Source organism: Hoeflea sp. 108, from assembly GCF_000372965.1.
Lineage (GTDB): Bacteria > Pseudomonadota > Alphaproteobacteria > Rhizobiales > Rhizobiaceae > Aminobacter.
The window spans coordinates 3,320,806-3,376,054 of the sequence record NZ_KB890024.1 but is presented as its reverse complement, the minus strand read 5'-3'; the positions used below and the strand labels follow the sequence as shown (position 1 = coordinate 3,376,054).

General features: G+C 64.6%; 59 protein-coding genes (2 of these 59 running past the window's edge). 29 read left to right on the top strand and 30 right to left on the bottom strand.

The annotated features are described in order from the left end of the window. The 3 genes from B015_RS0116790 to gcvA form a co-directional block, all read left to right on the top strand. Positions 1-48, top strand: partial view of a neutral zinc metallopeptidase gene (locus B015_RS0116790; protein ID WP_018428886.1) — the end only. It extends 864 nt beyond the left edge of the window; the window shows 48 of its 912 coding nt (coding positions 865-912); its start codon lies off the left edge, out of view; the stop codon is at positions 46-48. Between the two features lie 126 nt (positions 49-174). After that, a complete protein-coding gene (locus B015_RS0116785; protein ID WP_018428885.1) occupies positions 175-1,092 on the top strand; it encodes an aldo/keto reductase in 918 nt (305 codons plus the stop codon). Positions 1,093-1,575: 483 nt separating this feature from the next. Beyond that, complete coding sequence (gene gcvA, locus B015_RS0116775) at positions 1,576-2,580, top strand: transcriptional regulator GcvA (protein WP_157632771.1); 1,005 nt, start codon at positions 1,576-1,578, stop codon at positions 2,578-2,580. Between the two features lie 206 nt (positions 2,581-2,786). On the opposite strand, the gene B015_RS0116770 is transcribed toward gcvA, so the two are convergent. The 3 genes from B015_RS0116770 to B015_RS0116760 are packed head-to-tail and all read right to left on the bottom strand — an operon-like array spanning position 2,787 to position 5,161. Next, the gene (locus B015_RS0116770; RefSeq protein ID WP_018428882.1) at positions 2,787-3,647 is read right to left on the bottom strand and encodes an NADPH-dependent oxidoreductase; all 861 of its coding nucleotides are present in this window, start codon (positions 3,645-3,647) and stop codon (positions 2,787-2,789) included. A gap of 36 nt (positions 3,648-3,683) precedes the next feature. Further along, positions 3,684-4,268 carry an SCO family protein gene (locus tag B015_RS0116765; protein ID WP_018428881.1) on the bottom strand — a complete coding sequence of 195 codons (585 nt, stop codon included), beginning with the start codon at positions 4,266-4,268 and terminating at the stop codon, positions 3,684-3,686. Between the two features lie 14 nt (positions 4,269-4,282). Continuing rightward, positions 4,283-5,161: a transporter substrate-binding domain-containing protein gene (locus tag B015_RS0116760; RefSeq protein WP_157632770.1), complete on the bottom strand. Its 879-nt coding sequence runs from the start codon at positions 5,159-5,161 to the stop codon at positions 4,283-4,285. A 346-nt stretch (positions 5,162-5,507) separates the two neighbouring features. On the opposite strand from B015_RS0116760, the gene B015_RS0116755 reads away from it, so the two are divergent. The 11 genes from B015_RS0116755 to B015_RS31110 all read left to right on the top strand — a co-directional run bounded on the left by B015_RS0116755 (position 5,508) and on the right by B015_RS31110 (position 14,193). Then, positions 5,508-6,590, top strand: a complete 1,083-nt coding sequence (locus tag B015_RS0116755) for a PhnD/SsuA/transferrin family substrate-binding protein (protein ID WP_018428879.1) — start codon at positions 5,508-5,510, stop codon at positions 6,588-6,590. A gap of 62 nt (positions 6,591-6,652) precedes the next feature. Beyond that, on the top strand, positions 6,653-7,498 hold the full coding sequence (locus tag B015_RS0116750; protein ID WP_018428878.1) for an ABC transporter permease: 846 nt from the start codon (positions 6,653-6,655) through the stop codon (positions 7,496-7,498). A 48-nt stretch (positions 7,499-7,546) separates the two neighbouring features. Further along, positions 7,547-8,635, top strand: a complete 1,089-nt coding sequence (locus tag B015_RS0116745) for an ABC transporter substrate-binding protein (RefSeq protein WP_018428877.1) — start codon at positions 7,547-7,549, stop codon at positions 8,633-8,635. Positions 8,636-8,665: 30 nt separating this feature from the next. After that, positions 8,666-9,733 carry an ABC transporter substrate-binding protein gene (locus tag B015_RS0116740; RefSeq protein WP_018428876.1) on the top strand — a complete coding sequence of 356 codons (1,068 nt, stop codon included), beginning with the start codon at positions 8,666-8,668 and terminating at the stop codon, positions 9,731-9,733. A gap of 80 nt (positions 9,734-9,813) precedes the next feature. Beyond that, a complete protein-coding gene (locus B015_RS0116735) occupies positions 9,814-10,587 on the top strand; it encodes an ABC transporter ATP-binding protein (RefSeq protein WP_018428875.1) in 774 nt (257 codons plus the stop codon). Further along, positions 10,584-11,060 (top strand): tetratricopeptide repeat protein, encoded by a 477-nt coding sequence (locus B015_RS0116730; protein ID WP_018428874.1) that lies wholly within the window; start codon positions 10,584-10,586, stop codon positions 11,058-11,060. Before B015_RS0116735 ends, B015_RS0116730 begins: the two co-directional genes overlap by 4 nt. 22 nt (positions 11,061-11,082) lie before the next feature. Continuing rightward, positions 11,083-12,021 carry an amidohydrolase family protein gene (locus B015_RS0116725; protein WP_018428873.1) on the top strand — a complete coding sequence of 313 codons (939 nt, stop codon included), beginning with the start codon at positions 11,083-11,085 and terminating at the stop codon, positions 12,019-12,021. Positions 12,022-12,073: 52 nt separating this feature from the next. Continuing rightward, a complete protein-coding gene (locus B015_RS33330) occupies positions 12,074-12,295 on the top strand; it encodes a hypothetical protein (protein WP_157632769.1) in 222 nt (73 codons plus the stop codon). Positions 12,296-12,314: 19 nt separating this feature from the next. Beyond that, on the top strand, positions 12,315-12,659 hold the full coding sequence (locus B015_RS0116715) for a metalloregulator ArsR/SmtB family transcription factor (protein WP_018428871.1): 345 nt from the start codon (positions 12,315-12,317) through the stop codon (positions 12,657-12,659). A gap of 27 nt (positions 12,660-12,686) precedes the next feature. Continuing rightward, entirely contained in the window at positions 12,687-13,172 is a 486-nt protein-coding gene (locus B015_RS0116710; RefSeq protein WP_018428870.1) for an SRPBCC family protein, read from the top strand. Positions 13,173-13,338: 166 nt separating this feature from the next. After that, complete coding sequence (locus B015_RS31110) at positions 13,339-14,193, top strand: alpha/beta hydrolase (RefSeq protein ID WP_018428869.1); 855 nt, start codon at positions 13,339-13,341, stop codon at positions 14,191-14,193. An 84-nt stretch (positions 14,194-14,277) separates the two neighbouring features. Here B015_RS31110 and carA read toward each other — a convergent pair whose 3' ends face one another. Further along, on the bottom strand, positions 14,278-15,480 hold the full coding sequence (gene carA / locus B015_RS0116700; RefSeq protein ID WP_018428868.1) for a glutamine-hydrolyzing carbamoyl-phosphate synthase small subunit: 1,203 nt from the start codon (positions 15,478-15,480) through the stop codon (positions 14,278-14,280). A 289-nt stretch (positions 15,481-15,769) separates the two neighbouring features. Between carA and B015_RS0116695 the strand changes: the two genes are divergently transcribed. Further along, positions 15,770-16,219, top strand: a complete 450-nt coding sequence (locus tag B015_RS0116695) for a GatB/YqeY domain-containing protein (RefSeq protein ID WP_026227379.1) — start codon at positions 15,770-15,772, stop codon at positions 16,217-16,219. A gap of 725 nt (positions 16,220-16,944) precedes the next feature. On the opposite strand, the gene B015_RS0116690 is transcribed toward B015_RS0116695, so the two are convergent. The 6 genes from B015_RS0116690 to B015_RS0116665 all read right to left on the bottom strand — a co-directional run bounded on the left by B015_RS0116690 (position 16,945) and on the right by B015_RS0116665 (position 23,097). Then, positions 16,945-17,295: an iron-sulfur cluster assembly protein gene (locus B015_RS0116690; protein WP_157632768.1), complete on the bottom strand. Its 351-nt coding sequence runs from the start codon at positions 17,293-17,295 to the stop codon at positions 16,945-16,947. Continuing rightward, positions 17,292-18,443: an amidohydrolase family protein gene (locus tag B015_RS0116685; protein WP_018428865.1), complete on the bottom strand. Its 1,152-nt coding sequence runs from the start codon at positions 18,441-18,443 to the stop codon at positions 17,292-17,294. The genes B015_RS0116690 and B015_RS0116685 overlap by 4 nt, the downstream gene beginning before the upstream one ends. 47 nt (positions 18,444-18,490) lie before the next feature. Beyond that, positions 18,491-19,357, bottom strand: coding sequence for an alpha/beta hydrolase (locus tag B015_RS0116680; protein WP_157632767.1), 867 nt, complete (start codon positions 19,355-19,357; stop codon positions 18,491-18,493). Further along, the gene (locus tag B015_RS31105; protein WP_018428863.1) at positions 19,332-20,336 is read right to left on the bottom strand and encodes an ABC transporter permease; all 1,005 of its coding nucleotides are present in this window, start codon (positions 20,334-20,336) and stop codon (positions 19,332-19,334) included. The genes B015_RS0116680 and B015_RS31105 overlap by 26 nt, the downstream gene beginning before the upstream one ends. After that, positions 20,333-21,847, bottom strand: coding sequence for a sugar ABC transporter ATP-binding protein (locus tag B015_RS31100; RefSeq protein WP_018428862.1), 1,515 nt, complete (start codon positions 21,845-21,847; stop codon positions 20,333-20,335). The genes B015_RS31105 and B015_RS31100 overlap by 4 nt, the downstream gene beginning before the upstream one ends. An 83-nt stretch (positions 21,848-21,930) precedes the next feature. Then, positions 21,931-23,097 (bottom strand): substrate-binding domain-containing protein, encoded by a 1,167-nt coding sequence (locus tag B015_RS0116665; RefSeq protein ID WP_157632766.1) that lies wholly within the window; start codon positions 23,095-23,097, stop codon positions 21,931-21,933. Between the two features lie 148 nt (positions 23,098-23,245). Between B015_RS0116665 and B015_RS0116660 the strand changes: the two genes are divergently transcribed. After that, positions 23,246-24,193, top strand: a complete 948-nt coding sequence (locus B015_RS0116660; RefSeq protein WP_245262335.1) for a helix-turn-helix domain-containing protein — start codon at positions 23,246-23,248, stop codon at positions 24,191-24,193. 495 nt (positions 24,194-24,688) lie between these two features. Here B015_RS0116660 and B015_RS31095 read toward each other — a convergent pair whose 3' ends face one another. The 3 genes from B015_RS31095 to B015_RS0116645 form a co-directional block, all read right to left on the bottom strand. Continuing rightward, entirely contained in the window at positions 24,689-25,273 is a 585-nt protein-coding gene (locus B015_RS31095) for a glyoxalase superfamily protein (protein WP_245262206.1), read from the bottom strand. Between the two features lie 171 nt (positions 25,274-25,444). Beyond that, on the bottom strand, positions 25,445-26,608 hold the full coding sequence (locus tag B015_RS0116650) for an amidohydrolase (protein WP_018428858.1): 1,164 nt from the start codon (positions 26,606-26,608) through the stop codon (positions 25,445-25,447). Between the two features lie 417 nt (positions 26,609-27,025). Next, complete coding sequence (locus B015_RS0116645; protein ID WP_018428857.1) at positions 27,026-28,690, bottom strand: Na/Pi cotransporter family protein; 1,665 nt, start codon at positions 28,688-28,690, stop codon at positions 27,026-27,028. Positions 28,691-29,027: 337 nt separating this feature from the next. On the opposite strand from B015_RS0116645, the gene dnaG reads away from it, so the two are divergent. Then, entirely contained in the window at positions 29,028-30,983 is a 1,956-nt protein-coding gene (gene dnaG / locus B015_RS0116640; RefSeq protein ID WP_018428856.1) for a DNA primase, read from the top strand. Positions 30,984-31,309: 326 nt separating this feature from the next. Next, positions 31,310-33,334, top strand: coding sequence for an RNA polymerase sigma factor RpoD (gene rpoD / locus B015_RS0116635; RefSeq protein WP_018428855.1), 2,025 nt, complete (start codon positions 31,310-31,312; stop codon positions 33,332-33,334). A gap of 58 nt (positions 33,335-33,392) precedes the next feature. Here the strand turns inward: rpoD and B015_RS33885 are convergent, their stop codons facing one another. The 3 genes from B015_RS33885 to B015_RS0116620 all read right to left on the bottom strand — a co-directional run bounded on the left by B015_RS33885 (position 33,393) and on the right by B015_RS0116620 (position 35,559). Continuing rightward, on the bottom strand, positions 33,393-34,124 hold the full coding sequence (locus B015_RS33885) for a DUF930 domain-containing protein (protein WP_018428854.1): 732 nt from the start codon (positions 34,122-34,124) through the stop codon (positions 33,393-33,395). Positions 34,125-34,204: 80 nt separating this feature from the next. Continuing rightward, entirely contained in the window at positions 34,205-34,771 is a 567-nt protein-coding gene (locus B015_RS0116625; RefSeq protein ID WP_018428853.1) for a methyltransferase domain-containing protein, read from the bottom strand. Between the two features lie 29 nt (positions 34,772-34,800). Then, positions 34,801-35,559: an SDR family NAD(P)-dependent oxidoreductase gene (locus B015_RS0116620; RefSeq protein WP_018428852.1), complete on the bottom strand. Its 759-nt coding sequence runs from the start codon at positions 35,557-35,559 to the stop codon at positions 34,801-34,803. A 111-nt stretch (positions 35,560-35,670) separates the two neighbouring features. Between B015_RS0116620 and B015_RS0116615 the strand changes: the two genes are divergently transcribed. After that, entirely contained in the window at positions 35,671-36,270 is a 600-nt protein-coding gene (locus B015_RS0116615) for a TetR/AcrR family transcriptional regulator (RefSeq protein ID WP_018428851.1), read from the top strand. 79 nt (positions 36,271-36,349) lie between these two features. Here B015_RS0116615 and B015_RS0116610 read toward each other — a convergent pair whose 3' ends face one another. The 4 genes from B015_RS0116610 to B015_RS0116590 all read right to left on the bottom strand — a co-directional run bounded on the left by B015_RS0116610 (position 36,350) and on the right by B015_RS0116590 (position 39,696). Next, positions 36,350-37,141 (bottom strand): phytanoyl-CoA dioxygenase family protein, encoded by a 792-nt coding sequence (locus tag B015_RS0116610; protein ID WP_018428850.1) that lies wholly within the window; start codon positions 37,139-37,141, stop codon positions 36,350-36,352. Positions 37,142-37,400: 259 nt separating this feature from the next. Further along, entirely contained in the window at positions 37,401-37,787 is a 387-nt protein-coding gene (locus B015_RS0116600; protein WP_018428848.1) for a DUF1801 domain-containing protein, read from the bottom strand. Between the two features lie 104 nt (positions 37,788-37,891). Further along, positions 37,892-38,329 (bottom strand): acetyltransferase, encoded by a 438-nt coding sequence (locus B015_RS0116595; RefSeq protein WP_018428847.1) that lies wholly within the window; start codon positions 38,327-38,329, stop codon positions 37,892-37,894. A 143-nt stretch (positions 38,330-38,472) separates the two neighbouring features. After that, positions 38,473-39,696, bottom strand: a complete 1,224-nt coding sequence (locus tag B015_RS0116590; protein WP_018428846.1) for a citrate synthase family protein — start codon at positions 39,694-39,696, stop codon at positions 38,473-38,475. Between the two features lie 77 nt (positions 39,697-39,773). On the opposite strand from B015_RS0116590, the gene B015_RS0116585 reads away from it, so the two are divergent. The 3 genes from B015_RS0116585 (at position 39,774) to B015_RS0116575 (ending at position 41,756) form a co-directional block, all read left to right on the top strand. Next, positions 39,774-40,856, top strand: a complete 1,083-nt coding sequence (locus B015_RS0116585) for a citrate synthase (RefSeq protein ID WP_026227372.1) — start codon at positions 39,774-39,776, stop codon at positions 40,854-40,856. Between the two features lie 121 nt (positions 40,857-40,977). Beyond that, positions 40,978-41,235, top strand: coding sequence for a DUF333 domain-containing protein (locus B015_RS0116580; protein WP_018428844.1), 258 nt, complete (start codon positions 40,978-40,980; stop codon positions 41,233-41,235). A 206-nt stretch (positions 41,236-41,441) separates the two neighbouring features. Then, the gene (locus tag B015_RS0116575) at positions 41,442-41,756 is read left to right on the top strand and encodes a DUF3303 family protein (protein ID WP_018428843.1); all 315 of its coding nucleotides are present in this window, start codon (positions 41,442-41,444) and stop codon (positions 41,754-41,756) included. A gap of 47 nt (positions 41,757-41,803) precedes the next feature. Here the strand turns inward: B015_RS0116575 and B015_RS0116570 are convergent, their stop codons facing one another. From B015_RS0116570 to B015_RS0116560, 3 genes are all read right to left on the bottom strand, one after another. Then, positions 41,804-42,436: an isoprenylcysteine carboxylmethyltransferase family protein gene (locus B015_RS0116570; protein WP_343122984.1), complete on the bottom strand. Its 633-nt coding sequence runs from the start codon at positions 42,434-42,436 to the stop codon at positions 41,804-41,806. Positions 42,437-42,547: 111 nt separating this feature from the next. Next, positions 42,548-42,808, bottom strand: a complete 261-nt coding sequence (locus B015_RS0116565; protein WP_018428841.1) for a YiaA/YiaB family inner membrane protein — start codon at positions 42,806-42,808, stop codon at positions 42,548-42,550. A 76-nt stretch (positions 42,809-42,884) separates the two neighbouring features. Next, on the bottom strand, positions 42,885-43,583 hold the full coding sequence (locus tag B015_RS0116560) for a PspA/IM30 family protein (protein WP_018428840.1): 699 nt from the start codon (positions 43,581-43,583) through the stop codon (positions 42,885-42,887). Positions 43,584-43,735: 152 nt separating this feature from the next. Here B015_RS0116560 and B015_RS0116555 point away from each other — a divergent pair, with 152 nt between their 5' ends. After that, positions 43,736-44,353, top strand: coding sequence for a TetR/AcrR family transcriptional regulator (locus tag B015_RS0116555; protein ID WP_018428839.1), 618 nt, complete (start codon positions 43,736-43,738; stop codon positions 44,351-44,353). 397 nt (positions 44,354-44,750) lie between these two features. Here the strand turns inward: B015_RS0116555 and B015_RS0116550 are convergent, their stop codons facing one another. Together B015_RS0116550 and B015_RS0116545 are read right to left on the bottom strand one after the other, a co-directional pair. Next, entirely contained in the window at positions 44,751-46,919 is a 2,169-nt protein-coding gene (locus B015_RS0116550; RefSeq protein ID WP_018428838.1) for an inverse autotransporter beta-barrel domain-containing protein, read from the bottom strand. A gap of 244 nt (positions 46,920-47,163) precedes the next feature. Further along, on the bottom strand, positions 47,164-47,427 hold the full coding sequence (locus B015_RS0116545) for a DUF2798 domain-containing protein (protein WP_018428837.1): 264 nt from the start codon (positions 47,425-47,427) through the stop codon (positions 47,164-47,166). Between the two features lie 229 nt (positions 47,428-47,656). On the opposite strand from B015_RS0116545, the gene B015_RS0116540 reads away from it, so the two are divergent. Continuing rightward, on the top strand, positions 47,657-48,268 hold the full coding sequence (locus tag B015_RS0116540; RefSeq protein ID WP_018428836.1) for a LysE family translocator: 612 nt from the start codon (positions 47,657-47,659) through the stop codon (positions 48,266-48,268). Between the two features lie 10 nt (positions 48,269-48,278). Beyond that, a complete protein-coding gene (locus tag B015_RS0116535) occupies positions 48,279-48,749 on the top strand; it encodes a GNAT family N-acetyltransferase (RefSeq protein WP_018428835.1) in 471 nt (156 codons plus the stop codon). 59 nt (positions 48,750-48,808) lie between these two features. Here B015_RS0116535 and B015_RS0116530 read toward each other — a convergent pair whose 3' ends face one another. Further along, positions 48,809-49,639 (bottom strand): N-acyl homoserine lactonase family protein, encoded by an 831-nt coding sequence (locus B015_RS0116530; protein ID WP_018428834.1) that lies wholly within the window; start codon positions 49,637-49,639, stop codon positions 48,809-48,811. A gap of 188 nt (positions 49,640-49,827) precedes the next feature. Between B015_RS0116530 and B015_RS0116525 the strand changes: the two genes are divergently transcribed. The 3 genes from B015_RS0116525 to B015_RS0116515 all read left to right on the top strand — a co-directional run bounded on the left by B015_RS0116525 (position 49,828) and on the right by B015_RS0116515 (position 51,523). Continuing rightward, entirely contained in the window at positions 49,828-50,709 is an 882-nt protein-coding gene (locus tag B015_RS0116525; RefSeq protein ID WP_018428833.1) for an AraC family transcriptional regulator, read from the top strand. Between the two features lie 136 nt (positions 50,710-50,845). Continuing rightward, positions 50,846-51,139 carry a GYD domain-containing protein gene (locus B015_RS0116520; RefSeq protein WP_018428832.1) on the top strand — a complete coding sequence of 98 codons (294 nt, stop codon included), beginning with the start codon at positions 50,846-50,848 and terminating at the stop codon, positions 51,137-51,139. A gap of 93 nt (positions 51,140-51,232) precedes the next feature. Beyond that, on the top strand, positions 51,233-51,523 hold the full coding sequence (locus tag B015_RS0116515; protein WP_018428831.1) for an HlyU family transcriptional regulator: 291 nt from the start codon (positions 51,233-51,235) through the stop codon (positions 51,521-51,523). Positions 51,524-51,633: 110 nt separating this feature from the next. Here the strand turns inward: B015_RS0116515 and B015_RS0116510 are convergent, their stop codons facing one another. Continuing rightward, a complete protein-coding gene (locus B015_RS0116510) occupies positions 51,634-52,251 on the bottom strand; it encodes a TetR family transcriptional regulator (RefSeq protein WP_018428830.1) in 618 nt (205 codons plus the stop codon). Positions 52,252-52,319: 68 nt separating this feature from the next. On the opposite strand from B015_RS0116510, the gene B015_RS0116505 reads away from it, so the two are divergent. Further along, the gene (locus B015_RS0116505; RefSeq protein WP_018428829.1) at positions 52,320-52,745 is read left to right on the top strand and encodes a VOC family protein; all 426 of its coding nucleotides are present in this window, start codon (positions 52,320-52,322) and stop codon (positions 52,743-52,745) included. Between the two features lie 314 nt (positions 52,746-53,059). Here the strand turns inward: B015_RS0116505 and B015_RS0116500 are convergent, their stop codons facing one another. From B015_RS0116500 to B015_RS0116490, 3 genes are all read right to left on the bottom strand, one after another. Then, the gene (locus B015_RS0116500) at positions 53,060-53,509 is read right to left on the bottom strand and encodes a hypothetical protein (RefSeq protein WP_157632765.1); all 450 of its coding nucleotides are present in this window, start codon (positions 53,507-53,509) and stop codon (positions 53,060-53,062) included. Positions 53,510-53,525: 16 nt separating this feature from the next. Then, complete coding sequence (locus tag B015_RS0116495) at positions 53,526-54,056, bottom strand: TIGR00645 family protein (RefSeq protein WP_018428827.1); 531 nt, start codon at positions 54,054-54,056, stop codon at positions 53,526-53,528. 385 nt (positions 54,057-54,441) lie between these two features. Then, a protein-coding gene (locus B015_RS0116490) for an OmpA family protein (RefSeq protein ID WP_018428826.1) crosses the window boundary here: on the bottom strand, positions 54,442-55,249 show its end. Its footprint extends 1,520 nt past the window's final position; 808 of the gene's 2,328 nt are visible here — the last part of the coding sequence; its start codon lies beyond the right edge, outside the window — the gene reads right to left on this strand; it ends in the stop codon at positions 54,442-54,444.

The following is a 55,249-nucleotide window of genomic DNA, read 5'->3' as shown; positions in this document are numbered from 1 at the left end:
CAGAGCGGCAAGCTGTCGGACTGCGACACGTTCAACAATCCGATCTGAGGCCGATCTGAGGCCCAAAGGCCCTGATTGCGACGACGTTGCGACGCCCCGGCCAACCGGGGCGTCATTTTCTTGGAAGAGGGGACGGCCCTTGGAAAAGGGGACGGCCATTGGAGGAGGTGACGGATGGCTATTGCACGGCAGATCGAACTCGCGGCCGGCGGACCCGTGCTGTCGCGGCTGGTCTTTGGCGCGTGGCGGCTGCTCGACGAGGGCAAGCCGTCGGCCGAGGACGTGGCCCGGCTTATCGGCACGGCCGCCGACCTCGGCCTGACCAGCTTCGACCATGCCGACATCTATGGCAATTACGAGGTGGAGGCTGCCTTCGGCGCCGGCCTGGCGCGCTGGAGCGGTCGCCGCGACGACATCCAGCTGATCAGCAAATGCGACATCATGCTGAAATCGGCCAACCGGCCGGACAACCGGCTGAAGTTCTACGACACAAGCGCTGCCCACATCGTGGCTTCCGCCGAGCGCTCGCTGAAGAACCTCGGCACCGACTATCTCGACCTTCTTTTGATCCACAGGCCGGATCCGCTGATGGATGCGGACGAGACGGCGGCAGCCCTTGAGAAGCTGGTGGCGGCGGGCAAGGTGCGTGCTGTCGGCGTTTCCAATTTTTCGCCCTCGCAGTTCGACCTCCTGGCCTCGCGCCTGTCCATTCCTCTTGTCACCAACCAGATCGAGCATTCGGTGCTGGAGACCTCAGCGTTGACCGACGGCCGCCTCGACCATGCGCAAAGGCTGCGTTATCAGCCGATGATCTGGTCGCCGCTGGGCGGTGGCTCGCTGTTTTCAGGCGACGGCGCGCGCGAGCACAAGGTGCGGGCGGCGCTGACCCAGGTTGCCGCCGAGACCGGCGTCAATGACATCGGGGCTGTCGCCATCGCCTGGCTGCTGCGCCATCCGGCGCGGTTGGTGCCGGTGCTCGGCACGATGAAGCCTGCCCGGCTGGCAACGCTCGCACGCGCCCTCGACGTCACGCTCGACCGCCAGCAATGGTTTGCGATCCTCGAGGCCAGCGAGGGCAGGGCGGTGCCGTAACGCACCGCCTTCGCGAGATCGCCGGCAGTTGGGATTTCGGCACGGGCCCGACGCGGCAGGGTTCTATCGGGGTGATGGGCGACCTGCAGCACGCCCGCACCCTGAACCGGCTATGGAGGTGCTGATCTCAGCGGTTGGACCGGCCTCCCTTACATGATCTCGAGCTATCTCGTCGGCCAGGTGCCCAACGCTCACCGGGGCCAGGCTCGTTCGCCTTGACGTGCTCGATGGCGGACACATGATGTATTTCCGCTTCGATCAGCGCGTCGCCCTGAAGGAGGCGCCAGCCGCGCTCTACAAGGCCGGACGATGATCCGCCCGCCGCCACAGGCACCGGTTTTCGGCAAAACATTCCACCTCGGCCGGTGCACGGAGGATGACGTTGCTTCGGTGCGGCCGGCCGCTCTGCTTTAATATACAAAATTAGTAGACATTAGAGTGCAGCCAGGGACGGCAAGCGGGACAGCAGCGGAAGGCGGGTTATTGAGCGGGAATTTGCGGCGTTCGTCGAAGCTGCCGACGCTGGCGCGGATGCCGCCGCTGACGTCGCTGCGCGCCTTCGTGGTGGCGGCGCGCTATCTCAGCTTTACCCGGGCGGCGGAGGAGCTGCATGTCAGCTCCGCCGCCATCGGCCAGCAGGTTCGCCTGCTCGAGGAGCATCTCGGCCAGCAGCTGTTCGTACGCAGCAACCGCCAGATGACCCTGACGACAGCGGGCAAGGCGTTGGAACCGGGGCTGACCGACGCCTTCGAGGCGATGCTGGAATCGATCGCGCGTCTTTCCGGCGGCGACGAGAAGGCGACGATCCGCATATCGGTGCCGCCGTCCTTCGCCACCAAGTGGCTGATCCCCAGGCTGGAGGGTTTCCGACAGGCGGTTCCGGGCGTCGAGATCGAGGTCAAGGCGACCAGCGAGATCGCCGATGTCGAACGCGACGAGACCGACTGCGCCATCCGCTTCGGTCGGGGCGCCTATCCCGGCCTGTTCGTGGTGACGCTGTTTCCCGAGGCGGTGGTGCCGGTGTGCAGCCCGGATTTCGCCGACGACTACGATCTCGGGCCGCGCACGCGTTCGCTGCAGGGGCTGCCGCTGCTGCACGAGGAGGGGGCCGAGTACGACCCCGATCATTCGGGCTGGAGCAGCTGGCTGCGTTCGCAGGGCATTCCCGTGCGCTATTCCGAGCGCGGGCTGAAACTCAACCTGTCGTCGATGGTGCTCGATGCCGCTGTCGCCGGGCAGGGGCTGGCGCTGGCGAAACTGCGCCTGGCCGAGGCCGACCTGCGTGCCGGGCGGCTGGTGGCGCCGCTGGGCAAGCCACAGCAATTGGAGCTCGCCTATCATTTCGTCGCCGCCGCCCATAAGGCGCGCCAGCCCAGGATCGAACTGCTGCTCGACTGGCTGCGTCGGGAAAGTGCGGAACTGCGCGGCGGCCTCGCCGCCAGCGCCATTCCCGGCGTGGCAGGCGAATTTCCCGAGTTTTCAGGCTAGAGGTCGCGGGTGCTGACCGCGTGCCTGAAGCGGTGCCGCCACAGCCGGGCGTCCAGTTCGCCGATCGATCCAGCGACGGGCCGACCGTCAGGTCCGTGATCTGCGTAAGCGTCAGCCCCGCGTCGAACAGGGCAAAGCACGCGGCGAACGCCAGTTTTCGCCTGCTGCCTTTCGTCCGACCCGGGGCTATGAGGGCGCTGGAGCGCCTATTTCAGCTTGAAGCCGAGCTGCAGCAGCGCGGCGCGGATGTTCTCGCGGTTCTTCAACGCCTTTGCCGTGCCGATGCGCCGGCTGACCAGTTCGGTCCAGTCGATCAGCGGCAGCGACTGCTCCTGCTGGAAGCCGCGCATCGTCGCGTCATAGGCGGCGAGGTCGCCGGCATTGGCGGCATTGTAGCGTCCACGATGCAGCACGGTGCGGCGTGGCAGGCGCGGCTTGATGTCGGTGGCGACCTTCGGATCGGGATAGCCGACTGTCATGCCGAACACCGGCAGCACCTCTGGCGGCAGGCCGAGCAGTTCAGCGACCTGTTCGGGGTGGTTGCGGATGGCGCCGATGTAGCAGGTGCCGAAGCCGAGCGACTCGAATGCCGTCAGCGCGTTCTGGGCGGCAAGGGCGGTGTCGATCACGCCCAGCAGCAGGCTTTCGGTATAGTCGAGCCCTTCGGAGGGGCGGCTGCGTTCGGTGGTCAGGGTGCGGATGCGGGCGAGATCAGCCAGCCAGACGAGCAGCAGGGGGGCCGCCTCGACATGCCGCTGGTCGCCGGAAATCGCGTTGAGCCGGGACTTGAGCCCGGGATCCTCGACGGCGATCACGCTCCAGGCCTGCAGGTTCGACGAGGTCGGCGCCGACTGCGCCGCGGTGACGGCGAGATCGACCACCGACGCGGGCACGGCGGTCGGCAGATAGGACCGCACGCTCCGGTGCGACAGCAGCGTCTCGACGGTCTCGTTCCAGTGCGCCGTACCCAGGTCCTGGTCCTGGTCCTGGCGGTAGCGCGCCTCGGCCAGCCTCGCCGCCTGGTTGGCGGTCTGGTCGTTCGCGGCGATGGACAGGGGGAAGGGCATGGGTGGTTCTCCTGATGGGCGGGCAGGCCCGCAATCTTACTTGCCGGCGCCGAGCAGGCGCTTGAGCTTTTCGACCTGCACCTCGTGGGGGGCGAGATATTCGATCCTGTCGACGTAACGGCCCTCGGCGTCCATCAGATAGACGATCGCCGTGTGGTCCATGGTGTAGTCGTCGCCTTCCAGCGGCACCTTGCGATAGGTGGCTTTGAAGGCCCGCGCCACCGTCGCAATCTCGTCGGGCGTACCGCGCAGGCCGATGAAGCGGTGGTCGAAGGTGCCGAGATAGGAGGCCAGATATTCCGGCGTGTCGCGTTCGGGGTCGACGGTGACGAACACGACGTTGAGGCCGTCGGCGGCGGGGCCGATTTCGGCGACCGCGCCGGCCAACTCGAACAGCGTCGTCGGACAGACTTCTGGGCAATGGGTGAAGCCGAAGAACAGCGCGTAAGGCTTGCCGCGAAGATCGGCGTCCGACAGGCGCGTCCCTTTCTGGGTGGTCAGCGCGAACGGACCTCCAATGGCGAGATCGGTCGACGCCTGCGCCGCACTTACGGCATGCGGCCATGTCGCCTGCGCCACGGCTGTGAGCAGGCCAAGGGTGAGGTAGAGGGATTTCAGCATGGGTGTCCGGGCTTTCAATGGCAGTCGGGGGCGTCCTGGTCGAGATAGACCTCGAAGGCGACGTTCTCGGCCCATTTGCGGCCGAGGCCGGGCCAGTTGGGGGATGTAACCGTTCGGGCAAGGGTCGACACCGCCTCGTCGCTCAGGCGGGGCTGGTCGGTGGCAAGCAGGGCCACCAGTTCCGTCTCCTCGAGCGGGGGAAGCGTGGCGGAGAACTTCTGCCAGCCGGTCTCACCGAACAGCGGCCGGAGCAGCACCTCGTCGTGGATGGCGGCGTCGCAGCCGCCGGTCCTGACCTGCACGAGGCCGCGCGCGGGCGCTTCGGTGAGGCGGATGTTGGCGTGGTAGGCTTCGGCCAGCCGCACGCCTTCCGCATTGCCGCGCGAGATGCACACGGTGCGGCCGGCAAGGTCGTCCCAGCCGTGGATGGTGGTGTCGGTGCGCATTGCCACCGTCGCAGCCGAGCGGAAGCCGCTCCTGATGATGCGGGTTTTCTCGGGCTGTGCGTCGTTGTCGCCGCGGCGGGCCAGCACGACATCGACCGCACCTGCGGCCAGCGCGTCGTCCTCGTTGGCATCGACTTCGACGAGCTCCAGCGGCCGATCCAGAGCCGCGGCGATCTTGCGGGCCAGAAGCACGTCGAAACCCTCGGGCGTATAGAGCCTGATGTCGCTCGGTCCGGGCGGCGGCGGGATATGGGTGACACCGATGCGCAAAGCGCCGTCGCCGGCGCTCGCCACCGCCTGCGGCACCGTCGCCATCGCGGCAAGCGCCATGACGCAGCCCAGGGCGGTGCGGACAAGTGCTGTGCGGGCACCTGCCTTGCCTGTGGGCGAAATGCGGATCTTCCGCCGGTCGGCGGGCGCGTCGGAGATGCCGGCAGGGTGAGGCATGGTCGCCACCTTCATGCAGCGGTTGATGATCTTCGATGCTGTTCTAGCCCAGGCTCTTTCCTGCTTTTGGAAACAATAGCTTCTCCGGCTGCAATAAATTCTTTAATGGTTATGTAAATTCCGCGATCTAATACGCAAAACGTATCGCATCTAGAATTCTTCAACGTGTTGATGCCGTGATAATGCGCTGAGTTTTCAAAATTCTCCGGATATTTGAAATGATTTTGCTTATCCTGTCGCCTCCCTGTGGTCAGATTGACTGAAATCGACAGCAAAATAGTCTCGCAATCACAGATTTCGGGCGGCCCCATCCGGGTTCGCCGGCTGGTGAAAAATGGAGACGACAATGTGTATTCGATCGAAACTGCTGGGGCTGGCGGGCGCGCTTGCCTTTACCGTGGCAGGCGCCCTGACCTTCCAGGCCGGCACGCAGCCGGCGCAGGCCAAGGAGACGCTCGACTTCATCAACCTGCCCAAGGCGGCGTGGACGGTGGTCGGCCTGAAGAAGGGCTTCATCCAGGAAGAGTTCGCCAAGATCGGCATCAAGGACATCAACCTGATCAATCCGGGCACGGCTGAACTGTCGGGCGCGGAGGCGGCGTTGCTCGACCGCGGCGGCCTCGCCATCGCCCAGCGCATGATGTACCCGGCGACCGTGCACAAGGCCAACGGCATCGATGCCGTCATCGTCTGGCAGTCGACGGCTTCCGACAAGTTCCGCACCCCGGTCCTGGCCAAGGCGGACGCGGCGATCAATACGGTCGCCGACCTCAAGGACAAGAAGTTTGGCGGCAGCCGCGTCGGCTGCGGCTGGACCTCGCCGACCGAGATCCTGCAAAAGGCCGGCGTGCCGCTCGACACCCGCATCCGCAAGGGCGCGGTGCGCTACGAGACCATCACCAACAGCGCCGCCACCTCGGCCGCCCTGCTGAGCGGGGCGATCGACGCCACCGCCACCCACATCGCCCTGCCGGCCTCGGCGGCATTGTGGCTGTCGGGCGAGGTCAAGGTGATCGGCCGCAGCCCCGACGACGGCGTCTATGTCAATTCCGCCGGCCGGGTGTCCTATTTCGCCATGAAGCCTTTCGTCGAGGCCTATCCGGAGGCCATCCAGGCATTCCTCGTTGCCCATGAGCGCACCAAGGCCTGGATCCAGGAGCATGTCGACGAGTCGGCCGACATCATCGCCGAGGAACTGCGCGTGCCGGTCAACATCGCCAAGTTCCAGATCACCGATCCGTCGTCCTTCGAATTCATGCACGGCGAGGAATCGGCCGACAACGCCCGCGAGGCGATCCGCAAGTTCCAGAAGTTCTACATCGATGCGGGCGACGAAATCCTCGCCGAGCGCCACCTCTCCGACGAGACGATCAACCAGTTCGTCGACGCGCGTTTCTTCAAGGGCGGTCAGTACTCCGTCTACAACTGATCCTCTTGCCTCGTCGGCCCCGAGCGGGCCGACGCCCTTCCTGAAATGACTGGAGAACCACCATGAGCGTCACCACCGTGAACGCACGGCCGGAGGCTGCGCGCGCCAGGCCGGCGGAAAAACGCCTCGAAGCAGGCGCGGCCCCCAACCGGCTGCGCAACATCGGCATCGGCCTGATCATTCCCCTTGCGGTGCTGGCGTTGTGGCAACTGGCCTCGCAGCGCGCATGGGTGTCGCCGATCTTCCTGCCGCTGCCGTCCACCACCTTGCTGTCGTTCTTCGACATGGTGAACAAGCAGAGCTTCCACCTCGATTTCCTGGCCAGCATCAACATCGTCACCCAGGCCTTCGTCTATGGCTCGGTGCTGGGCATCGGGCTTGGCATTGCCGCCGGCCTGTCGCGCACGGTCGAAAAGGTGCTCGGGCCGACGCTCGACGGCATCCGCCACATTCCCGGCATCGCCTGGCTGCCGCTGATCGTGCTGTGGGTCGGCATCGGCCCCGCGGCCAAGATCGTGGTCATCACCAAGACGGTGTTCTTCCCCGTCTTCCTCAACACGCTGCAGGGCATCCGCGGCGTCGAGAAGAACTACATCGAACTCGCCAACGTGCTGACGCTGACGCGCTGGCAGCTCATCCGCAAGGTCATCATTCCCGGCGCCATGCCCTCCATCCTGGTCGGCGTGCGCTACGGCGCCAGCCTTGCCTGGGCGCTGGTGGTGGTGGCCGAGGGCCTGAGCGGCATGGAAGGCGTCGGCTACCTGATCTTCCGCGCCCAGTCGCTGCTCATGACCGACCAGCTGCTGGTCTGCATGGTGGTGATCGGTGTCGTCGGCTTCTTCATCGACCGCTCCATGGCGCTTCTGCAGCGCCACCTCCTGCGCTGGAAGCAGGGCTTCGACGGCTGACCGGCAGCAGCGCCGCGCCAACACCACTCAATCATCGAGGAGACTGACATGGGAACCAACTTCAAGCCGTCCGCGACCGACGTCGCCAACGCCGCCTCGCGCGAACTGCTCTACACCATCTGCCCGGTTCTGGTGGCGTCGAACGTGGCCCTCGAACTCGGCTGGATCGACGACGAGCTGGCAAGGGTAGGGGCATCCGCCACCTATCTCCGGTCGCTCGCCGACGAGGACGCCTGGAAGCCGCATTACGACCATTCCTCCGACAGGCTGATCCGCGATGGCGGCAACAGCCCGGCGGTGTGGGCCCAGGCCGATCTCAGGCCCACCGTGCTGATCGGCCTGACCCAGGCCCAGCCGGCCGGCAAGATCATCGTCAGGGCAAATGACGACATCTATCGCGTCGCCGATCTCAAGGGCCGCGCCTTCGGCATCTACAAGAGCCTGCGCACCGAGAAGATCGATCACCGCCGCGCCACGTCAGAGCACGGCATCCTGGCGGCGCTGGCGCTGCACGGCCTTGGCCGCGCCGATGTGCAATGGGTCGATATCGAGGACCGCGACAGCCACAAGGAGGTACCGGCGCGCACGCCGGCCGGCATCTGGGCCCAGCGCCACACCGATCTCGACGCGCTGGTTTCGGGAACCCACAGCCGCGAGGCGCGCGCCCTGCTCGAAGGCCGGATCGACGCGATCTACGACTATTCGGTCGGCAACGCCAAGCGACTGGAGGCCAGCGGCCGGTTCAAGGTCATCGACGATCTCGACCTTTATCCAGACTGGACGCTGAAGATCGCCAACGCGCCGCGCACCATCACCATCTCCAAGGAGTTCGCCGACACCCACCGGGACGTCGTCGTGGCCTTCCTGCGCGCCGCCATCCGTGCCGGGCGCTGGATCAACGCCAATCCGGATGCCGCAGCCGAGGTGTTCCAGCGCACCACGATCTACCCCGACGCCTCCGAGATCGCCCGTGCCCTGCGCGCCTACGATCTGGTGCCGAACCTGTCGGCGCAGAACCTCGCCGGCCTCACCATCGAGAAGAACTTCCTGAAGGCCCACGGCTACATCCGCAACGACTTCGATGTCGCCGAATGGGCCGATGCATCCTTCCTCGAGGAAGCGCTGGCGTCTCTCTGATCCCCCACCAACCAAGCGAAAGGACAAATCATGGTCGAAGTTCTGGAACGAAATCCCGCAACCAAGAGCGTCGAGGTCGACGCCCGCGAGGCCTACTACACCATCTGCCCGACATTCGTGGCCTCCAACGTGGCCCAGGAGCTGGGCTGGATCGAGGAAGAGTTTCGCAAGGTCGGCGCCAAGCTATCCTACCTCCGCGCCCTGCCGCCGGAGCTGGGCTATCTCCCTCATTTCGGCCACCAGCTGGATCATCTCTTCCGCGACGGCGGCAATATTCCGTCGATCTGGGCCAAGGCCGATGTGACCGACACGACGCTGCTGGGCCTGACCGCCTCGCATCACGGCGGCCAGATCCTGGTCCGCGCGGATGCCGACATCGCGTCGGTCGCCGACCTCAAGGGCCGTCGCTTCGGCATCTCCAAGAGCCTGAACACGGGCAAGGTCGACTGGTGGCGCGCCACCTCCGAGCGCGGCATCCTGGTTGCGCTGCGGCTGGCCGGGCTCAGCCGCGCCGACGTCGAGCTGATCGACGTCACCCATGAGGACAAGGGCTTCGGCCACGCCAGCCGGCCTTCGGAGCTGTGGGCCCAGCGCCGCACCGACCTGTTCTACACGCCCGAGGTCAATGCGCTGAAGGAAGGCAAGGTCGATGCGGTCTACACCAGCCACGGCCGGGGCCAGGCGCTGGAACGCTCTGGCGCCTTCAAGGCCATCGAGGACTTCTCGCGTTATCCCGACTGGACGCTGCAGGTTGCCAACAGCCCCTATGCGCTGACCGTCAACACCGACTTCGCTAGGGAAAACCGCGACATCGTCGTTGCCTTCCTGCGCGCGGCGATCCGCGCGGCGCGCTGGATCAACCAGAACCGCGAGGCGGCGGCCGAGATCCTCAACCGGGTGACCTACCACCAGACGGTGGCCGACACGGCGGCAGCCATCTCGGGCACCGACTTCCTTTTGTCGCTGTCGCCGCAGAACCTGGCCGGCCTCGACATCCAGAAGAAGTTCCTGGTCGAGCACGGCTATGTCGAGAAGGATTTCGACAGCCGCAAATGGGCCGACAACAGCTACCTCGAAGAGGCGCTGCGGTCGTTCTGACTGTCTTCCAAGACCAACATCCAACGATCCGGCCGTCGCCATTGCTGCGGCCGGATCGGACACAGCAATCGAGGTTCATCATGACTGAGCGCGGCAGCCTGGAACTCAGGGACGTCTCCAAATCCTACGTGGTCGACAACCAGGAACTCAGGGTTCTCGACCACGTCAATCTCAAGGTCTCGCCGGGCGAGTTCATCAGCATCGTCGGTCCGAGCGGCTGCGGAAAATCGACACTGCTCAGGCTGGTCGTCGGCCTCGACGGCGACTACCAGGGCCAGATCCTGCTCGACGGCGAGCGCATCGCCGGTACCAGCCTGGGGCGTGGCATCGTCTTCCAGGACCACCGCCTGCTGCCGTGGCTGACGCTGGAACAGAATGTCGACCTGGCGCTGGAGAATTCCGGCTGGCCGGCCGAGCAGCGGCGCCAGTCGGTGCGCGAGCATATCGAACTGGTCGGGCTGAAGGGCTTCGAGACGGTCTATCCGCACCAGCTCTCGGGCGGCATGTCGCAACGCGCGGCCATTGCCCGCGGGCTCGTCTACCGGCCCGAGGTGCTACTGCTCGACGAGCCTCTCGGCGCGCTCGATGCGCTGACCAGGCTGCGCCTGCAGGAAGAGCTCCTGCGCATCTGGAAGGCCGAGAAGGTGACCATGCTTCTGGTGACGCACGACGTCGAGGAGGCGATCTATCTCTCCGACCGCATCATCGTCATGCATTCCGGCCCCGGCCGCATCGCCTCCGACATCCGCGTCGACCTGCCCTGGCCGCGCGACCGTGCCAGCCACGCCTTCGCCGACGTGCGCCGCCAGATCCTGCTCGACATGGACGCCTATGCCATGGAGAAAGCGGCGTGACGGGGTCGTGGCCGGGACTTCCTCTGGCTGCAATCGCGCTGGCGCTGGTGTTCCTGTCGCCGGCCGGTGCGGCCGACACGCCGCCTGCGAGCGAGCTGCCCGACCTCACCGCCATCCGCCGCGAGATCTACACCGAGCGCTACGATGCGGCGATCGCGGAGCTGACGACCTTGGTCGAGACGCACCAGCACGCCGATCTCTACAACCTTCTGGCCTTCAGCCTGCGCCATGTCGGCCGCACCGACGAGGCCGAGAAATGGTACCGCCAGGCGCTGTACTACGACCCCGACCACAAGGGCGCGCTCGAATATCAGGGCGAGCTGTTTCTCGCCCAGGGCAAGCTCGACCGGGCTCGCGCCAATCTCGACAAGCTCGCCTATCTCTGCCCCGACGGCTGCGACGAAGCCCGGGCGCTGGAATTCGCCATCGCCGAGGCCGAGGGCAAGGTCCAGGCGGCGGCGCCCAGACAATGACTGTTTTCCAGAAAGCTGAACCATGACCCTTGCCGCGCCTGAAATCATCGACTTCCACAGCCACTATGTCGACCCAAGCTGGGAGCTCACCAACACCAGCGGGCTGAGCGGTCCAAGGCTCGCCCAATGGCAGCGGATCAACAGCCTGATCGTCGACGAGCGCGCGCTGCTGCAGGAGATCGAGGCCGGCGATCTCGCGGGCAGGGTGGTCAATACGCCGGCGACCTTCCTCGCCGGTCCCGACGGCACGGTGCCCCATGACAGCTTCAGGCGCATCAACGACCAGCTGGCGGCGCTGGTCGCGCGCCATCCCGGCAAGCTGCATGGGCTGGCGAGCGTCGACGCTTATGATGGCGAGCGCGGTGCGGTCGAACTGGTCCGCGCCGTCAGACAACTCGGGCTGCGCGGCGTCTTCGTCGAAAGCGCCAAGGGCGACCTGCTGATCGATGCGCCGCAGGCGCGGCCGACACTTGCCGCCGCCGCCGAACTCGGCGTGCCGGTGTTCCTGCATCCGGTCAATCCCCAGCCGCTGACCAGCCAGCTTGCGCCGCTCGGCCGCGCCGGCGCGCTTCTGGCGCGCGGCACCATCAACTCGGCAGCACTTGCCGCGCTGGTCCGCTCGGGCGTGCTGCGCGAACTGCCTGGGCTCAAGGTGGTGGTGACGGCATTGGCCATCGGCGGCATCCTGCTGCTTTCGGGCTTCGGGGCTGAAGAAGACGAAGACGTTGCCGCGCTGCTGCGCCGCAATGTCTTCGTCGACACGATGGGCTTCGACCCGGCGATCATCCGCGCTGCCGTCGACGTGTTGGGCGTCGACAACGTGCTGGCCGGCAGCGACTGGCCGATCGTCAACGAGGGACCGGTGCGCGAGATCTTCGCCGCGGCGATCGAGCGCGCCGGGTTGGGGCAGGCGGCGGCCGCACAGATCGGCAGCCTGAATCTGCTGCGGCTGATCGGCTGACAGGCATCCGTGCCTGGGGGCGGGGCACCGCCCCAAATGACCCGGCAGCCCGGTGCATTTTGCCGCCGCCCCTTATGTGCTGGGCGGCATCTTCATCGCCATGGCGTTGGCGGTGTTCGTGTTCAGGGTCGAGCGCTGGCCCGCAACGACTGAAGGCGCTGAGGCCGGGCCGGCACAGCAGAGCCGCATTCGGCCAGAAATCTTTGCCCCCGAAGTTTATTCAACCAATTGGTTGACATCCGTTTCGACGTTTTGTATTCAACCAATAAGTTGATAACTTAGGAGTTGAATGAATGGCAACGGATGCCCTGTCCCTCACTTTCGCCGCCCTGGCCGATCCGACGCGGCGCGCCATCCTGGCGCGTCTCGCCCAGGGGCAGACCAGCGTCGGCGAGCTCGCCGCGCCGCATCAGATGAGCCTGGCGGCGGTGTCGAAGCACATCAAGGTGCTGGAGAATGCCGGCCTGATCGCCCGCGAGAAGGACGCGCAGTACCGCTACTGCAAGCTTCAGGCCGGCCCGCTTCAGGACATCGACGGCTGGGTCGGCGCCTATCGCGGGCTGTGGCGCGACAATCTCGACCAGCTCGATGCCTATCTCGCCGACATGCAGCGCGGCGACGACACCAAAAAGCAGTGATTTCACGAGACACGAAAGGGAAGTGACATGAACAAGATGCTTGTCGAGACGCCGGAAGGCGAGCCGGTCATCCGCATGAGCCGCACCTTCGATGCGCCGCGGACGCTGGTGTGGCGGGCCTGGACCCGGCCCGAACATGTGGCGCGCTGGTGGGGCTCGCGCGCCATGGGCGCGACCAGAGTGATCAAGCTCGACGTCCGCCCCGGCGGCGAATGGCGCTTCGAGCAGACCACGCCAGATGGCACCGTCTTTGCCTTCATCGGCAAATATATCGAGGTCGACGAGCCGGAGAAGCTGGTCAACACCTTCGCGCTCGAGGGTATGTTCGAAGACAAGACTGTCATCGAGACCCATCGTTTCGAGGAGAAGGACGGCAAGACCCACTACAGCGGCGTCACCCGCTTCGACAGCATCGAGGACCGCGACGGCATGGTCGCCTCGGGCATGGAAGCCGGCGCGCAGGAAAGCATGAACCAGCTCGAAGAGCTGCTCGGCGAGCTCGTCTCCGCCTGATCTTCGCCGGCTCCGGCCGGCATTCCCCTATCGCAATCGTGAGCCAGCCGGCCGCATGGCGGCCGGACGGCACCGCTCAACCTTCGCAATCGTGACCCAGCCGGCCGTTTGGCGGCCGGACGGGATCGCTCATCCCCAAGACACTATTCCCAGGACAGGAACCACAATGAACACAACGCTGGCACGTGCGGGCGCGGCCCTGCTCGCCCTTTTTTCCACCATGGCACCGGCAACGCTTTCGGCCCAGCAGGCAGCGCCGCTCGAACTGCATCATCAGATCCAGGGGGAGGGGCCGCCGCTGGTGCTGCTCCATGGCGCCTTCATGACCATCGAGACCAACTGGTCGAGCAGCCTCGGTGAACTCGCCAGGTCGAACAAGGTCATCGCCGTCGAGCTGCAGGGCCACGGCCGCACCGCCGACCGCGACAGCGGGCTCAGCTACGAGACGATGGCCGACGACGTTGCCGGCCTGCTCGACAGGCTCGGCGTGCAGAAGGCGTCGGTCATGGGCTATTCGATGGGCGGCAACGTCGCCCTGCAGATGGCGCTGCGCCATCCCGATCGCGTCGAGCGCATCGTCGCGGTGTCGGCGGCTGCCAGCGACAAGGGGCTGGCTGCGGGGCACAAGGAGATGGTGCAGCATCTGAGCGCCGACATGTTCACTGGCGCGCCTGTGGTGGCGGAGTACCAGAAGCTGTCGCCCAGGCCGGACTTTCCAGCCCTGGTCGACAAGGTCAAGCAGCTGGAGCTGACGCCGTTCGACTGGACCGCGGACCTCGCCAGGATCAAGGCGCCGGTGCTGCTTGTCGCGGGCGATGCCGACGTCGTGACGCTTGGCCATCTCGCCCAGATGCACGCCGCGCTCGGGGGCCATGCCAATGGCGACATCAACGGCCCGTCGCGCAGCCAGCTTCTGGTGCTGTCGGGCACCACTCACATGGGCATCCTCGCCGACCCGGCGAAAGCGCAGCAGGTGGCGCTGGCGGCCAATGTCTTCCTCGGCGCTCCCGCTGCGAAATAGGCGAGCATCCGGTCGGCTTCAGCGCAAAGGAAAAAGGCCCCGCATCGCGGGGCCTTTTGTCTGTTTGTCGGTGCCTGCCTGGTCTCAGCGCTCGGCGAGTGCGGGTTCGCCCTGGCGTTCGCGGATCAGGTTGGCGAAGCGGCGGAAGAGGTAGTGCGAATCCTGCGGGCCGGGCGAGGCCTCGGGGTGATGCTGGACCGAGAACACTGGACGGCCGGTCAGCGCGATGCCGCAGTTGGAGCCGTCGAACAGCGAGACGTGGGTTTCTTCCACGCCCTCGGGCAGCGAGTCGGAATCGACGGCGAAACCGTGGTTCATCGACACGATCTCGACCTTGCCCGTGGTGTGGTCCTTGACCGGGTGATTGGCGCCATGGTGGCCCTGGTGCATCTTGGCCGTCTTGCCGCCGAGGGCCAGCGCCAGCATCTGGTGGCCGAGGCAGATGCCGAAGACCGGCAATTCGGTCTTGAGCAGGTCCTTGATGACGGGCACGGCATATTCGCCCGTCGCCGCCGGATCGCCGGGGCCGTTGGACAGGAAGATGCCATCGGGCTTCATCGCCAGGATGTCTTCGGCAGAGGTCTTGGCCGGCACCACTGTCACCTTGGCGCCGAGGCCGGCGAGCAGGCGCAGGATGTTGCGCTTGACGCCGAAGTCGACGGCGACCACGTGCATGGTGGCTTCGTTGCGCTCGCCATACCCTTCGTTCCACACCCACGGCGTCTCGGTCCAGGACGACGACTGGCCCGAGGTGACCTCCTTGGCAAGGTCGAGGCCGATGAGGCCCGACCAGGCGCGGGCCTGCGCCTTCAGGTTGTCGATGTCGAACTTGCCGTCGGGCGCATGCGCGATGACGGCATTGGGCATGCCCTTTTCGCGGATCAGCGCGGTCAGCGCGCGGGTGTCGACGCCGGACATGGCGACGATGCCGCGACGCTTCAGCCACTGGTCGAGATGACCGGCGGCGCGATAGCTCGACGGGTTGGTGACATCGGCCTTGAACACCGCGCCGACCGCGCCGGAGCGCGCCGCCGGGTTCAGGTCCTCGATGTCCTCGTCATTGGTGCCGATGTTGCCGATATGCGGGAAGGTGAAGGTGACGATCTGGCCGGCATAGGAAGGGTCGGTGAGGACTTCCTGGTAGCCGGTCAGTGCGGTGTTGAAGCACACTTCGGCAACGGCCGTGCCGGTGGCGCCCAGGCCTCGGCCGGTGATGACCGTGCCGTCGGCCAGAACCAGAACGGCGGTCGGCACTTCGGTTGCCCAGGGGGCGGTCTCTGAGGCCATGGCGATGCTCCTGCGTAACGGGCGCCGCGACTTGAAGAATGGCTCGCAAGGGGCCATATCGCGCAGCGAAAAGCACGGACGACCACCGTCAGGCGGGCCCCGTGCACAAACCAAAAAAGTCCTTGCAAGGCGCGGACAATAAGCGAAGGCCTGATTGCGGTCAATGACTGCGGCGGCATTCGCGGCTAATTATTTTTCTGAATAGAATCAGGAAGTTGGCCGTTGTCATCGGGTTTGCCGCTGTGGCAGATCGGCGCTATTGTCTGCGACACGTTCAGGAGAAATGGTCATGCGTGCAACGCTCGCCGAGGCGCTAAAGACTGCATTGAAGGCTGGCGACAAGCGCCGCACCTCGACATTGAGGCTGATTCAGGCCGCGATCCAGGACCGCGACATCGCCCAGCGCGGCGCCGGCAAGGACGCCGTGACGGATGATGAAATCCTCCAGATCCTGACCAAGATGGTCAAGCAGCGGCAGGAATCGGCCAAGGCCTTCGAAGACGGCAACCGTCTGGAACTGGCAGCCCAGGAGCGCGACGAAAGCGCCATCATCTCCGAGTTCCTGCCCAGGCAGATGAGCGAGGACGAGGTGCGCGAGGCGGCGAAGGCGGCGATCGCCGAGATTGGCGCGGAGGGGCTGCGCGACATGGGCCGCGCCATGGCCGTGCTCAAGGAGCGTTATCCCGGCCAGATGGATTTCGGCAAGGCCAGCGCGATCATCAAGGCGCTGCTGCAGTAAATTCGAGGGCTTATGCCCCTGTGAACGCGACGCCCCGCCTGCGATGCAGCGGGGCGTTTTTCGTTTTTGGGCGCTTTTCCGGCATTAGGTTGCAAAGACCACCAGCCAGAATCCGACGCTGCGTGGCGACTGGTGACCTTTGGCAGCAAGCGACCTCAATTGAGACATAAGAGGTCGAACTACGACATCCCAAAAGCAGTCATACACCCTCGAGCCTGCGACAGCAGCTTTTAGTCCTCAAGTCGGCCGTTCGCCTACGCCGCAGATTTCCCGAAAGCGGATATCTGACAGCCTATGGCGCAGCGGCGCGACTGCCGGCGCGTCGGTGGCGCATGCCAGATCGTCTACCGTATTGCTTCCATAGCTTACCGGCCAGCCTTTGACCCAGAGTATGTCCTTGATCGTCGTTGGCACGCCGTCCGCCGGGGAAAGCGGTGCGATTCTTCTCCATCTTTGTTCCGAAAGGCGCGCTGCTTCCAGCGCGCCTTTCGGAATCCAGTCTGGTGAAGGCGTTGAACCGCGCCTGTACCAATTCCGCCCGTTTCAGGACGGAGTGGATCACTTCGACAGGCGAAAGCGATCCCGATGCGTAGGCTAGGCCAGTTGCCGGGCGTCGAGCCTGCACACTTCGTCCGCGTCAGCCAGCGAAGCAGCGCGCGGCCCATCAGCGCTTATCGTCTCGGCCATGCAGACTCCCTAGGCTGTTCCGATCAGGCAAGAGCGTCCTATGTCTCGGGATAGCCGATCCGCGGTCCGCTCAGGGTCGCGCGATAGGACGCGGCCATATGCCCGGGCGTCCAGTCGATCTCCGGCGAGATGGACACCTCGACCGAACCAATGCCCTGCAGGTTCATCAGCTTTTCCTTGGCTTGCGCCGTGAAGCTTGGGCCCATCATGCAGCAGGGCGATGTCACCCGCAGCTGCAGTTTCACGGCGATCGCATCGCCTTCCGTCTCGAGGTCGAGTCCCTTGATCAACCCCATTCGTACAAGTCCGACAGGCTTGCCGATTCCCGCGCTGCAGGGATCTATGATCTCATCTAGTGCGGCTTCCACCACGCTGCGCATATCCATCATGCTGTCCTCCTGCCGCTTGTCCAAGGCTCTGCCAGTCGGTCGCGATTGGCAAACTCATCGGTGGCGGCAACCCGCTTCAGCTTTTCCACGTCAAGGTTCAGGATGCGTGCCTGGGTCCCCCCGAGCATCATGCGCTTGATCTCGGGTGTCAGCGCCGGATAGGCATAGCCTTCCTGCATGCTGACCGGAATCTGGAAGTTCCAGAACGCCTCGAGGAACGGCTGGGGATGGATGACCGGAACGCCGGTTCCCCAGACAACACGGTCCGCCGCGCCCGCCTGAACCAGCGAGCCGAGTATGTGGGCAAGCCGTTCCGGTGCATAGAAGATCAGCGCGCTGGTGCCTTCCAGGTTGATCGTCACGTTCGAGTTGTAGGTCGCCTTGAGGACGGTGTCTTCGAGGAAGGCAAAACCGCCGTGGAAGATTTCGAAGTTCATTTCGGGGAAACTGGTCGCGGCATCGTTGACGTCATCGACCATGAAGTACTCGTGGCCGACATTGCCGAAGGGGATCGCCTTGTGCATCGCCACGGTCTTGATGCCACGCTTGAGCATCCGCTCGTACAGCGGGAACATCAGCTTCTCGTCGTCCATCCTGGTGCCGCGCACCGTGCCGCCCACCAGATCGAGGGGATAGAACTTGAAGGCCGATACCTGCTCCTCGTCGATGAAGCGGTCGATCTCGTCGAGCACGTTGTCGTGGTAGGGGCTGATGCCGCCATAAATCAGGACACGGCCGGGCCAACGGTCACGCATCTCCTTGCCGACGTAGAGCGGACCGCCGCCATCCCTGAAGAGATTGAAGATTGGCAGGTGATGATAGACGCATGCATCGACCTGGCTCTCGCCGAAGAGCGAATGGCCGATCAGGTCGGCGTCCTGCATTATCCGATGCTGCTGCGGCACAAGCCATTTGGGCACACCGCGCGGCGTATAGAATTCGTGGATGCCCCACAGCATCTGCGTCATCATGGGCGCATATGAACCGGGCACCAGATTTTCCGGGTCGTGATTATAGGTGTGCGCAACCCCGTCTATGACGAAGATGTCATCGGGAAGCGCCTCCCAGGCCTTCCCGTCGGAAATGCGGGCGGCAATCTTCTGGTCGATCCCGGTTCCTCCACCAAACTGCGCTGCTTGCTCCGACATCGTTTTTCTCCCTGGCTCTCTGGCTGGATATGGCCGCCCTACCTTCTTCATTCCTGCTGGTGGCGAAGCAGGAAGTTCAGGGCGGCTGCGTTGAAATCTACCGGGTTCTCGATGTTGAGAAGATGGCCAGCATCCGGCACCACGGTCAACGTAGCCTGCGGGATGAGCTGGGTGATCTCTCTGGACATGGAGAGCGGGGTGAGCGGATCGTCGGACCCGCACATGACATGGGCCGGCACTGCGATGTGGTCCAGGCTGACATGGGTGTCGAGATTCACCAGCGCCTCGATACTTTTGATGTAGCTGTGCTTGTGAAGCCTCGACATGCTGTCGACGAGCTGGGCCAGAGCTGCCGCTGACGCCTTCGGCCCCATGAGCGATTGCGCCACGGGCCCGGCGATGTCGACCGGCTCCTTTCCGTTCATCAGCGGTTCCCTGCGGGAGCGGATGAATTCCGCTCGGGCCTCCGGCGAGAAGCGCGAAAAGCCTGTGTTGGTCGCGCATAGGGTGATCGTGCGCAGCCGGTCGGGATAGGCGTAGGCGAAATCCATCGCGATGCGACCGCCCATCGACAGTCCGATGATGTGCGCGCGCTCTTCGCCGAAATGATCGAGCACCCTCGCCAAATCGTCGGCGAAATCCCGGAACCGCAGCTCCGTTTCGTAGTCGTCGCTGTCGCCGTACCCGCGAGCATCCCAGGCGACGGCGCAAAAATGCTCGCCGAAAACCGGGAGATTATCTCGCCAGTTTCGCCTGTTGCCGCCAATGCCGTGCATGAAGACGACAAGTTCTCCCTCGCCAACGCTCTCGACCGCGATGCGGGGAGATGCGCCGACGAAACTCGTTTGTATTGTGGCGTTTGGCATGGCGGGAGTCACTTGGCTGGCATCACTTGTGCAGGAGGTTGCGGACACGTGATCCGCCTGTCGCAGCGATAAGTACTGCACCTGCGAACAGCTGCTGCGAATAGGCCGGTGCGCCGATCAGGAGCAGGCCAAGGGTGCCGGTCCCGATGATATAGACGCCGATCACGGTGCCGAGAATGTGGAAGCGCTTGTTGGCCAGAGTCACATAGCCGAGGAAGGCTGCGGCATATGCCGGAAGCATCATCGATGTGCCGAATAGGGGCGTCAGCGAGCCCTGCCTGGCGGTATACATGAAGCCGGTGATGCTCGCCAGGACGGCGCAGGCAATGAACGCGAGAAGGACGTTGCGGTTGACCCGAATTCCAGCCATGCGGCTTGCTGCCCGGTTGCCGCCGGTCGCGTAGAGATGGCGTCCAGTAACCGTGTAGCGCAGTGCTACGGCGATCACGACGGACAGAACGAGAAGATAGAAGAATGGCGCCTGCAATCCGGCGATGCGCCACGAGCCGTACCGTATGAACGCATCGGTAAAGCCGGTGAAAATGACAGAGTTTCCTGTCACCCAGAGCGTCGCGCCGTCAAGCAGGCTTGCCGTACCGATCGTCGCGACCAGTGCTGGAATTTCAAGCACTGTGACGAGAATGCCGTTGAACGCACCGATCACCAGAGCGCTGATCAAAACGACCAGCAACGCCGTCGGAATAGGCCAGCCGAACTGCGTGATCAGGACTGTCGCAAGCGCGCCGGCGAAAGATGCCGTCGCGGCGATGGAAAGATCGAATTCGCCGACGATCAGCACCAGCGTCAGGCCGCAGGCGAGGAGCGCGAGCAGGGCTCCATCATTGAGGATGGTCACGAAGTTTTCGCGGGTCGGGAAATATGCGGGCTCGGCGATCGAGAAACCGATGATCAGCACAAAGAGAAAAATCACAGGCGCCGCGGACGCCAGGTCAAAACTGCCGGTCCAGGAAGAGCGCTCGGTGGGACTGGTTGTGGTGGTTTGGGCGGAAGTTTCCGGGATCGTCATACCGCGACCTTTGTGCTGTCAGAAGAGGATAGAAGACGATGCAGCATCGAATCCTTCGAGATATCGGCGCCGCTAAGTTCGTCGATGATCGTTCCATCCCTCAGCAACAGAACGCGATCGCAAAGGGCTTGGAGTTCCTCCAATTCTGATGACACCACCAGAACCCCGCGACCTTCGCCGGCAAGCGCGCGAATGGCGCCATAGATCTGGGTCTTGGATCCGATGTCGACGCCATGCGTCGGCTCATCGAGCAGGAGCAGGCGAACCGGACCCAGCACCCATCGCGAGAAGATGACCTTCTGTTGATTTCCGCCGGAGAGAGCCGACATGGAGGCGTGGATCGAAGGCATCCTCACGGAGAATCGCTTTGTCGCTTCCTCGGTCTTCTGTTGTTCGGCGCGAAGATTCAGAAGTCCCCCGGTTCGGAACCGGCTGGCCCATGGCAGGGTTACATTCTGCCAGATGGGCAGCGTGTCGACGAAGCCATCATGGCCCCGTTCTTCCGTCACAAGCGCAATCCCCGCCTTCAGGGCGTCCCGGACCGAGCCGGTTGCGACGGGCCTGCCTTCAATGAGCACGTCGCCGGCAGTGCTGGGTGACGCGCCTGCAAGCATGCGAAGTATTCGTGACCTGCCTGAGCCTCCGAGGCCGGCTATTCCAATGATCTCGCCCCTGGCTATGTCGAAGTTGATATCGCTGAGTCTGCTGTCGCCAAGCCCTTTCACCGAAACCAGCGTTTCGCGATCCTTGGCGACCGGACCGGCCTTGCGTACAAAAAGGTCCTGCATGTCGGACCCAACGATGTCGCGCACCAGTCCGCCCTCGGTCATTTCTGCAAGCGGCGTGGTCGATATCCGCCGCCCGTCGCGCAAGACCGTCACACGGTCGGCGATCCTGAAAACCTCTTCAAGGCGATGACTGACATAGATGACGCTTACACCGCGCTCCTTCAGTTTGCGGATGGTGTCGAGGAGAGTACGAACTTCCGGTTCGGACAGAGACGCCGTGACCTCGTCGAGAACCAGCAGCCTGGGCTTGCGCAGCAAGGCCCTTCCCAATGCGACCATCTGGCGCTGATGCGCGCTCAGGGAGGCGAGAGGAGTCCGCGGATCGACCGAGAGTCCCAGCGATGCCAGACTCGCTTCGCATTCGCCATGCTGGGTTTTCCAGTCGATCAGCCCTGCCTTCCGATGTTGATAGGGAAGGCCGAGGAGAAAGTTCTCCGTGATCGAAAGGTCGGGGATGAAAGGCGGTCTCTGATGGACGAAGCCAATTCCGGCAGCCAGCGCATCGCTTGGATGCAGGAGGCGCAGCGGGCTTCCGGCCAGAAGCATTAAACCGTGATCAGGCGAGAAGTCTCCCGCGAGTATGCGGATGAGTGTCGACTTTCCGGCGCCGTTCTCTCCGACGAGCGCGTGGATTTCGCCTTTGCGCACATCGAAATCCACTCCCTTCAGTGCGCGGGTCTCGCCGAAGGTCTTTGCGATGTTCGAGAATTGGAGAAGCGACATGTCGATGCTTTGTCCGCGAGCGTATGGAGCCTGCGGCGGGCGCTGTGCCTGCCGCGATGGCCCCGACACATGTGTTCCGCCGGCTAGTTCGCCGCCGCCCAGATCTCACGATATTTCGTCTTGAAGTCGAAGCCCGGATCGTAGCGCTTGCGGGGTGTTGCATTCGACTCGATGGTCAGCTGAAGTGGGAAATCCTTGTTCACGCCGACCTCAGCCTTGTTGATCGCGCGATTGCATTCGTCGATGCCAGCCCACGCCACCCATTCCAGGCCCCAGTTGATGGTCGCGACCTGGCCGCCTCCCGAAACGATGGAGTCTACCGCGACGGGTTCACCGTCAAAGCCCAGCGCCTTGATCTCGGTCCGGTCGCGCTGCCGTGCCGTCGCGAGAACCGGAACGAGCGATTCGTCATACGGTCCCAGCACCCACTGGATGCTGTCCTTGGGGTGCTTGGTCAGCAGCGCCTGTGTCTTGGTGATCAGGTCGGCGGCGCCCGCGCCTACATTGAACTCTACCTCTTCCACGACCGTGGCGACATCACCGCCATGCTCGGCGAGATAGTCCTTGAAGCCCTGAAGCCGTTCACCCAGCTGCGGGAAGGCGGGGGCCGTGAACATGACGACGTTGCCGCCGCCATTGGCAACCACATAGGCTGCGAGAAGCTTGCCGGCAGCGGTCTGGTCGATGCCGAAGCCGATATCGCCGCCAAACTCCCTCGGGTCGTCGGAGAAGCCCGTCACGAAAGCGATCCCCTTCTCCTTGCCCCGCTGGATCTGAGCGCGGATATCGCGCGATGGGGAGCCAAGGGTAAGCACGCAGCTTACATCGCGGTTTATTGCTGCCTCGACGGCTTTTTGGGTAACCGCGGGATCGCCCTTCGAATCGATCGGTATGACCTTCCAGCCCATAGCCTCGGCGGCCGCCGTGGCGTCCGCAAGTGTGGTCTGGCAAACGGAGAGAGCGAGAGGGCATGGAACCACCGCGATCGTCGCGTCCTTGACGGGTTTCGGCGAAGCTTCCGCGCCGGTCCAGCGCGATGAGCCTTCGCCCAGCGGATCGCGTGACATGACGGTGTTGGTAGCCTGGCCGACGACTTTCTTGGCGAAGTCGATGGCGGCCTGATTCGCGCTGGCCGGTAGCACTGCGGTCGCCGCCAATGCGAACGCTGTAAACGACACACCAGTCATTCTGCGTGAGATACGGTTCATCGTTGTTCCCCAGATTGTTGAATGCATGGTTGTGATCACCATCGCTTGATCCCAGTAAAGCTTCGACGGGGAAGGAAGTCTTGGTACGATCGTGCATGAAGAATGCCGCGATTGTGCACTCCGGCGGGTGGAGTTGTGCACTTGTGAGCGCTGGACCGCTGCGCTAACGTGCATGGGGTTGTTGGTGCCGATGATCACTGTCCTGTCCACTGATGCGGTCGATCCGACCGCCCGTTTCACGAGTTTCCAGGAGGCAATCTGCCAGATCGCCGATTTGTCGGCTCATCGGTTCGAAACCAACGCCTACCAGGCCAAGATTAGAAAGAGTCAGGTCGGTTTCCTCGACTGTTCCTTCGTCGACTGTGAACCGGTCGTCATCGAACGAAGCCTTGCCAATATCGGCCGTGACAATGGCAAGGACTATCTGCTGGCGCTGCAGGTAGTCGGAACCGGTGTCACGCGGCATATCGGCCGTGACGTGCGTCTGACGCCAGGCGACTTCAGCATCGTCGACAGCACTCTGCCCTATTCCATCGAGTTCGAAGGCCCGGTTCGGCGGGTCGTGGTCCGGTTCCCGCGCAACGAGTTCGTTCACCGTGGGCTGAGCACCGACAGGGTGTGCGGGCACATATTCCGCGGTGAGGGCGGCGCCAGCGGCCTGGCTTCCCGGATACTGCGATCGCTCGAAGCCGATCCCACGGATATGGGACCACAGGCTGGATATTCACTCGCTACCGCGATCCTGGATCTTATCGCCGATTCAGACCCGGACGACGATACGTCCCTGGGCGATGAACTCACGCAATCGCACGACCATATCATCCGACGCATCCGCAGCATCGTGATCGTCAATCTTTCGGACCCGGAGCTGTCGGTTTCCTTCGTGGCGGCAAAGGCGGGCATTTCCGTTCGCTACTTGCACAAGCTTTTCAGTGCCACGGGAACGACCTTGCACAAATGGATCGAGAGCGAGCGCCTCGACCGCTGCTACCGCACGCTCCAGCGCTCAAATCAGCGCAACCGGACGATACAGGACATTGCATTCGCCAACGGGTTCAATGACCCGGGCTATTTCAGCTACCGCTTTACCCGCAAATACGGAAAGAGTCCGCGTCAGGTGCGAATGAAAGCGCGTTAGCTGCTTGTCCGACCAGAAACTCGCGCTGCTTGAATAAATATGGTCTCCAGAAGCCGCCGATCCGATTTCGGCCCCTGGTTCGCTAACCCACCAATGTCTGCTTTTCTTGGAGGCTCTTCCAAAAGCCGACAGTTCACTAGCCACCCCTTATCAGCCATCGAAAATGCTATTTTCAATCAATGACTTGATATGGCGTTGGTGGCGTTTTCTACCTAATACCGCGCTTTTCCTTCTCCCCTTGTGGGAGAAGGTGGATCGGCGCGCAGCGCCGAGACGGAGGGGTGTTGGAAGGAATGAGGCGGGGCAGAATAGGGTGCTGTGAAGCGACAGGCCTTCGGATGCCGAAGCTCCGTCCAGCACCCCTCATCCGCCCCTTCGGGGCCGCCCGGCCTCCGCTATGGCTCCGGGCGTTCGTCGTTGGAAAAGCATCGTTGGCTTTTCCTGGCCTTCGGCCACCACTCCTTACCCCGCAAGGGGGGAAGGGGCGCTGCTCCGTCAGGCCGCGCGGCGGAGCCTGACGGGCGTCCTGTCGCGCAGGGCCCAGATGTGGCCGAACGGGTCAAAGACAGTGGCACCGCGCCGGCCGTCGGTGGCCGACGCGAGCTCTCCTCGTAGCCTTGCCCCTGCGTCGACTGCCCTCTGCAGGGCGGCCGCTGCGTTGGCGACCTCCAGTATGAAGACGACGCTGACGGCACCATCAGCCTTGGGGAAGAAGGGACCGCCGCGATGCGGCTCGAGTTCCCGCCGCGGATTGGCGCCGCCGACCTGGACGGCAACGTCGCCGATCCTGAGGTCTATCGAAATCGGCCTGCCCTCAAATCTGTAGACCCCGCCTCTGACGGCGCCGAAGGCACGCTGGTAGAAGGCTGCCGCTTCTTCCTCGCAACCGTGTTCGACCAATATTGAGACGCCGAGGCCCGTTCCGGCGTCGCAACTGGCCTTCAGCATGTTCCAGTCGGTGCAGCCGAGTTGCCGGGCAACGGTTTCGAGACAGGCGCTGTGGGAGAGGTGTATGCCCTGTTCGGCCAGGCTGTTGCGCAGGTCTCTGGCCATGGACTTCACGCGGTCAAGCGTTGGCATGGGTGTTTTCCCTATGGGGGCGACTTCAGGCGTCAGTGCTCGCGTTGCCGACGGTCGCCCGCGAGGGGAAAACCTGGTTCGTGGTGCATTCACCAATCCCAAGGGAGCGAGCGGCAGGCTGCACGGCCTTTTCAGAGTTTACGAACTCGGTCGATTCGCGCAAGCAGCGGCTCACCCGGCCGGCAGGCGCTGGCGCACGATGGCGGCGTGGAAGGCTGCGCCGTGGATCAGGGCTGCGTCGTTGAAGTCGAAGCGCGGATTGTGCAGCGGGGCCGAGGTCTCGCCATTGCCGATATAGGCAAAGCAGCCCGGCACGTGGTCGAGGAAGCGGGCGAAATCCTCCGAAGCCGTGACCAGTTCGCCCTTGCCGTTGATCGCGGCCGGCTCGAACACCGCTGCTGCGGCAGCAAGGGCGGAGGCGGTGGCGTCGGCATCGTTGACCAGCGGCACGAATTCCCTGCTGTAGGCCACTGACGCCGTGCAATTGTAGGCAAGTGCGGTGCCCTCGGCGATGATGCGCATCTGCCGTTCGATCTCGGCGCTGACCTCGGGGCGGAAGCTTCTGGCGTCGCCGAGGATGCGGGCGTGGCCGGGCAGGGCGTTGCGGGTGCCGTCGGTGATGAGCTCGGTGACGGAGACGACGGCGACATCGGCCGGATTGAGCCGGCGCGCGGCAATGGTCTGCAAATTGGTGACGACAGCGCAGGCCGCCACCAGCACCTCGCGGCCGACATGCGGGCGGGCGGCATGGCCGCCCAGGCCTTCGAGCACGATCTCGAAATTGTCCTCGGCCGACATCAGCGGGCCGGGCCGCGTCTCGAAATGGCCGAGCGGCAGGCCGGGCATGTTGTGCAGGCCATAGATCTCGTCGAAGGGGAAGCGGCTCATCAGGTGATCGTCGAGCATGGCGAGCGCGCCCTTGCCCCATTCCTCGGCCGGCTGGAAGACGAAGCGCACGGTGCCGTCGAAACCGCCGTCGGCGGCGAGCATCTTGGCGGCGCCCAACAGCATCGCGGTGTGGCCGTCATGGCCGCAGGCATGCATGACGCCTGGCGTCTGCGAGGCGTAGGCGTGGTTGCCTTGCTCGGCGATGCGCAGTGCGTCCATGTCGGCCCTCAGGGCAACGGCACGGTTGCCGCTGCCGCGCCGGAGCGTGCCGACCACGCCGGTTCCGCCTACGCCCTCGACCACCTCGTCGAGGCCGAACTCGCGCAGCTTCTGCGCGACGAAGGCGCTGGTGCGTTTCTCCTCGAAGCCGAATTCCGGGTGGGCATGCAGATCATGGCGCCAGGCGGTCATGTCCTGGATGAGGCTTTCCCGGTCGAGCGCGGCCATGTGCTGATCCCCTGAAGGTGGAAATGCAGCCTCGCCCGGATCGGGGCGGACAGGCAAGGGCCGTCGCTGGGGCCAGGATGGGCGCTTTTCGTCTCGGGACGAGGCCGGCGCAAACTTTCCTTCTCCCCTTGCGGGAGAAGGTGGATCGGCGCGCAGCGCCGAGACGGATGAGGGGTGTTGGAAGAAATGAGGTGGAGCAGAATAAGGTGCTGTGAAGTCTTGGGACGCCGCGTTCCGTCCAGCACCCCTCATCCGCCCCTTCGGGGCACCTTCTCCCACAAGGGGAGAAGGGGAGGTCGCGCTGGCCCGGCCCTCCGCCAGGGCTCCGGACGTTCGTCATTGGAAAGGCCAAATCGTTGGCTTTTCCTGGCCTTCGCCCACTCTTCACCCCGCAAGGGGAGAAGGGATCGACGCTGCTCAGCTTGCCTTCAGGCGCGAGCCCTGGAGCAGGCCGTGCTCTTCGAGGACCGGATAGGCCATGGAGGCGAGCATGGAGTTGATCTGCTTGAGGTCGCGGATGGTGTCGAGGTGGATGGAGCTGGTCTCGACGCTCTTGATGGTGCCGTCGCGCAGCCTGAGGAAATGACTCTGGCTGGTTTCCTTCTCGACGTCGCGCAGATGGTCCTTTTCGGCCACCAGCTGGCGCGCCGTCTTGAGGTCGCGTGAGACCAGCACGTTGAAGGACAGCCTGGCGTTGGCCAGCACCGCCTGGTGGAAGCTCAAAAGTTCGCGCCAGCCTTCGGAGGTGAATTCGAGGCCGCGGTCGAGCTTCTTCTGGACATGGGCGAGCATGTTGCGGACGATGATGTCGCCGACCTGCTCGAGCTTGACGCAGGCGCCGAGCAGCTCCTGGCAGCGCAGCGCCTCGTCCTCGGTCATCGGCCGGATGGTCGCCTTGGCGAGGTAGAGCTTGATCGCCGCATGCTTGCGGTCGACGCGGTCGTCGAGGGCGGCCAGCGCCTTGATCTTGTCGGCGTCGGCATCCTCGTAGAGCTCGATGATGCGCTGGAGCATGATCTCGACGGTTTCGCAGACGCGCACGACCTCACGGGTGGCGTTGGCGAGCGCCTGGGACGGGGTGTCGAGCGCTGCCTCGTTCAGCGCGCTGAGCTCGACCACCGCCATGTCCTTGGCGGCATCGGGCTTGGCGCCCATCGCCACGATTTTTTCCGAGGCGCTGTAGACCAGCCTGGCGAGCGGCAGGCCGGCCACCAGGATGATGCAGTTGAACAGGATGTGGGCGTTGATGATCTGGTCGGGCACCGATGTGCCGAGGAAGGCCACCGGCGGCTTGAACGACAAGAACAGCACCAGCATGACCAGCGAGCCTGCGCCGCGCATCAGCAGATTGCCCACCGGCACGACGCGCACCGCAGGCTCGGCGCTGCGGGTGAGCAGGGGGGCGATGACCGAGCTGCCGAGATTGACGCCGAGCACCAGCACGATTCCGAGTTCGGGCGGCACCAGCCCGCGGCCGGCCAGCGTGACGATGAGCAGCACCGCTGCGATCGACGAATGGAACAGCCAGGTGATCAGTGCCGCAAGCAGATAGGCGGTGACGGGATCGCCTTTGAAATAGTCGATGATGACGGGCAGGAGCTTGCTTTCGCGCAGCGGCTCGGAGGCCTGGCCGACCATCTCCAGCGACAGCACCAGAAGGCCGATGCCGACGAGGATGCGGCCGAACTGCTGCCAGGAGCGGCGCTCGGTGGCGAGGAACATGGCGGTGCCGGCGGCAAGGCAGACCGGCACCAGAAGCGACAGGTCGAAGGTCAGGATCTTGATGACCAGCGCCGAGCCGATCTCGGCGCCGCGCACGGCGAGCTGGCCGGCCATGCCGCTGACGATGCCCGCACCGGCAAAGGAGCCGACGAGCAGGGTGACGGCGGTGGAACTCTGCAGCGCGATCGCCAGCGCGGTGCCGGCAAGCACCGCCATCAGCGGGTTGCGCATGGTGTCGCGCAGCTTGTGGCGCAGCACGTCGCCATAGGCGCGCTCGACGCCGGTGCGCACCATGCGTGTGGCAAACAGCAAAAGTGCCACCGCGCCGGCGAGATGGAGGAGGACGACCGAACCGCTCACCGTGCGTACCTCGCTGGGGTGTTGGCCTGCTGTCCTGGCTTTTGGGCGCTGAGGCGAATCACTGTGTTGACCATGCCGATTAGATTAGCCGGATAATATCTTTCGTCCATATTGCACAGCTGTGCAAATGCAACAAGAGGCGACTGTCCATATGTAGTGCGGTTCGACATCGGGCGTGGTTCCGGCGCGACCGCGACGCGCCGCAATCTGAATGGCCTGGCTGAATGGCCTGGCTGGACGGTCGGGCTTGTGACCTGTGAAAACCGGGCATGGGTGCGAATAGGGGTCGCTGGCCGGCGTGGGCTTGCTTATATGAGGATGAAACAAGCAGGGCCCGATGCGCTTTTCCGACGGATTTTTGAGCGAGATACGCGACCGCGTGCCGATTTCGGCCGTGATCGGCCAGCGTGTGACCTGGGATCGCAAGAAGACCAACACCCAGAAGGGCGACTTCTGGGCCTGCTGCCCGTTCCATGGCGAAAAGTCGCCGTCGTTCCACTGCGAGGACCGCAAGGGCCGTTACCACTGCTTCGGCTGTGGCGTGACCGGCGACCATTTCCGCTTCCTCACCGAACTCGACGGAATGAGCTTTCCCGAAGCGGTCGAGCGTATCGCCGAGATGGCGGGTGTGCCGTTGCCGGCGCGCGACGCCCAGGAAGAGCGGCGCGAGCGCGAGAGGGCGTCGCTGCACGACGTCATGGAGCTGGCGACGCAGTTCTTCCAGGACCGGATGCAGGGGGCGGACGGGGCCAAGGCCCGCGCCTATCTGCGCGACCGCGGACTGACGCCTGCGACGCAGCAGTCGTTCCGGCTCGGCTATGCGCCTGAAAGCCGCAATGCGCTGAAGGAGTTCCTGGCCTCCAAGGGCGTCGAAAAGGTCCAGATGGAGGCCTGCGGGCTGACGGTGTTCGAGGACGTGCCGGTGTCCTATGACCGGTTCCGCGACCGCATCATGTTCCCGATCCCGGATTCGCGCGGGCGCATCATCGCCTTTGGCGGCCGCGCCATGTCGGCGGACGCGCCGGCCAAATATCTGAACTCGCCCGAGACCGAGCTCTTCCACAAGGGCAACGTGCTCTACAACTTCGCCCGGGCCCGCAAGGCGCTGCAGAAGGGCGGGGCGGTGATCGCCGTCGAAGGCTATATGGACGTGATCGCGCTGGCCCAGGCCGGGTTCGAGAATGCGGTGGCGCCGCTCGGCACGGCGCTGACCGAGAACCAGCTCGAGCTTCTGTGGCGCATGTCGGGCGAGCCTGTACTGTGTTTCGACGGCGACAAGGCCGGCCTGAAGGCCGCCTACCGCGCCGCCGACATGGTGCTGCCGCTGGTGGCGCCGGGCCATACGGCGCGCTTTGCGCTGCTGCCCGAGGGCAAGGACCCCGACGATCTGGTCAAGGCGGAGGGGCCGGAGGCGTTCCGCACGGTGCTCGACGCCGCAAGGCCCTTGTCCGACCTGATCTGGATGCGCGAGACCTCGAACGGCATCTTCGAGACGCCGGAGCGGCGGGCGGAGCTTGAAAAGACGCTGCGCGAGCTGACCAGCCGGATCAAGGACGAGAGCGTCCGCTACCACTACCAGCAGGAGATGCGCGAGCGGGTGCTGAATTTCTTCGGCAGCCAGCGCGGCCGCCAGCAAGGCGGCCAGGGCGAGCGCGGCAAAGGTTCGTTCAACAAGGGCGGCAAGGGCGGCGAGCGCGGCCAGTGGAACAAGGGCGGGCCAGGTGTCGCCGCCGGCAGGCTGGCGGTGTCCGACAGCCTGGCGCGTTCGGCCCTGGTCAAGCGCGCCGGCAGCATCCTGCCGCTGCGCGAAACCTGCCTTGTCGTGGCGCTGGTCAATCACCCCACGCTGGTCGACGAGAATTTCGACCATGTCGAAAGGCTCGATCTCAGCAATGCCGAGCTCAGGCAGCTGCATGTCGCGCTGATCGACGCGATGGCCCATGACGAGGCCAACAACCGCGACGAGGTGGTGGGCGCCATCGGCCGCGCCGGCTGCAACGAGATCTGGGAGCGGGCCGTGGCACTCGTGCGCAAGGCGCGCCAGTGGACGGCGCTGGAGGATGCGGCGCTCGAAGACGCCCGCGACGCCTTCGCGCAGACGTTGCACTTGCACCGAAGCGCTCGCACCTTACATAAGGAACTGAAACAGGCCGAAGCGGCACTCGCAACCGATCCGACGGACGAAAATTATCGGCATCTGGTGGAGATCCAGGCGCAGTTTCATGACGTGCAGGCCACCGAAGCGCTTATCGAAGGCTTTGGCGTGTCCTCTGGCCGAACCGGGCGGAATTGAGGCGGGGACGCTGTCCATCCAGCAATTGATTCGCCTTTTTGAGGCGAATCATGCGACAGGCGCTTGACCTTCCGCCAGAATGACGGAATCAGGTCGATTCGAAAAGTTAACCGGTAGCCAGGCTGCCGATCGAGTCACTGGCCTGAAAATGCGGGGTGGTGGTGCTTGTCACTGGACAGGAAGATATTCCGCCACAGATATCAGGGTTAATCTGGACTTAAGACAGGTGAAGCTACTGGCAGTTCAGGCGCAGGTTGGATGAGCGCATCTGATTTGCACTGTACGGAAGTTTAAGCGGCTGAAAGGCCGTCTGGAGAAAGCGAAGAATGGCGACAAAAGAAAAGGAAGAGGTCGAGACCGAACGCGAGGGCGCAACCGACGGCCCCTTGCTCGACCTTTCCGATGACGCTGTCAAGAAGATGATCAAAGTCGCGAAGAAGCGCGGCTATGTCACCATGGACGAGCTGAATTCGGTTCTGCCCTCGGAGGAAGTGACCTCCGAACAGATCGAGGACACGATGGCGATGCTGTCCGACATGGGCATCAACGTCGTCGAGGACGACGAGCAGGGCGAAGAGGCCGAAGCCGCTGAAGGCGACGCCGAGGAAGACGCCAACGAGCTTGCCGAACAGACCGGCACGGCCGTTGCCGCCACCACGACCAAGAAAGAGCCCACCGACCGTACCGACGACCCTGTGCGCATGTATCTGCGCGAGATGGGGTCGGTCGAGCTTCTGTCGCGTGAGGGCGAAATCGCCATCGCCAAGCGCATCGAGGCAGGCCGCGAGACGATGATCGCCGGCCTGTGCGAGAGCCCGCTGACCTTCCAGGCCATCATCATCTGGCGCGACGAGCTCAACGAAGCCAAGATTCTGCTGCGCGAGATCATCGATCTCGAAGCCACCTATGCCGGCCCCGAGGCCAAGCAGGCGCCGATCGTCGAGCGCGTCGACGAAGACGCCAAGCCGAAGGACGAGCCCAAGGCCGGCCGCCGGCGCGGCGGCGACGACGAGGACGACATCACCAATGTCGGCGGCGACAATCGCGGCGAGGAAGAGGAAGAAGACGAGGACGAGGCCAGCCTGTCGCTGGCGGCCATGGAAGCAGAGCTTCGGCCGCAGGTGATGGAGACGCTCGACGTCATCGCCGACACCTACAAGAAGCTGCGCAAGCTGCAGGACCAGCAGGTCGAGAACCGTCTCGCTGCCGCCGGCACGCTGTCGCCGAGCCAGGACCGTCGCCTCAAGGAGCTGAAGGACCAGCTGATCACGGCGGTGAAGTCGCTGTCGCTGAACCAGGCCCGCATCGAGGCCCTGGTCGAGCAGCTCTACGACATCAACAAGCGCCTGGTGCAGAACGAGGGCAAGCTTCTGCGCCTCGCCGAAAGCTATGGCGTGCGCCGCGAGGAGTTCCTCAGGGAATACCAGGGCTCCGAGCTCGACCCGAACTGGATCCGCTCGATCTCGAACCTGTCCAGCCGCGGCTGGAAGGAGTTCACCAAGAACGAGAAGGACACGATCCGCGACCTGCGCGCCGAGATCCAGAATCTCGCCACCGAAACGGCGATCTCGATCCTCGAGTTCCGCAAGATCGTCAACCAGGTCCAGAAGGGCGAACGCGAAGCCGCGATCGCCAAGAAGGAAATGGTCGAGGCAAACCTGCGCCTCGTGATCTCCATCGCCAAGAAATACACCAACCGCGGCCTGCAGTTCCTGGATCTGATCCAGGAAGGCAATATCGGCCTGATGAAGGCCGTCGACAAGTTCGAGTACCGCCGCGGCTACAAGTTCTCGACCTATGCCACATGGTGGATCAGGCAGGCGATCACCCGTTCGATTGCCGACCAGGCCCGCACCATCCGCATTCCGGTGCACATGATCGAGACGATCAACAAGATCGTCCGCACGTCGCGCCAGATGCTGCACGAGATCGGCCGCGAGCCGACGCCGGAAGAACTGGCCGAAAAGCTCGCCATGCCGCTCGAAAAGGTGCGCAAGGTGCTGAAGATCGCCAAGGAGCCGATCTCGCTCGAAACCCCCGTGGGCGACGAGGAGGATTCGCATCTCGGCGATTTCATCGAGGACAAGATGGCGATCCTGCCGATCGATGCGGCGATCCAGGCCAATCTGCGCGAAACGACCACGCGCGTGCTGGCCTCGCTCACCCCGCGTGAGGAACGCGTGCTGCGCATGCGCTTCGGCATCGGCATGAACACCGACCACACGCTGGAAGAAGTCGGCCAGCAGTTCTCGGTCACCCGCGAACGTATCCGTCAGATCGAGGCCAAGGCGCTGCGCAAGCTCAAGCACCCGAGCCGGTCGCGCAAGCTGCGCTCGTTCCTCGACAGCTGATCGCATCCGCATCGTTCAAAAAGCCCGGCTTCGGCCGGGCTTTTTTCGTTTGGGCTTCTCAATCCTCCGGGTCGCCGGAAACGAGATTGTATTCGGCCCATCTCGCCTCCGGGATCGCCTCGCCGACACTGAACTCGAAAGCCGTGACAGCGCCTTCGGCAACATCGCAAGAGAAGGTAACGCCGTACCAGCGCCCCCTTGAACGGAAGGCTCCGCCTTGCGCGTGGATCGCGCCGCCGTCGATGCCGAGATTGCCGGTTGCATAGGGGACGACGAGATCGGGGCGGAATTCTGCCTTCCAGCGACGGATCTGCTCCATGGCCTCGATGTTGCAGAGCTGGATGGCGCGTTCGTCGGGGGCAAAGGTCGTAAGCTCCTGCCGGGCGCGGCGGCTGCGCGGATCGGCGAGCACCTTGGTGGCGTAGAAGCTGTGTGCCTTGACCATGGCCGGTTTTGGCGCTGCCGGCGCTTCGGCTGCCTGGGTTTTGGGCGCCTGGGTTTCGGGCTCTTGAGTTGCGGGCTCTTGAGTTTCGGGCTTTTGGGTTGCGGGCGCTTCGGGCGCCTCGGGCCGTGGTGGGACTGCAGCGCTGGGTGACTGCGCACCGGTGGGAGCTTGCGGTTGGAGTTTCGCCTGATCGGGCGTGGGCGCCACCAGCTCGACCGGCACCGAATCCTCCGCAGGAAGCCTCAACTGATGCGGCCTCGGCAATGACAGGATGGCCGCCAGCAGCAGGCCATGCAGTGCCAGCGAGATGGGCCAGCTGGGATCCAGTTTCACGGCATGCGTCATGCGACCGGCTTTCTGATGCAGCCGGTTGGTTCGCCTGTCACTGTGGCGCGATTGCGGCGCGGGCTACGGCCGCTCGCCGGTCAGCCCGCCCGGTTGCGCTTGCGCCTGAAGACGTAGACGACCGCCGGCGGCAGGTTGCGCCAGACACGCGGCGAGCGCGTGAACTCCAGGCCGAGGCTTTCGGCGATGCTTTTGCGCAGCGGCGAGAACAGTCCGTAGGTGAACTGGATGTAGACGCCGTCCGGCCCGAGCCGCGAGAAGGCCGCGGACAGGATCGCCTGCTGCTGGCTGGTCGACATCGACAGCAGCGGCAGGCCCGAGACGACGGCATCGACATGTGCGGGGCCTGACGACGCCAGTTTCTCGGCCGGTTCGTCAAAGACGGACACGTCGGGATGGCGCTCGCGCAGCATGCGGCAGAAGACCGGGTTGACCTCGTAGAGGAGGAGATCGGCAGGCGCGATGCCGAGCTTGAGGATTTCACGGGTGATGTTGCCGGTGCCGGGCCCGAACTCGGCGACCCGCCGCGCCGAGCGCGGAATCTGCCCGGCCATGAGCTGGCACAAGGTCGGCGACGACGGCGCAAGGGCCGACATCTCACGGGGTTTCCGCAGCAACTGGGCTGCGAAGGTGTTGAATTCGGTCATCTCTGAGGTCCTGGCTGGGGGATAGACGGTCAGCGGTCGCGCATGATGCGGCAGGCGAGACCGGGCGAAAGCCGGTGGACGAGGCGCAGAAGCCTGGTCTTTTCGATCCAGATCTCGTCGAGCCCGCGTTCGACGCCTGCAATGACGTCGGCGGCGGCGCGTGCCGGGGGGTATTTGCGGAACGAACCGGCGCGCGACAGCGTGGTGTCGACGACGGTCATGACGGCCTCGGTGACCTGGACCGGCAGCCTCGCGGCGCGGCACTGGTCGCGCAGCGAACGGGTGAAGCTGCGCAGGGCGGCCTTGGTGGCGCAGTAGACGGCGGCCCCGCGCTTCGGCGCGATGGCGAGCCCTGACGTGATGTTGACGATGGCCGAGGCGGGGTGGGCCTTCAGCACGGGCAGCATGGCGACCGACAGCTGAAGCGGTGCGGCCAGGTTGACCGAAATCTCGGCCGCTATGGCGTCGAGCCTGGCCGGGCCGTCCGCTGTCAGGTCGTCGTGATGCATGATTGCGGCGTTGTTGATCAGGACGCTGCATTGTGGATGCGTTTCGCGCAGCCAGTGTGACAGGGCCTCGACGCCGCCGGGCGCGCCGAGGTCGGCCTGCATGACGGTGACCGAACCATTGAGCTCCATCGCCAGCGCGTTGAGCGAGGCTGCGTCGCGTCCGACCGCGATCACATGCGCGCCCCTGGCGACCAGCTGGCGGGAGAGCTCCAGGCCGATGCCGCGCGCGCCGCCGGTGATGAGCACGGTTCTGGTGTCGAAGTCGAAAGTCTTGCGCATTCCCTGACCCGGTCGGCTCCCTGTTCAGGCGACTTGCCTGTTGACCCGTGTTCGGGTGCGGGAAATATTGCGAATATTCGCTTCCCCCTCTACTCGCATCCGAGGAACGCCTTGCAGTCCAGGCTGACCCCCCGCAAGACGCCGCGGCAAGAGCGCAGTGCCGTCACTTGTGCTGCGATCCTGGAGGCAGCTGCTCGCATTCTGGAGACGTCGGGAAGCCGCGGACTCACCACCAATCATGTCGCTGTGCTGGCGGGCGTTTCTGTCGGCACGCTCTACCAATACTTCCCGGCGAAAGAGGCGATACTGGCCGAGCTGGTCCGCCAGATGCGCCAGGAGATGCTGGCCGACTTCGTCGGTGCAGCCCGCCAGGCCGAAGGCAAGGGGCTTGGCGATGCCGTCGATGCGATGGCGGCGGCGAGCCTGCGCCATCATCTCAGGCGCCCCGCACTTGCCCAGGCGCTGGAGCACGAGGAGCTCGAGCTCAAGCTCGACAAGGAGACGGTGCAGATGAAGGCCGACATGCGAGACCTGATCGTCGGCGTCCTGCGCGACCACGGCATCGACCAGCCGGAGCGGACGGCCTTCGACCTGATGGCGCTGTCCAGGGGCATCGTCGACGCCGCCGTCCGGGCCGGCGAGCGCGACTTCGACGATCTGCAGGCGCGGCTGCGCCGGGCGGTTTCAGGCTATCTTGGCGTCACTGGCTAAATTGTCTTCGCAATTCCTGATGGAAAACATTGCTCAGGAAGGCGGGGCCCAGAACGGTCATGTCCCAGGCCCCTGACGACTAGAGTTCCATCCCAATGGCCCTGCGGATGGCTATTTGCACTGCAGATGGAGGTAGCGACGGGTCAAACTCACCCTTCGGCAGGAGCGGAGGTTGGGCCATGAAACGGGGCCTGGCTCCCCGATGCGGTTGTGCGGAGTGGAAGAGGAAGGGGTGGCAGAGATAAACGGTCCCAGGCTCCCCGGTGGCCAGCACTTCGGCACAGTCGGCAGTCGATGCGAAGCCGTCAGCAGCCAGTTCGCCGAGTGTGAGACCTGCCTCTCCGGCTGGCAGCAACTGCTTTGCGATCGTGCTGTGCGACCCTTTCCTGATCTTTGTCGGCGCATCCAATTCACCGACATCGGAGAAGAGGAAAAGCATGAGCAAGGCGCGGCCGCTGCTTTTCACATTGACCCGCCACTGCATGAAGTCGGGGTTGTCGGTGCCGAAGCTTGCATCAACGTGCCATCCCGCGTCACCTGGATCGTTTGGTGACGGAAAACGCACCGGGAAAGTGCCCAGGCCATTGGGCCTCAACCACCGGCCTTCGCCGACCAGGGCATCGTATGATGCGTGCAGGAGCGGTGTGTTGGCGGCCTCCGCGAAAGGCTTGCCAGTCAAAAAGCCCAAGCGCACAACCGGCTGTTTCCACGTCTCCGGCGCGTCGGGGGAAAGGCCCATGGCCCTCCAAAGCTGCTCCTGCCCCTGTGAGGCAAGGCGGCCATCGAAGGCACCCTCCAGTTTGATATATCCATGTTCAATGAAGTGCGCGATCTGAGCCTCACTCAGACCGGAACGATTAGCTTCCGACATTCGACAATTCTCCGCACGGCCTCCACTCGGGACAGGCCGTTATGATCTTAAGCGGGCACCTGGGTGCTACGACGATACTGGAGCGTCAGATCAGCGGGAAGAGTGTGGACTTAAACATCATCATGGCGCGTGTTTAGCAGCCGTATATTTTCCAGGCAAGAATGTCAGCAATCTGGCTCAAAGTCAGATAACGATGTCCGCACTTCAGAATATGACGGAATGCATACTCTGGCCGAAATGGAGACGACAGCCGAATGGCCTAGACGCCCTTCGTCGGGTCGCCGATCTCGGCGTTCAGCCGCACGGCTTCGCGGACGAGCGTTTCGGCACGTGCTGCATCCACCGTGTCGCCCTCGAGAAATGTCATGGTGGCGAGCTCGTATTTGCCGCCGGCCTTCAGCCTCGGCTCGATGTGGCGCAGACGCTTGCCGCGCCAGAAGCCGAACAAGACGCGCGCTTGCTCGGCACGGATGAGCAGGACCGGGCCGTCGGCAAAGCAGACGATGTGGCCCCATTTGATGCGCGCTTCGGGATCGCCCGCCGCGTGCGTGGCCGCGCGCAGGGCTTCGACGATGTCGCGGCGCCAGCCGCTCAAGGCCTCGACATAGGCCTCCGGGCTCTCGGCCGGAATTTCCCTGCGCATCATCGGCTGTACTCCCCGGTCGGGAAGTCTATCCCGGTCGTAGCGGCTGTGAACCCCTTACATTCGGCGCAATGACGTTGCGAGATCGATGTTCGGAGGCCGGCCGATCAGTTCAGATGTTCCAGGTGGATGAGCGGATACGGCCGACCCTGTCCGTCGACAGGCGAGCGGCCTGTCTGCCTGAACCCCATTCGTTCATAGAAGCGAACAGCCTGATCGTTCTGCGCGTTGACATCGGTTGTCATTTTGGGATGAAGCGCGAGACCGTGCCGCACAAGGGCAGCACCGATGCCGGTTCCGCGATGGGCGGGGTCGACGAACAGCGCCTCCATATGCCCACCGTCGATCAGCATGAAGGCCAGCGGGCGGTCGTTTTCATCAACCGCTACCCAGAGAGGCGCTTGCGGAAGGAAACCGCACACCATGTCGTCGATGGCGAGACGATCCGCAGGCGTCAGAAAATCATGCGTGGCGTCAACCGCGCTTCGCCAGATTTCGATGTTGCGGTCTCCCTCGTCGGGGCGGGAACGTCGGATCGTGATCATGGTCCCGGGATACACCAGTTTTTCCAGTGCGCCAGAGGGCTCGCGAAAAGACCTGCCGCAAGGCATGCCACGCATTGGCGACAGCGGCCCGATCGCGCGCCCTTACGGTCCCCTTGGGCGTTTGCTCTCCACCCGATCTGCGATCATCCCGAGTTCACGACCTGGCTGCCGCCACGCCCCAGCGCGGGGCCGATATAGCGGGCGCGCGGGCGGATCAAAACGCCCGAGGTCAGCTGCTCGATGGCATGCGCGACCCAGCCGATGGAGCGGGCGATGGCGAAAAACGCCGTCTCATGGCCGATCGGCAGGCCGAAGGTGCGCACCATCACCGCCAGCGCATAGTCGATATTGGGGTGCAGGCCGGTGGCTTCGGTGATGAGCGCCGGCGCCTCGACGGCGAGGCGCCGGTCGGCGCCAGCCTCGGCCAGGGACGTGAGCAGGCTGTCGGCGCGCGGATCGCCGTCGCGGTAGACGGTATGGCCGAAGCCGGGGATGCGGTCGCCGATGGCGACACGCTCGCGGATGTTGGCGGCGACATCGGTGGCGGCGAAGTCGGCGACCATATGGGCGGCCAGCGGTCCGGCCCCGCCATGCCTGGGGCCCTTCAGCGCGACCAGCCCTGCGATCAGCGCATCATAGAGGTTGATCCCCGTCGAGGCCGCGCAGCGCACCGTCCAGGTCGAGGGGTTGAGTTCGTGGTCGGCGAGCAGCACCAGCGCGCGGCGGAAAATGGCCTGGGCGTGCGGATGACCAGGGGCCCAGGCGTCGGCGACCTGCAGATGGATCGGCGCGGGCGAGGGCGTGGTGCCGAGGATGCCCGAGGTGAGCAGGCGGATGGCGCGGGCGCCGACCTCGACGCGGCCCTGGCGCGAGCGGTTGAAGGCGCGTGAATCGTTGCCGCCGGCCAGCGCCAGCATGGCGATGGCGCGGGGAATGGGCGCTTCGCCCGTTGTGACGGAAGCCACCGACCGCATCGTGTCGCTGACGACAGGCATGTTGGCGGCGGCGAAGGGGTCGGCGTCGTTCATGTCCCACAGAAGCGTCGCCGCCTGTTCCAGCGTCGCATGTTCGGCCAGCGCCACCGCCTGGACGCCGCGATAGACCGAGCCTTCGCTGGTGATGGTCGAGATGGCGGAGTCGAGAACCGGCGCTTCGCTTTCGCCGGCACTTGCCAGACCCGCCGGGGCGCGCCGCGCCAACAGGGCACGGACGTCGTCGGCGCGGTAGCGCCGGGCGCGGGCATCGTCTGACGGTTCGGAGCGGATCAGGCCGCGGCTGACATAGGCATAAAGCGTAGCCGGCGACACGGCGAGTTCGCCTGCGGCCTCGCGGGCGGAGAGATAGAGCGGTTCGGAGGCTTTTTTCATATTGATCAAGCTAATCAAGATTGATCAATATGAAAAGCACCGCATCTTTGTTGCATCGCACCAAGGAGCAGAGCCCCATGACACTTCATCAGACCACCGCCGGGCTGGACGGCGTGACCGCGGCCTTAACAGCGCTTTCCCATGTCGATGGCGAGGGCGGCGAACTGATCATCGCCGGCAGCCGCGTGGCGCAGCTGGCCGCCGAGACCGATTTTGAAGGCGTGTCGGCCAGGCTGCTTTCGGCGGCGGGCAAGGAAACCGACGCTGGCGAGCTGAGGGCGAAGCTCGGCGAGGCGCGTGTCCAGGCCTTTGCGCGCCTCGACAAGATCCTGCCTGCCACCGAAGGCCTGGCGCTCGGCGCCGGCTTCCGCGCCGCGATCGCGGCGATCGACAAGGAGGAGGGGCTGGACGACGAAGTCGCGCTTCTGGGCGCGATGCCGGTGCTGGCGGCGGCGCTGGCGCGCCGCGCCGACGGCCTTGCCCCGGTGGCGCCCGATGCGACGCTCGGCCAGGCGGCCGACATGCTCAGGATGATGCGTGGCCAGGCTGCGCGCGAGGCGGAAGCGGCAGCCCTCGATGCCTATCTGGTCACCGTCAGCGACCACGGCATGAACGCCTCGACCTTTGCCGCGCGTGTCGTCGCCTCGACCCAGGCCGATCTGTTCATGGCAATCACGGCGGGCTATTGCGCGCTTTCGGGCCCGCTGCATGGCGGCGCACCTGCCCCTGTGCTCGACATGCTGGAGGCGATCGGCACGGCCGGCAACATCGCGCCCTGGATCGACGCCGCCCTCGGGCGCGGCGAGCGCCTGATGGGCTTCGGCCATCGTATCTACAAGGTGCGCGACCCGCGCGCCGACGTGCTGAAGCGCGCGGTGGGCACGCTGGGCTCCGAAGGCATGGATCTCGGGCTCGCCGCCGAGGTCGAGGCTTATGCCCGCGAGGCTCTCGCCCGCGCCAAGCCGGGCCGGCGGCTCGACACCAATGTCGAGTTCTACACGGCGATCCTGCTCGGCGCGCTCGACATTCCGCGCGAGGCCTTCACGCCGGTCTTTGCCGTCGGCCGCACCGCGGGCTGGGTTGCACATGCGCTGGAACAGCAGCGCACCGGCCGCCTGCTGCGCCCGGCGTCGGTCTATACCGGGCCGATGCCGGCCTGAGGCTGGCAACGCGGCATTTTCCAAAAGCCCGGGCACGCTCCGGGCTTTTTCATTTGGCAATTGCCTTTGCCTTGAACAACTCTAGTTGCAGCGATGGACAGGAAGCTTCAGGGAGAGCGCGATGCGGCAGCTTGCGGCACGTTCGGCGGGACTGGCGGCGATGTCGCTTGTCATCATGGGGGCGGCGGCGGCGCCGGCGCAGAAGCCGGTCGGCCTCGCCAACCCGGCCTCGGTGCATTGCGGCAAGATCGGCGGACGGCTGGAGATCCGCAAGGATGCGTCCGGCAACGAAACCGGCTATTGCCGCCTGCCCGACGGAAACCTGTGCGAGGAATGGGCGCTGTTCCGCGACCAGCAATGCGTGGCGCCGAAAGACTGATCTCGCCGGGCCGGGCGGTGCAAATGTATATTCAATTGTGCTAATATTTATGTGCTGATATTTTTGCCGGGCCGTGCTGTCGGCGGCCTGCATTTGCATGCAGCGCGACCTTTGAACTCGGTCTTTTTGGAAGCTGGAACCATGGCGGCGCGCCTCGTTGGATGTGGCGCGGTTTGCCGTTGCGGCTCAATCGTGGAGGCTGGTCGATGAAATACATGATCAACTGGTTCGAACGCTCGCAAGGTTCGGCGGCGGAATATGAACAGGCCCAGAAGCGCATACTCGACGTGTTCACCCAGTGGACGCCGCCGGCCAATTTCAAGATCGAGATGTTCGTGGTGCGGGTGGGGGAGTGGGGCGGGCATATGCTTGTCGATTGCGACGACCCGGTGGCCGTCCACAAGGCGTGCTCGACCTTCGCGGCGTTCGAATTCGAAGCGCGGCCGGTGATCCCGGTAGAGGAGGCGGTGCGCGTCGAACTCGAGGCCATTGCCTGGCGCGACGGGCTGAGACGCCACTGATTGCGCGCGGCGCGGATGCCGCTTCAATACAGCCCGGGGATGAGCCGCTAGGTGCGGCTGAAATAGGCCTCGTAAGGTGCGCCGAAATGCTGGCGCAACAGGCGTTCTTCGGAACGGATGCGCGCCACCAGCGGCACCAAAGTGAGTGCGGTCAGCATCAGGCCTGCACCTGAACGGAAGACCAGCGCCCAGCCGAGCGAATTGACCAGCAGGCCGAGATAGCTGGGATTGCGGATGACGGAATAGATGCCCGAGGTGACCAGCCTGTGCCCGGGCTGGATGGCGACCAGTCCGCTGAACCTGTTGCCGAGCACGAACACCGGCCACAATCTGAGCGCGCCGCCCGCGGCAAACAGGGTGACGCCGATCCAGCGCAGGGTTTCGCCGCCGAAGGTCCAGACGTCGAGCCGGTCGGTATAGGCAGGCAGGAAGGCATTGAGCAGGCCGATGACGCCGAAGGCCACGAGCACCCAGCGGTCGGAGCGGTCCTCGCGCTCGCCGCGGCTGAGATTTGCGTCGCTGAACAAGGCAGCAAGCCACAAAGCGATGGTGAGGAGGGCTGCTGCGCTGCGCGCCGGATTGGAAAAATAGGCTGTCATGCCGCCCGCGCCGACAAAGGCGAGGCCCAAGGCGACAAGCATGCTTGCCATGGCAAACAGCAGCATTCTGGGCGAGGTCATCGTCATTGCCGCCCGAGGTCCAACTGCAAGCCTTGATAGCAGAAAATGCCGCCGGCAGCGAATGACGGCAAAGGCCCGCGCGGCGTGTGCCGCGCGGGCCTTTCAAGATAGTCATTCCTTGCCGACATACTCGCTGAGCAGCTTTTCGTTGCCGGCCTTTTCGATCTTTGCCGTCTGCTCTGCGGCCAGGCGATCGTCCATGCGGTACTTGACCAGGTTGACCAGCGCGCCGGTGAGCAGCAGCACGCCCATGCCCCAATAGCCCTTGGTCGAGAGATCGACAGGCGCCAGCCACAAGGACAGTGACAGCATGAAATAGGCGACGGCGACGGAAGCGGCGTTGAACAGGATGTAGGTCTGGTTCGGGCTCATGATTTCCTCCTTGGTTGCTGAGATCTGGGGTTGCTGAGTTGGAATTGCTGAAAGTTGGGGTTGCTGCGACTTGAGATCAGTTGGTCGGCGGGCTTTCGGTGCTGGCTGCGAGACGCTGAAGAACCTGGGCCGCGTCGACCCTGACCGGCCGGCCGTGGCCGGCATTGGCCAGTCTGGTGCGAACGGCATCGCCGTTCAGTTCGTCGTCGATGGCATCGATGACGAAGGCTTCCTCGAGCGGATCGCTGCGGTCATGGATGCGGGCGATGAGCGCTTCCGCCTCCTTGAAGCCGGTGGAACCACCGAGCGAGCGGTTGAGACCGCGCTGGGCGCGATGCTCGGCGTCGAGCGCCCTGGCCGAGATCAGGCCCTGGTTGAGGTCGACGATCCTGGCATGGGCCTTTTCGATGGACAGCCGCATGCGGGTGATGCGCTGCTCGAGTGCTGCAAGCGTCGCCTGGCGAACCGCGCGCTCATTCTCCAGTTCGGCGATGACGGTCGCCCCGTCATGGGCCAGTTCGTTCGAGCCGGCCTGCAGGGCGCTGGCGGTCCGCTGTTCGAGGTCGCCGATGCGATAAGCGAGGCGCGACAGTGCCGCCTGTTCGCCCCGGTGCCGGATGACGATTGCCGCAAGCGTCTGCTTGGCGGCGGCGAGGCCTGACTGGGCATTCCTGATGTGCTGTTCGAGCAGGTCGATGGCAAAGCGGTTTTCAAGACCGGTTTCAGCCTTGGCTCCCGCCACTGCCAGCAACGACCTGAAGACGTTCCGTATCATGCTTTCCTCCCATGAACATTGTTCATATTTGCAGGCTACCATAAAATGAACATTGTTCAAGAAGAATTTTGAACGATGTTCATTTTAGGTCATCCGTGCTATCAGGATGGCAAGGGCAGGGCTTCGACACAGGCCCTAGAGACAGGAATCACATGGCGCTGGATCGCAACGAAACCAAGGAACGGGTGCTCGGCATCGCCGAGCGGCTGCTCAACGAGGGCGGGGCTGCCAGGCTGCAGGCGCGCACCATCGCCGGCGAGGCCGGGATCGCCGTCGGCTCGATCTACAATCTGTTCGGCGACCTGACCGGCATCCTGCGGGCGGTCAACACCAGGCTCCTGGAAAAGCTCGATGCTGCCGGCAAGCAGGTGCTCGGCGAGCTGGAGCGTCAAGGCGTGAGCGATCCGGTGCAGCTGCTTCTGGCGCTGGCCGGGGTCTATCAGCGTTTCGTCGGCGAAAATCCCGGCAGCTGGCAGTCGCTTCTGGCCACCGGCCTTGCCGGGGAGCCCTCTGATGAAACCAGGGCTTACGAGGATCGGCTGTCCAGCAGCTTCATGCTCATTGCCGACATTCTGGAAAAGAGCGGCCTGATAACCGACCCGCGCCTGAGGGGGACGGCAGCCCATGCCTTGTGGTCGAGCGTCCATGGCATCGTCAGCGTCGGTTATGCGACCGAGGCCATCGAGGGCAGGCGAGGGGACGTGTCGGAGCAGATAACGCTTCTGGTGACGACCTTCGTTGCCGGCCTCAGGCAAAAGGCGAGCGCCTGACGGGGCAGGCGTAAGACCCGCGCAGTTTGCGCCGTGCGGATCCTTGGAGGTGACAAGCCATCGAGGGCGCAAACTTCCTTCTCCCCTTTTGGGAGAAGGTGGATCGGCGCGCAGCGCCGAGACGGATGAGGGGTGTTGGAAGAAATGAGAGGGCAGAGGCTGGTGCCCTCCTGAAACGCCGCGTTCCGTCCAACACCCCTCATCCGCCCCTTCGGGGCACCTGCTCCCACAGGGGGAGAAGGAAGGTCGCGGCGCCCGGCCCTCCGCTACGGCGCCGCGCGTTTGTCGTTGGAAAAGCCAAACCGTTGGCTTTTCCTGGCCTTCGGCCACCATTCCTCACCCCACAAGGCGAGAAGGAACCGCACCACCGAAAACCGCTGCGCAGTTTTCCTGGAGGTCAGCGGCAGGTGGTCTTGAGCCTGCTTGCCTCGAGTTCGCTGCCGTTGAGCCTGAGCACCGCGCCGCCGGTCTGGGTCAGCGCGGTGCCTGACCACGCGCCCTGGTCGGCGAGGCAGTCGAGCGGCGTGCCGACGACTGAGACGTCGCCGCGGATGTTTTCCGCCGGGCCGGAGAAATAGAGGCCCGCGGTGCGTGCGCCTTCGACGCGGAAGTTCTCCAAGGTGATGTCCTTCACCGGGCCGCCGAGGAATTCCCACTCGCTGCCATAGATATAGGCGCCATAGGTGCCGGCATTGGTGACGGTGACGTTCTTCAGGTGAATGTCGGACACCGGATTGAAGAAGACGCCGGCATTGCGCGTGCCGTCGATCCTGAGCCCGTCGACACGCACATTGGTGGTTTTCGCCTCCTCCGGCAGGGTCGAGGCCGAGACCAGCATCAGACCGTTGATGCCACCCAAAAGCGTCATGTCGCTGATCGTCACGTTCGAGGTGCCGTGCAGCACCACCAGGTCCATGTCGAGGCCCTGCTCGGAATTGTCGACCGTCACCTTGTTCATCTTCACGTCGTCGGCTGCGACCAGAAGGATGCCCTCGCGGCGCGACCTGGAGATGGTGACGTTGTCGATGACGATGTCGTGCGCGGCATTGGCGATGACGGGCGGCCAGTCGCTGTCGTCGATCCGGCTGCCGGCGAAGATGCCGTAGGTGACGCTGTCGATGACGGTGTCGCGGACCGTAAGCCCGCTGGTGCCGAGCGCGGCGATCGCGGCATGGGGGGCGAGGTTGGGCCGGCCGACGGCGAATTCGCACGCTGTGTTGCTGCTGCAGATGAAGAGGTCGTGGATATTGGCCCCCTCGATGGTGGCGCCGACGACATTGTCGAGACGGATTCCGTCGCCGGCCGTCCTGGAAATGTCGACATCGCGGATCGAAATGCCGGACGCGCCGTTCGCGGCGATGCCGGCCAGGCCGCCGGTGATGGCGAGGCTCGATATCTCGCTGCCCGATGCCATGGTGACGACATTGGCGGCGGCATTGGTGCCGTTCAGCGTCGTCGCCTGGCCGGCGTTGCGGAAGGCGGTCTCGATGCGGCTGTTCTGGCCGCGCACGCCGATGACGCCGCCGCCGCCGAGCATGTGCTGGCCGGCGCCGAGCTGCAGGGTCTGGGCCAGCGTCATCGTGCCATTGGCGAGCACGAGCGCGTTCTGGCCGGCAGCGGCGAGGGCTGCGTTGATCGCCGCAGCATCGCCCGATGCGGCGTCGACGGTGATCACCTGACCGACCGCCTGGCCGCCATGGACGAACTCGGCTGCCTCGACCGTACCGTTGCCGTCGGCGTAAGTGCGGACGAAGTCGCTGCGCTCGATACGCTGGAACAGCGGATCGAAGGCCGCCTTGCCGGTGCGGTTCGAGCCGCCGAGCGGCACGCGCAGGCGCGCGGTCAGGCCGAATTCGGTCTTCTTCTCGTTGTCGTGGGACACAGAGGCGCCGAGCGTGAAGGTCGAGCCGGAGACGCCGGGCAGGCCGGCGAAGCTGACTTCGGTGCGCGCCTTGATGCCAAGCGTGTCGTCGAGGCCGCGCGCGCCGTCATACCAGTAGGCGCCGCCAAACACCTTCATCTCGGCATTCATGTCTTGAGGGAAGACGAGCAGGCGCATGCCTGCTTCGGCGTCGGCGCCGGTGCGGGCGAATTCGCGTCCGGCCTGGAATTTGAGCTCGCTGCCGGAAACGAAGGCATGGCTCAGCTCGGCTGCGACCTTGTCGCCGCCGAGCGGCAGGTAGATGTTGGCGCGCCCTTCATAGACAGGCCCGAGCACCTCCGCGCCGAAGGACAGCTGGTTGAAGCTGTTGCCGTGGTCGCTGTTGAAGACGTCGAAATAGCCATAGCCACCCAGCAGCCATCCGTTTTCGATGCGATGGCGATAGCCCATGCCGAACGAGGCCTGCCGGGCCGAGCCCTCGACGAAGCTGCCGCTGGCGTTGAAGAACAGCGCATCGCCGCCGTCGAGCAGGAAGGGCAGGAACACGCCGATGCCGCCGGTGCCCTGTCCGTAGGCGAGATTGCCGTCGAATTCGAGGATGGGCTGCTGGGCTTGCGCGAGGGCATGGCTGGAGAGGGCGGTGCCGGAAACCAGCGCCGCTGCAAACAGGCTCGAAAATTTCATGATCTTTATGTGGGCTTCCGGTTGAACGGCGTTCGAATATTATACCTGAGTAGAATAGTCCAGTTTGAATCTGGACCAGATGTCGACGGAGCTTGTTGTGCCAATTCAATGGGTTGGCGCGCGGGGATGGTTTTGCCGCGCGCGCCGTTGCGGACGCTGGGGCAGGTCGGCGCAGGCAAAGCCTGTGGAAAAGAGCCGTGTCGGCCGGGTGGAGGCAGGGCGGCAGGCGCCGTCCTGACTGAGGTCACGATGTCCTGGGAGCCTCGACGACCAGCGCCACGATGCGGCGGACGAGCGGCAGCACGAGGAGCAGGGTGGGGAACGCCACCAGCCACGACAATGCCCAGGCGGACGGCCAGGTGGCGAGGAAGGCCGGCGTCGGGCCGAGGCTCTTCAGCGTCGAGATGGCAGAGACCATCGAGGTCATCAGCACCGACAGGACGAGTGGCATGACGAGGGCGGCATAACGCGCCGGCAGCTTGCGGCGCGGCTTCGAATGGAAGGTCATTGGGGATATTTCCTGGAATCGGCATCGATCACGAGAGCGCAAGACATGGCATTCCTCCCGGTCGGGCCGGTTGAATGCGTTGCTTGACGTGAGACGCTTACGGCGTGCGCGTGGCGCAGCGGCCCGTTCCTAGTGGGCCTTTCCGGAAAAGGCAAGGCGCGCGAAATCGGGTGGCTTCCGCCACGTGACGGCTTCAACTAAGTTCGTCGCATTCCAAGGGGAGAGAGCCGTGTCGATCGAATTCCTGCTGACTACGCTGATCATCGTCGCTTCGCCGGGTACCGGCGTGGTCTACACGCTGGCCGCGGGGCTTTCGCGCGGCGGCAAGGCAAGCGTGCTTGCCGCCTTCGCCTGCACGCTCGGCATCGTGCCGCATCTGGTGGCCGCCCTTACCGGCCTCGCCGCGTTGCTGCATGCCAGCGCGCTTGCCTTCGAAATCGTCAAATATGCCGGTGTCGCCTATCTGCTCTACATGGCCTGGCAGAGCCTGCGCGAGAACGGCGCGCTCAAGATCGACGACCAGCCCGATGCCCGCAGCGCCCGCCAGGTGCTGGTCGACGGCGTGCTGATCAACCTGCTCAATCCCAAGCTGTCGATCTTCTTCGTCGCCTTCCTGCCGCAGTTCATCCGGCCGGGCGAGCCGAGCGTGCTGCTGCGCATGCTGGAGCTGTCGGGTGTGTTCATGCTGGCGACCTTCGTCATCTTCGCCATCTACGGCCTGTGCGCGGCTGCCGTGCGCGACAAGGTCACCGGCAGCCCGCGCGTCATGGCCTGGATGCGCCGCACCTTCGCCGCAGCCTTCGTGGCGCTCGGCGCCAAGCTGGCCCTGACCGAGCGCTGAGGTCCCCATCATGGCGTTCCGTATCGACCGCGAAGATCCGGCGACGCCGGAGGTGATTGCACTGCTCGAGGATGGCGATGCCTATGGCGCCTCGCTCTATCCAGCCGAAAGCAACCACTTCCTGCCGCTGGACGCACTCAGGGCCGACAATGTGCATTTCGTCGTCGCGCGCGACGAACAGAATGCGGCCGTCGGCACCGGCGCGATCGCGCTTGCCGATGACGGGGCCGAAGCGTGGGCCGAACTCAAGCGCATGTGGGTGGTGCCCGAGGCCAGGGGCAAGGGCCTGTCGAAGGCGATCCTCGGCGACCTGGAAGTGCGCGCCCGGGGGGCCGGGTTTGCGCTGCTGCGGCTGGAGACCGGCATCGCCAATCACGAGGCGCTGGCGCTTTATGAACGTACCGGCTTCATCCGGCGCGGACCCTTCGGCGACTATCGCGAAGACCCGCTCAGCGTGTTCATGGAAAAGCGCCTCGACTGATCCGGAGAGACGCCTCCACGGAGGGCGGGCAGGGCGCAGCGTCTGCGCCCTGCCTGTCGTTATCTGGCGCTCGCCGGGAAGGCCGGCAGCTTTGCGATGTCTGAGGCGTCGTGCTGGACGACGAGCGTTGCCTTCAGCGCCTTTGCCATGTCCTCGAGGCGGCCCATCGAAGCCAGGCTTTCGGCGCGGTCGAAATTGAACGGCGGCACGCCGTGGTTTGCGAACTGCTCCTCGAAATGGACGGTGTCGCCGCTGAGCAGCACCGGCCCGGTCGCGGCCAGCCGGACCATCAGCGAGTAGCTCGACGGCGTATGCCCCGGCGTCGCCAGCATCACCACCGAGCCGTCGCCGAAGACATCCCTGTCGCCGGTCACCGTCTCGACCCTGGCGCTGCCGTCGAGCCATGGCTTGACCAGCGCCGGATCGACCCCGAAACCAGGCTGCTCGTCGCGGAAGCCTTCGAGATCGGCCTTGCCGATCAGCATGCGGGCATGGGTGAAATCGGTTGCCTGGCCGACATGGTCGAAATGATTGTGGCTGATGCCGACCGTCTCGATCTTGTCGGGTTCTATGCCGATCTCGGCCAGCTGGTCCCTGATCGTCCTGGCGAGCGTCGGGGCCATGGGGCTGGCCTCCTGGGCGGCGCCGAGCAGGGCCGCCGGCAGGCCGGTGTCCCACAGCATGTAGGCGCTGTCGTGCCGGATCAGGTAGCAGCTGTCGGTCAGCGTGCGCGCCTCGCCCTGGTAGCGGAAGGTGTCGGAAAAGGCCGAGAGATCGCTGACCTTGATCGAACCGCAGTCGAGCCGCCAGAGCTCGACATTGGCGGCCTGTGCCGCGCCGAGGGCCGGGAACGCCATCAGGGCGGCGAAGACGATCTGACTTTTTCTCACGTGACGTGGTCTCACTGGATATCTCCTTGCTTGCGGGGCCGGCCGGCCTGAAAGCCGTGGCACCGCGATCTGTGCGGCGCGAAGATGCTGGAACGCCGCCGGCGAGATGTGCCGCGATGTCGCTTCCGATGTGCCCGAAACGCTCGAACTGCGGTCGACATGGTCGCCGGCGGCGCTAGACTGCCGGTATGACGTCGCTGATCGAAATCCCCGGGCAAACCCATGCGCAGCGCCTGCTGCACCTGTTGAAGCCGCTCGCCATGGCCAGCCGCAATGCGCGCGGTCCGGGCCTGCACAGTCATGCGAGCCAGCTGTTCAGCTATTGCTGCGTCGAGCGCGAGCGGCTCGCAAGCGTGGTGTCGGAGACCAGCCGGATCGGTATCGTGCTGTCGGGCGAAAAGGAGTTCTGGCTGGGCGATGCCGGCCAGCGTTTCGTCGCCGGCGACGTCTTCGTGCTGCCGAAGGGGCAGGCCTTCGATGCGGTCAACATCCCGTCCGAGGCGAATGGGCTCTATGAATCGCTGCTGGTCGACGTTACCGAGGTGCCGCGCTGGGTGATGGAGATGAGAGGGGCGCGGGCGCCCTCCGGCTTCGACCTCAGGGTGCCGCTCGGCGGCGAGCTCGTCGATGCGCTCGGCCATGCCGCCATTTCGCTCAGCGCCTCCGACCATGCCGACGCGCTTGCCGGCCACAGGCTGGCCGAGGTCCTGATGCTGCTGCGCAAGGTGCCGGCGGCTGCCTGCCTGTTCGAGCAATCGCTGGCCGAGCGCGCCGCCTGGCTGGTGGCGGCGGCGCCGTCGAAGCGCTGGACGGCGGCTGGTATCGGCCGGGAGCTTGGCCTGGGCGCATCGACGCTGAGGCGCAAGCTCGGCGAGGAGGGGACGTCGCTGCGCCAGGTTCTGGCTGCGGCGCGCATGCGGCTGGCGCACGACATCCTGGTGCGGGGCGAGGGCAACATTTCGGACGCCGCCGGCATTGCCGGCTACGCCTCGCGCTCGCATTTCGCCAGGCGCTTTGCCAGCGTCTACGGCACCACGCCGGCGGCGGTGCGGCTGGGCCAACGCGCCTGAAAAAGCGCCTGAATTCGGCTGCTTGCGCAGTCCCGCCCGGGGGAGGATAATTCGGCGTCGGACGCATTTTGAGGGCAATGACCCGGTGCCTGCCCCGGCCTTCCGCCGTGCGCCGTGGCACCGGAGGGAGGTTGCCATGACGACTTACATCATGCTGATCAACTGGACGGACCAGGGCATGCGCGATGTCAGGTCCTCGCCGAAGCGGCTGGACGCCGCCAAGAAGCTGCTCGGCGAAATGGGCGGCTCGTTCAGGCAGTTCTACCTCACCATGGGCGAATGCGACATGGTGGCGGTCGCCGAGGCCCCCGACGATGCGGTGGTGGCGCGCTTTGCGATGATGCTCGGCCAGGGCGGCAATGTCAGGACGCGCACCATGAAGGCGTTCCCCGAGCTCGCCTATCGCGAGATCATCGCCTCGATGGGATGAGCACATGATGTCAGGCCAGGTCACGGCCAGTCCAAAACGCCTCGACTGAATCAAGACAAGCGTCTAAGCTTCGGAAAACAAAGGGAAGAACCGATGTCGTTTCTGAAGAGGCTTTTTGGCGGTGGCGGTGCGAGCACTGAGCCGGCTGCAACGGCGGTCGCCAAGGAGATCGAATATAAGGGCTTTTCGATCAAGGCCACGCCCTACAAGGAAGGCGGCCAGTTCCAGACCTGCGGCCTGGTCGTCAAGGAGGTCGACGGCGTGATCAAGGAGCACAAGTTCATTCGCGCCGACCGTTTCGCCGGGCTCGACGACGCCGTCGAGGTGTCGCTGACCAAGGGCCGGCAGCTCGTCGACGAGCAGGGCGACGGCATTTTCGGCTGACGCCCGGAGACATCTCCGACAACATGTTCGGCAAGGGCCCGGCCATGCGCCGGGCTTTTGCCATCCAGAAGGCTCTGATCCGGTCGCGATTTCCGGGCGGAAAACCGCGTTCACGCCGTTGCTGGACCGGCATTTGCAGGCACAATCAGGCCGTCTATGACGGCCGATATCACCTCCAGCTGCTCGCCGGCATCAGCACCGGCATCGATGGCGAGCGCGGCGCGGTCGAAGGCAGCGGCCAGTTGCCCGGTGAGCGCCGAAAGCGGCAGCTTCTTCATCGCCCCCAAACGCATGGCGATCGCCAGGCCCTCGCGCAGGGTGCGGTTGCCGTGGCGGGCGTCGATCTCGTCCATGCCGGCGCGGCCGAGCACGGCCGGGCCGTCGAGCAGAAGCAGCCGCGTGCGGCCGGGCGCCTGCATGGCCTCGAGATAGGCCCGGCTGCCCGACATCAGCGCCTGGCGTGCGTCCAGCGCCTCGGGCGCGGCATGCTCGATCTCGGCGGCGACGGTTGCCGCTTCCTCCTCCGCCACGGCGCGGAACAGCGCCTGCTTGTCTGTGAAGTGATGGTAGAGCGCGCCGCGCGTCACGCCGGCGGCGGCGACGATCTCGGGCGTGCTCGTCTCGGCATAGGATTTTTCAGCAAATAGCCGGCGCGCGGCGGCGATCAGCTGGGCCCGCGTCGTCTCTGTGCGGTCGCGGTTGGAGCGGCGTTCCGTTCTCTCTTGCATACATGCAGCCTGTATGTTAATTGCATCTACATACAGACAGTATGTTTTTTGAGAGGAGAAGGAAAGCCATGAAAACGACGAGCTACTATCCCGTGCTGATGACCGGTGACGTCGCCGGCACCGCGGCCTTCTACATCGAGCATTTCCGCTTCGAGTCGCTGTTCGATTGCGGCTGGTACGTCCATCTGCGCTCGACCGAGGACAAGCGGGTCAATCTCGCCATCGTCGACGGCGACCACGAGACCATCCCGGCCGAGGGCAGGGGGCGCGCCGCCGGCCTGTTGATCAATTTCGAGGTCAAGGACGTGGATGGCGTGCATGACCGGCTCGTTGCCGCCGGCCTGCCCATCCTGCGCTCGCTGCGCGACGAAGCCTTCGGCCAGCGCCATTTCATCGTCGCCGATCCCAACGGCGTTTTGATCGACGTCATCAAGCCGATCCCGCCGACCGGCGAGTTCGTGGCGCTGTATTCACCCGATGTGGTGCCGGCGTGACGTGGCTGGCAGGCATGGAGGCGCCGCAGGGCGCCTCCATGCCATGTCGTTTGAGGGTTAGAGGGCGCAACCTTTCCTTCTCCCCCTGCGGGAGAAGGTGGATCGGCGCGCAGCGCCGAGACGGATGAGGGGTGTTGGCGGGTCGCACCTCCCGGCCCTCCGCTACGGCTCCGGGCGTTCGTCGTTGGAAAAGCCAAATCGTTGGCTTTTCCTGGCCTTCGGCCACTACTCCTCACCCCACAAGGGGAGAAGGAAAGATCGCGCCGTCTGGCTTCTCCAATTCCCATTAGCCTTCGGTCGCCGGCCCGGGCAGCCTAGCGGCGCCTGTCGCTGAAGAGCAGCGTGGCGCCCGTCGCGGCCAGGGCGACGCCGATGACCAAGGGCGGGACGAAATAGGCCAGGGCCTCGGTGTCGTGCCAGGCAAGGCGGAAGCCGTTGCACCCCGTCGGCGACATGCCGCAGGCGAAGGCATTGAGCCAGATCCAGCCGGCAAAGGTGGCCGCGCAGAGCAGGGCTCCGACAACGACCAGTGCATAGCTCAGCAGGCGCAGTGGAGCCTCCCTGACAAGGCGTGGCAACAGGAACGGAGACGGCTTCCGTTCGATATCTGTCTGCCGGAAAAGATTGAACAAATTCAGCCTTGTCGACGCATCTGCTGCGAAACTGAATCCGTCCGAGCCTAGAGCGTTTCCGCTTTTCTTCGAATTGCGGAAACCCTCTATCTCTTTGTTTTGCGCACTTCCGGACGGAAAACCGCTGCGCACTTTTCCTGGAATTGCTCTAGATGCTCGGGCCGTCGTCGCCCTTCTTGGCGCCCTTGGTCAGGCCGGTGAGGCGGTCGATATAGGCAAGCAGCAGGGCCGACAGCACGAAGGTGAGGTGGATCAGCGTCAGCCACATCAGCTGTTCGGAGGTGTATTGCTGGTGGTTGAGGAACACCTGCAGCAGATGGATCGACGAGATCGCAACGATCGTCGAGGCGACCTTGATCTTGAGCGAGCTGATGTCGATGGTGCCGAGCCAGTGGACCTCGCCGTCATGGTCGTCGAAGCGGCTGACGAAGTTCTCGTAGCCGGAGATGATGACCATCACCACGAGCGAGGCGACAAGTGCCGCATCGATCAGCCCCAGCACCTTCAGGATGGTGTCGGTGTCGTCGAGCACCATCACCTTGACGGTGAAGTCGTAGAGCTTCTTGACGAAGGACAGGGCGTAGATGCCGAGCGCTACGGCAAGGCCGAGATAGAACACCACGAGCAGCCAGCGCGAGGCGAGAATGACGGATTCGATGGCGAGTTCGAGGCGTTTCATCAGACGTCCGAAGTTTTGCGGTTTGGGGAAAACTGGCGATTGGGTGAGGAATTGTGCCGCACGAATGCAACAGGCGGCCGGATAAAACAAGGCCCGGCCGCTGGAGGGGGGATTCGGCCGGGCCTGTGTCTCCTAATGGTGCCGGAGACGGACGGGGCAGGGAACCACGTCACGTTCAAGGTGGCATCAAAATCCAGCGAATCAATGGCGAAAGCCTGTTGCTCGCGTGATTGTTACCGGCGGCATCAGGTCAAATGTGGCAGCCCCGACCGGTGCGAAACCCTGCCGGGGCTGGTCTTTACAGGCACGGGCACGATGACGAACTGAATCATTGTGCCCGTGCAACCCTTTGTTTCCGCGCGGAAACCTCCGCGCGGACGCGCTGTCAGTTGGCGTTGGCGCTGGCGACGGGCGCCACAAGCGGCGTGATGCGGCGGATGGCGACGCGGCGGTTTTCGCGCTCGCGGGCCTCCGTCTTCACCTTGAGGTAACGCTCGCCATAGCCTTGCGTCGTCAGGTTCTCCGGCGGGATGCCGAAGACATTGGTCAGCGCATCGGCGACGGACTCGGCGCGACGATCCGACAGCGCCAGGTTGGCGACATCGGAGCCGACGGCGTCGGTGTGGCCCTCGATCAGGAAGGTCTCGGCCGGGTTCTTCTTCAACAGCTTCTCGATCGCGTTGGCGACGCCCTCGAGCTTGGCGACCTCGTCCTCGGAGATCGAGGCCGAGCCGAACTCGAAGTTCAGCGTGTCGAGATCGACGCGCCGGGCGATGTCGCGGACACGGGCCGAACGCTTGACCTCGTCGACCGAGTAGAGGCGCTTGACGCGTTCCACCGGCGGACGCTCGAGGAAGTCATAATAGGCCTCGGGATCGTCAACATATTGCGCATCGAGGATGTATTGCTGGCGCGGGATGCGCAGCTGGAGCGGGGGCAGGTCGAGGCCCGGATCGCGCCATTCGTCCATGTCCTGGTAATACTGGTCGTCGACGTAGTTCAGCACATATTCGCGGCCGTCCGGCGTGATGCGCGAGCGGCGGACGATGTCGCCGTAGCGGTTGCGCACGGTGATGATCTGGTTGCCGTTGTCGCGGACGATGACCTCGCGGGTGCGTCCGCCCGGCAGCTCGTCATAATAGACCTCCTGGGCGTCGCGCGTCATGCGCGGACGGTCGTTGCTCTCGACGATC

Bases quoted from the DNA above. Each gene is read 5' to 3' on its own strand.
- B015_RS0116785 (WP_018428885.1), top strand. From the start codon at position 175: ATGGCTATTGCACGGCAGATCGAACTCGCGGCCGGCGGACCCGTGCTG.
- B015_RS0116770 (WP_018428882.1), bottom strand. From the start codon at position 3,647: ATGCCCTTCCCCCTGTCCATCGCCGCGAACGACCAGACCGCCAACCAG.
- B015_RS0116765 (WP_018428881.1), bottom strand. From the start codon at position 4,268: ATGCTGAAATCCCTCTACCTCACCCTTGGCCTGCTCACAGCCGTGGCG.
- B015_RS0116760 (WP_157632770.1), bottom strand. From the start codon at position 5,161: ATGCCTCACCCTGCCGGCATCTCCGACGCGCCCGCCGACCGGCGGAAG.
- B015_RS0116755 (WP_018428879.1), top strand. From the start codon at position 5,508: ATGTGTATTCGATCGAAACTGCTGGGGCTGGCGGGCGCGCTTGCCTTT.
- B015_RS0116750 (WP_018428878.1), top strand. From the start codon at position 6,653: ATGAGCGTCACCACCGTGAACGCACGGCCGGAGGCTGCGCGCGCCAGG.
- B015_RS0116745 (WP_018428877.1), top strand. From the start codon at position 7,547: ATGGGAACCAACTTCAAGCCGTCCGCGACCGACGTCGCCAACGCCGCC.
- B015_RS0116740 (WP_018428876.1), top strand. From the start codon at position 8,666: ATGGTCGAAGTTCTGGAACGAAATCCCGCAACCAAGAGCGTCGAGGTC.
- B015_RS0116735 (WP_018428875.1), top strand. From the start codon at position 9,814: ATGACTGAGCGCGGCAGCCTGGAACTCAGGGACGTCTCCAAATCCTAC.
- B015_RS0116725 (WP_018428873.1), top strand. From the start codon at position 11,083: ATGACCCTTGCCGCGCCTGAAATCATCGACTTCCACAGCCACTATGTC.
- B015_RS0116715 (WP_018428871.1), top strand. From the start codon at position 12,315: ATGGCAACGGATGCCCTGTCCCTCACTTTCGCCGCCCTGGCCGATCCG.
- B015_RS0116710 (WP_018428870.1), top strand. From the start codon at position 12,687: ATGAACAAGATGCTTGTCGAGACGCCGGAAGGCGAGCCGGTCATCCGC.
- B015_RS31110 (WP_018428869.1), top strand. From the start codon at position 13,339: ATGAACACAACGCTGGCACGTGCGGGCGCGGCCCTGCTCGCCCTTTTT.
- carA (WP_018428868.1), bottom strand. From the start codon at position 15,480: ATGGCCTCAGAGACCGCCCCCTGGGCAACCGAAGTGCCGACCGCCGTT.
- B015_RS0116695 (WP_026227379.1), top strand. From the start codon at position 15,770: ATGCGTGCAACGCTCGCCGAGGCGCTAAAGACTGCATTGAAGGCTGGC.
- B015_RS0116690 (WP_157632768.1), bottom strand. From the start codon at position 17,295: ATGATGGATATGCGCAGCGTGGTGGAAGCCGCACTAGATGAGATCATA.
- B015_RS0116685 (WP_018428865.1), bottom strand. From the start codon at position 18,443: ATGTCGGAGCAAGCAGCGCAGTTTGGTGGAGGAACCGGGATCGACCAG.
- B015_RS31105 (WP_018428863.1), bottom strand. From the start codon at position 20,336: ATGACGATCCCGGAAACTTCCGCCCAAACCACCACAACCAGTCCCACC.
- B015_RS31100 (WP_018428862.1), bottom strand. From the start codon at position 21,847: ATGTCGCTTCTCCAATTCTCGAACATCGCAAAGACCTTCGGCGAGACC.
- B015_RS0116665 (WP_157632766.1), bottom strand. From the start codon at position 23,097: ATGGTGATCACAACCATGCATTCAACAATCTGGGGAACAACGATGAAC.
- B015_RS0116660 (WP_245262335.1), top strand. From the start codon at position 23,246: ATGATCACTGTCCTGTCCACTGATGCGGTCGATCCGACCGCCCGTTTC.
- B015_RS31095 (WP_245262206.1), bottom strand. From the start codon at position 25,273: ATGCCAACGCTTGACCGCGTGAAGTCCATGGCCAGAGACCTGCGCAAC.
- B015_RS0116650 (WP_018428858.1), bottom strand. From the start codon at position 26,608: ATGGCCGCGCTCGACCGGGAAAGCCTCATCCAGGACATGACCGCCTGG.
- dnaG (WP_018428856.1), top strand. From the start codon at position 29,028: ATGCGCTTTTCCGACGGATTTTTGAGCGAGATACGCGACCGCGTGCCG.
- rpoD (WP_018428855.1), top strand. From the start codon at position 31,310: ATGGCGACAAAAGAAAAGGAAGAGGTCGAGACCGAACGCGAGGGCGCA.
- B015_RS33885 (WP_018428854.1), bottom strand. From the start codon at position 34,124: ATGACGCATGCCGTGAAACTGGATCCCAGCTGGCCCATCTCGCTGGCA.
- B015_RS0116625 (WP_018428853.1), bottom strand. From the start codon at position 34,771: ATGACCGAATTCAACACCTTCGCAGCCCAGTTGCTGCGGAAACCCCGT.
- B015_RS0116620 (WP_018428852.1), bottom strand. From the start codon at position 35,559: ATGCGCAAGACTTTCGACTTCGACACCAGAACCGTGCTCATCACCGGC.
- B015_RS0116610 (WP_018428850.1), bottom strand. From the start codon at position 37,141: ATGTCGGAAGCTAATCGTTCCGGTCTGAGTGAGGCTCAGATCGCGCAC.
- B015_RS0116600 (WP_018428848.1), bottom strand. From the start codon at position 37,787: ATGATGCGCAGGGAAATTCCGGCCGAGAGCCCGGAGGCCTATGTCGAG.
- B015_RS0116595 (WP_018428847.1), bottom strand. From the start codon at position 38,329: ATGATCACGATCCGACGTTCCCGCCCCGACGAGGGAGACCGCAACATC.
- B015_RS0116590 (WP_018428846.1), bottom strand. From the start codon at position 39,696: ATGAAAAAAGCCTCCGAACCGCTCTATCTCTCCGCCCGCGAGGCCGCA.
- B015_RS0116585 (WP_026227372.1), top strand. From the start codon at position 39,774: ATGACACTTCATCAGACCACCGCCGGGCTGGACGGCGTGACCGCGGCC.
- B015_RS0116580 (WP_018428844.1), top strand. From the start codon at position 40,978: ATGCGGCAGCTTGCGGCACGTTCGGCGGGACTGGCGGCGATGTCGCTT.
- B015_RS0116575 (WP_018428843.1), top strand. From the start codon at position 41,442: ATGAAATACATGATCAACTGGTTCGAACGCTCGCAAGGTTCGGCGGCG.
- B015_RS0116570 (WP_343122984.1), bottom strand. From the start codon at position 42,436: ATGACCTCGCCCAGAATGCTGCTGTTTGCCATGGCAAGCATGCTTGTC.
- B015_RS0116565 (WP_018428841.1), bottom strand. From the start codon at position 42,808: ATGAGCCCGAACCAGACCTACATCCTGTTCAACGCCGCTTCCGTCGCC.
- B015_RS0116560 (WP_018428840.1), bottom strand. From the start codon at position 43,583: ATGATACGGAACGTCTTCAGGTCGTTGCTGGCAGTGGCGGGAGCCAAG.
- B015_RS0116555 (WP_018428839.1), top strand. From the start codon at position 43,736: ATGGCGCTGGATCGCAACGAAACCAAGGAACGGGTGCTCGGCATCGCC.
- B015_RS0116550 (WP_018428838.1), bottom strand. From the start codon at position 46,919: ATGAAATTTTCGAGCCTGTTTGCAGCGGCGCTGGTTTCCGGCACCGCC.
- B015_RS0116545 (WP_018428837.1), bottom strand. From the start codon at position 47,427: ATGACCTTCCATTCGAAGCCGCGCCGCAAGCTGCCGGCGCGTTATGCC.
- B015_RS0116535 (WP_018428835.1), top strand. From the start codon at position 48,279: ATGGCGTTCCGTATCGACCGCGAAGATCCGGCGACGCCGGAGGTGATT.
- B015_RS0116525 (WP_018428833.1), top strand. From the start codon at position 49,828: ATGACGTCGCTGATCGAAATCCCCGGGCAAACCCATGCGCAGCGCCTG.
- B015_RS0116520 (WP_018428832.1), top strand. From the start codon at position 50,846: ATGACGACTTACATCATGCTGATCAACTGGACGGACCAGGGCATGCGC.
- B015_RS0116515 (WP_018428831.1), top strand. From the start codon at position 51,233: ATGTCGTTTCTGAAGAGGCTTTTTGGCGGTGGCGGTGCGAGCACTGAG.
- B015_RS0116510 (WP_018428830.1), bottom strand. From the start codon at position 52,251: ATGCAAGAGAGAACGGAACGCCGCTCCAACCGCGACCGCACAGAGACG.
- B015_RS0116505 (WP_018428829.1), top strand. From the start codon at position 52,320: ATGAAAACGACGAGCTACTATCCCGTGCTGATGACCGGTGACGTCGCC.
- B015_RS0116495 (WP_018428827.1), bottom strand. From the start codon at position 54,056: ATGAAACGCCTCGAACTCGCCATCGAATCCGTCATTCTCGCCTCGCGC.